At 46.2% G+C, this 57,671-nt stretch carries 46 protein-coding genes and 2 tRNA genes (2 of these 48 running past the window's edge); 33 read left to right on the top strand and 15 right to left on the bottom strand.

The features are described from left to right. The 3 genes from MOX91_RS03585 to MOX91_RS03575 form a co-directional block, all read right to left on the bottom strand. Window positions 1-487: the 5' portion of a glucosidase family protein gene (locus MOX91_RS03585; protein ID WP_370396708.1), read on the bottom strand. It extends 1,520 nt beyond the left edge of the window; 487 of the gene's 2,007 nt are visible here — the first part of the coding sequence; the start codon lies at window positions 485-487; the stop codon falls past the left edge of the window. Window positions 488-603: 116 nt separating this feature from the next. Next, window positions 604-1,602, bottom strand: a complete 999-nt coding sequence (gene gap / locus MOX91_RS03580; RefSeq protein ID WP_370396707.1) for a type I glyceraldehyde-3-phosphate dehydrogenase — start codon at window positions 1,600-1,602, stop codon at window positions 604-606. Window positions 1,603-1,717: 115 nt separating this feature from the next. Further along, window positions 1,718-2,458, bottom strand: coding sequence for a hypothetical protein (locus MOX91_RS03575; protein WP_370396706.1), 741 nt, complete (start codon window positions 2,456-2,458; stop codon window positions 1,718-1,720). Between the two features lie 191 nt (window positions 2,459-2,649). Between MOX91_RS03575 and MOX91_RS03570 the strand changes: the two genes are divergently transcribed. Further along, on the top strand, window positions 2,650-7,005 hold the full coding sequence (locus MOX91_RS03570; RefSeq protein WP_370396705.1) for a hypothetical protein: 4,356 nt from the start codon (window positions 2,650-2,652) through the stop codon (window positions 7,003-7,005). Between the two features lie 260 nt (window positions 7,006-7,265). Here MOX91_RS03570 and MOX91_RS03565 read toward each other — a convergent pair whose 3' ends face one another. The 3 genes from MOX91_RS03565 to MOX91_RS03555 all read right to left on the bottom strand — a co-directional run bounded on the left by MOX91_RS03565 (window position 7,266) and on the right by MOX91_RS03555 (window position 9,470). After that, window positions 7,266-8,069 carry a metallophosphoesterase gene (locus MOX91_RS03565; RefSeq protein ID WP_370396704.1) on the bottom strand — a complete coding sequence of 268 codons (804 nt, stop codon included), beginning with the start codon at window positions 8,067-8,069 and terminating at the stop codon, window positions 7,266-7,268. Between the two features lie 323 nt (window positions 8,070-8,392). Then, window positions 8,393-8,620 carry a hypothetical protein gene (locus MOX91_RS03560; protein ID WP_370396703.1) on the bottom strand — a complete coding sequence of 76 codons (228 nt, stop codon included), beginning with the start codon at window positions 8,618-8,620 and terminating at the stop codon, window positions 8,393-8,395. Between the two features lie 37 nt (window positions 8,621-8,657). After that, window positions 8,658-9,470 (bottom strand): gamma carbonic anhydrase family protein, encoded by an 813-nt coding sequence (locus MOX91_RS03555; RefSeq protein WP_370396702.1) that lies wholly within the window; start codon window positions 9,468-9,470, stop codon window positions 8,658-8,660. A gap of 231 nt (window positions 9,471-9,701) precedes the next feature. Here MOX91_RS03555 and MOX91_RS03550 point away from each other — a divergent pair, with 231 nt between their 5' ends. After that, window positions 9,702-11,048, top strand: a complete 1,347-nt coding sequence (locus MOX91_RS03550) for a Gfo/Idh/MocA family protein (protein WP_370396701.1) — start codon at window positions 9,702-9,704, stop codon at window positions 11,046-11,048. Between the two features lie 25 nt (window positions 11,049-11,073). Beyond that, a complete protein-coding gene (locus MOX91_RS03545) occupies window positions 11,074-13,290 on the top strand; it encodes a HEAT repeat domain-containing protein (RefSeq protein WP_370396700.1) in 2,217 nt (738 codons plus the stop codon). A 225-nt stretch (window positions 13,291-13,515) separates the two neighbouring features. On the opposite strand, the gene MOX91_RS03540 is transcribed toward MOX91_RS03545, so the two are convergent. The 3 genes from MOX91_RS03540 to ubiE are packed head-to-tail and all read right to left on the bottom strand — an operon-like array spanning window position 13,516 to window position 15,960. Continuing rightward, window positions 13,516-14,454 carry a hypothetical protein gene (locus MOX91_RS03540; RefSeq protein WP_370396699.1) on the bottom strand — a complete coding sequence of 313 codons (939 nt, stop codon included), beginning with the start codon at window positions 14,452-14,454 and terminating at the stop codon, window positions 13,516-13,518. Window position 14,455: 1 nt separating this feature from the next. Then, window positions 14,456-15,247: an RluA family pseudouridine synthase gene (locus tag MOX91_RS03535; protein WP_370396698.1), complete on the bottom strand. Its 792-nt coding sequence runs from the start codon at window positions 15,245-15,247 to the stop codon at window positions 14,456-14,458. After that, the gene (gene ubiE, locus MOX91_RS03530) at window positions 15,244-15,960 is read right to left on the bottom strand and encodes a bifunctional demethylmenaquinone methyltransferase/2-methoxy-6-polyprenyl-1,4-benzoquinol methylase UbiE (protein WP_370396697.1); all 717 of its coding nucleotides are present in this window, start codon (window positions 15,958-15,960) and stop codon (window positions 15,244-15,246) included. Before ubiE ends, MOX91_RS03535 begins: the two co-directional genes overlap by 4 nt. A gap of 162 nt (window positions 15,961-16,122) precedes the next feature. Here ubiE and MOX91_RS03525 point away from each other — a divergent pair, with 162 nt between their 5' ends. The 4 genes from MOX91_RS03525 (at window position 16,123) to MOX91_RS03510 (ending at window position 21,665) form a co-directional block, all read left to right on the top strand. Beyond that, window positions 16,123-16,476, top strand: coding sequence for an HU family DNA-binding protein (locus MOX91_RS03525; protein WP_370396696.1), 354 nt, complete (start codon window positions 16,123-16,125; stop codon window positions 16,474-16,476). A 4-nt stretch (window positions 16,477-16,480) separates the two neighbouring features. Beyond that, window positions 16,481-17,794 (top strand): histidine--tRNA ligase, encoded by a 1,314-nt coding sequence (gene hisS, locus MOX91_RS03520; protein WP_370396695.1) that lies wholly within the window; start codon window positions 16,481-16,483, stop codon window positions 17,792-17,794. Window positions 17,795-17,864: 70 nt separating this feature from the next. Continuing rightward, a tRNA-Ile gene (locus MOX91_RS03515) sits at window positions 17,865-17,937 on the top strand. Between the two features lie 137 nt (window positions 17,938-18,074). Next, window positions 18,075-21,665 carry a LamG domain-containing protein gene (locus MOX91_RS03510; RefSeq protein WP_370396694.1) on the top strand — a complete coding sequence of 1,197 codons (3,591 nt, stop codon included), beginning with the start codon at window positions 18,075-18,077 and terminating at the stop codon, window positions 21,663-21,665. A gap of 526 nt (window positions 21,666-22,191) precedes the next feature. On the opposite strand, the gene MOX91_RS03505 is transcribed toward MOX91_RS03510, so the two are convergent. Continuing rightward, a complete protein-coding gene (locus MOX91_RS03505) occupies window positions 22,192-22,524 on the bottom strand; it encodes a hypothetical protein (protein ID WP_370396693.1) in 333 nt (110 codons plus the stop codon). A gap of 396 nt (window positions 22,525-22,920) precedes the next feature. Between MOX91_RS03505 and MOX91_RS03500 the strand changes: the two genes are divergently transcribed. The 13 genes from MOX91_RS03500 to MOX91_RS03440 all read left to right on the top strand — a co-directional run bounded on the left by MOX91_RS03500 (window position 22,921) and on the right by MOX91_RS03440 (window position 40,322). Continuing rightward, complete coding sequence (locus tag MOX91_RS03500) at window positions 22,921-24,273, top strand: Gfo/Idh/MocA family protein (protein ID WP_370396692.1); 1,353 nt, start codon at window positions 22,921-22,923, stop codon at window positions 24,271-24,273. 30 nt (window positions 24,274-24,303) lie between these two features. Beyond that, window positions 24,304-25,545, top strand: coding sequence for a ThuA domain-containing protein (locus MOX91_RS03495; RefSeq protein WP_370396691.1), 1,242 nt, complete (start codon window positions 24,304-24,306; stop codon window positions 25,543-25,545). A 13-nt stretch (window positions 25,546-25,558) separates the two neighbouring features. After that, a complete protein-coding gene (locus MOX91_RS03490) occupies window positions 25,559-29,122 on the top strand; it encodes a ThuA domain-containing protein (protein ID WP_370396690.1) in 3,564 nt (1,187 codons plus the stop codon). 95 nt (window positions 29,123-29,217) lie between these two features. Further along, complete coding sequence (locus MOX91_RS03485) at window positions 29,218-29,664, top strand: NanQ anomerase/TabA/YiaL family protein (RefSeq protein WP_370396689.1); 447 nt, start codon at window positions 29,218-29,220, stop codon at window positions 29,662-29,664. A 10-nt stretch (window positions 29,665-29,674) separates the two neighbouring features. Continuing rightward, window positions 29,675-30,868 carry a DUF3142 domain-containing protein gene (locus tag MOX91_RS03480; RefSeq protein WP_370396688.1) on the top strand — a complete coding sequence of 398 codons (1,194 nt, stop codon included), beginning with the start codon at window positions 29,675-29,677 and terminating at the stop codon, window positions 30,866-30,868. 234 nt (window positions 30,869-31,102) lie between these two features. Further along, entirely contained in the window at window positions 31,103-32,953 is a 1,851-nt protein-coding gene (locus MOX91_RS03475; RefSeq protein WP_370396687.1) for a hypothetical protein, read from the top strand. A 61-nt stretch (window positions 32,954-33,014) separates the two neighbouring features. After that, window positions 33,015-33,686, top strand: coding sequence for a metal-dependent transcriptional regulator (locus tag MOX91_RS03470; protein WP_370396686.1), 672 nt, complete (start codon window positions 33,015-33,017; stop codon window positions 33,684-33,686). Between the two features lie 37 nt (window positions 33,687-33,723). Next, entirely contained in the window at window positions 33,724-35,865 is a 2,142-nt protein-coding gene (feoB, locus tag MOX91_RS03465) for a ferrous iron transport protein B (protein WP_370396685.1), read from the top strand. A gap of 104 nt (window positions 35,866-35,969) precedes the next feature. Then, window positions 35,970-36,353 (top strand): Fur family transcriptional regulator, encoded by a 384-nt coding sequence (locus MOX91_RS03460; RefSeq protein WP_370396684.1) that lies wholly within the window; start codon window positions 35,970-35,972, stop codon window positions 36,351-36,353. Between the two features lie 119 nt (window positions 36,354-36,472). Next, entirely contained in the window at window positions 36,473-37,594 is a 1,122-nt protein-coding gene (locus MOX91_RS03455; RefSeq protein ID WP_370396683.1) for an ABC transporter ATP-binding protein, read from the top strand. 15 nt (window positions 37,595-37,609) lie between these two features. Then, window positions 37,610-38,521, top strand: coding sequence for an ABC transporter permease (locus tag MOX91_RS03450; protein ID WP_370396682.1), 912 nt, complete (start codon window positions 37,610-37,612; stop codon window positions 38,519-38,521). Further along, window positions 38,518-39,294, top strand: a complete 777-nt coding sequence (locus MOX91_RS03445; protein ID WP_370396681.1) for an ABC transporter permease — start codon at window positions 38,518-38,520, stop codon at window positions 39,292-39,294. The genes MOX91_RS03450 and MOX91_RS03445 overlap by 4 nt, the downstream gene beginning before the upstream one ends. After that, window positions 39,291-40,322 (top strand): ABC transporter substrate-binding protein, encoded by a 1,032-nt coding sequence (locus tag MOX91_RS03440; RefSeq protein ID WP_370396680.1) that lies wholly within the window; start codon window positions 39,291-39,293, stop codon window positions 40,320-40,322. Before MOX91_RS03445 ends, MOX91_RS03440 begins: the two co-directional genes overlap by 4 nt. Window positions 40,323-40,402: 80 nt before the next feature. On the opposite strand, the gene MOX91_RS03435 is transcribed toward MOX91_RS03440, so the two are convergent. Together MOX91_RS03435 and MOX91_RS03430 are read right to left on the bottom strand one after the other, a co-directional pair. Then, window positions 40,403-41,104, bottom strand: coding sequence for a hypothetical protein (locus MOX91_RS03435; RefSeq protein WP_370396679.1), 702 nt, complete (start codon window positions 41,102-41,104; stop codon window positions 40,403-40,405). A gap of 86 nt (window positions 41,105-41,190) precedes the next feature. Further along, window positions 41,191-43,494, bottom strand: a complete 2,304-nt coding sequence (locus MOX91_RS03430; RefSeq protein WP_370396678.1) for an Orn/Lys/Arg family decarboxylase — start codon at window positions 43,492-43,494, stop codon at window positions 41,191-41,193. Between the two features lie 230 nt (window positions 43,495-43,724). Between MOX91_RS03430 and bioB the strand changes: the two genes are divergently transcribed. The 12 genes from bioB to larB all read left to right on the top strand — a co-directional run bounded on the left by bioB (window position 43,725) and on the right by larB (window position 54,981). Then, window positions 43,725-44,684, top strand: coding sequence for a biotin synthase BioB (gene bioB / locus MOX91_RS03425; protein WP_370396677.1), 960 nt, complete (start codon window positions 43,725-43,727; stop codon window positions 44,682-44,684). Beyond that, window positions 44,662-45,954 carry an adenosylmethionine--8-amino-7-oxononanoate transaminase gene (bioA, locus tag MOX91_RS03420; protein WP_370396676.1) on the top strand — a complete coding sequence of 431 codons (1,293 nt, stop codon included), beginning with the start codon at window positions 44,662-44,664 and terminating at the stop codon, window positions 45,952-45,954. Before bioB ends, bioA begins: the two co-directional genes overlap by 23 nt. Further along, window positions 45,947-47,092: an aminotransferase class I/II-fold pyridoxal phosphate-dependent enzyme gene (locus MOX91_RS03415; protein ID WP_370396675.1), complete on the top strand. Its 1,146-nt coding sequence runs from the start codon at window positions 45,947-45,949 to the stop codon at window positions 47,090-47,092. Before bioA ends, MOX91_RS03415 begins: the two co-directional genes overlap by 8 nt. Further along, a complete protein-coding gene (gene bioC / locus MOX91_RS03410; RefSeq protein WP_370396674.1) occupies window positions 47,089-48,498 on the top strand; it encodes a malonyl-ACP O-methyltransferase BioC in 1,410 nt (469 codons plus the stop codon). The genes MOX91_RS03415 and bioC overlap by 4 nt, the downstream gene beginning before the upstream one ends. Window positions 48,499-48,500: 2 nt before the next feature. Continuing rightward, a complete protein-coding gene (bioD, locus tag MOX91_RS03405; RefSeq protein WP_370396673.1) occupies window positions 48,501-49,124 on the top strand; it encodes a dethiobiotin synthase in 624 nt (207 codons plus the stop codon). Further along, window positions 49,121-49,693 carry a uracil-DNA glycosylase family protein gene (locus MOX91_RS03400; RefSeq protein WP_370396672.1) on the top strand — a complete coding sequence of 191 codons (573 nt, stop codon included), beginning with the start codon at window positions 49,121-49,123 and terminating at the stop codon, window positions 49,691-49,693. Before bioD ends, MOX91_RS03400 begins: the two co-directional genes overlap by 4 nt. Before the next feature lie 64 nt (window positions 49,694-49,757). Next, complete coding sequence (locus MOX91_RS03395; protein WP_370396671.1) at window positions 49,758-50,738, top strand: energy-coupling factor ABC transporter permease; 981 nt, start codon at window positions 49,758-49,760, stop codon at window positions 50,736-50,738. Next, window positions 50,728-51,519, top strand: coding sequence for an energy-coupling factor transporter transmembrane component T family protein (locus MOX91_RS03390; protein WP_370396670.1), 792 nt, complete (start codon window positions 50,728-50,730; stop codon window positions 51,517-51,519). The genes MOX91_RS03395 and MOX91_RS03390 overlap by 11 nt, the downstream gene beginning before the upstream one ends. Before the next feature lie 8 nt (window positions 51,520-51,527). Next, window positions 51,528-52,226 carry an energy-coupling factor ABC transporter ATP-binding protein gene (locus MOX91_RS03385; protein WP_370396669.1) on the top strand — a complete coding sequence of 233 codons (699 nt, stop codon included), beginning with the start codon at window positions 51,528-51,530 and terminating at the stop codon, window positions 52,224-52,226. A gap of 8 nt (window positions 52,227-52,234) precedes the next feature. Beyond that, complete coding sequence (larC, locus tag MOX91_RS03380; protein ID WP_370396668.1) at window positions 52,235-53,479, top strand: nickel pincer cofactor biosynthesis protein LarC; 1,245 nt, start codon at window positions 52,235-52,237, stop codon at window positions 53,477-53,479. Beyond that, on the top strand, window positions 53,463-54,245 hold the full coding sequence (larE, locus tag MOX91_RS03375; protein WP_370396667.1) for an ATP-dependent sacrificial sulfur transferase LarE: 783 nt from the start codon (window positions 53,463-53,465) through the stop codon (window positions 54,243-54,245). Before larC ends, larE begins: the two co-directional genes overlap by 17 nt. After that, window positions 54,232-54,981 carry a nickel pincer cofactor biosynthesis protein LarB gene (gene larB / locus MOX91_RS03370; protein WP_370396666.1) on the top strand — a complete coding sequence of 250 codons (750 nt, stop codon included), beginning with the start codon at window positions 54,232-54,234 and terminating at the stop codon, window positions 54,979-54,981. The genes larE and larB overlap by 14 nt, the downstream gene beginning before the upstream one ends. Before the next feature lie 128 nt (window positions 54,982-55,109). Here larB and MOX91_RS03365 read toward each other — a convergent pair. The 3 genes from MOX91_RS03365 to MOX91_RS03355 form a co-directional block, all read right to left on the bottom strand. Continuing rightward, a tRNA-Lys gene (locus tag MOX91_RS03365) sits at window positions 55,110-55,181 on the bottom strand. A gap of 87 nt (window positions 55,182-55,268) precedes the next feature. Continuing rightward, complete coding sequence (alr, locus tag MOX91_RS03360) at window positions 55,269-56,411, bottom strand: alanine racemase (RefSeq protein WP_370396665.1); 1,143 nt, start codon at window positions 56,409-56,411, stop codon at window positions 55,269-55,271. After that, entirely contained in the window at window positions 56,387-57,058 is a 672-nt protein-coding gene (locus MOX91_RS03355; protein ID WP_370396664.1) for a hypothetical protein, read from the bottom strand. Before MOX91_RS03355 ends, alr begins: the two co-directional genes overlap by 25 nt. Before the next feature lie 196 nt (window positions 57,059-57,254). Here MOX91_RS03355 and MOX91_RS03350 point away from each other — a divergent pair, with 196 nt between their 5' ends. Beyond that, on the top strand, window positions 57,255-57,671 hold the start of the coding sequence (locus tag MOX91_RS03350; protein ID WP_370396663.1) for a PEP-CTERM sorting domain-containing protein. Its footprint extends 477 nt past the window's final position; the window shows 417 of its 894 coding nt (coding positions 1-417); the start codon lies at window positions 57,255-57,257; its stop codon lies beyond the right edge, outside the window.

Raw genomic sequence — 57,671 nt, 5'->3', positions numbered from 1 at the left:
TTTCAATTTCTACAATTTGAAAAATTGCAGGATAGACAGTGCTTGGGTAGATTTTTCTTATGATTTTAAAGTGTGATTTTTTATTAAATTCTTCTTCGATATTTAAAATGCCATCAAAGGAAATTTTTTTAACTTTACCGATGAGTTTCTCCGGTGTTTGACGTACATTATTTATGCCGCCGGTTAAAAATAAATAGAGTGGATTTATTAAATCTATATCCCGAAAAAATGTAGTTTCCATACATAGAGGTTTCATTCTGAACTTCGGGAAGAAGGCACGCATTGTAAGATGAAGTGTGCCATTATGATTTACTCCATAGGCAACTACAAACGATGTGCCAAGCCCTGCCATTTCGACATTGTCTTTGTGCGAAATATTTTCTTGTGGAACAAATGCAATCCCTGAGTTTTCTATAGTCCACAATTCTTGACTAAACCCCAAATTTGCAAATAACCCCGCCAATAAAAATAATATAATCCTTTTCATAAATTGTTTTTATGAATATAAAAAAAATTATCTTTGTGGCAATCAATATTTCGGCGTAATATACAAAAAGAGCGCACCAAAACGATGCGCCCTTTTTAAAATCAACTAATAGCCGATTACTTCGCGATAACGCGAGCCATTTCCAAAACCTTGTTGGAATAGCCCCATTCGTTGTCGTACCAGGAAACAACCTTGACGAATGTCGGGTCGAGCTGGATACCTGCTTTTGCGTCGAAGATGGAAGTCTTCGGGCAGTTGCGGAAGTCTGTTGAAACAACGGCTTCGTCGGTGTAGCCCAAGATGCCTTTGAGTTCGCCTTCTGAAGCTTCTTTCATTGCCGCGCAGATTTCTTCGTATGTGCAGCCCTTTTCGAGTTCAACCGTGAGGTCAACAACCGAAACGTCGGAAGTGGGAACGCGCATTGACATGCCTGTCAATTTGCCGTTGAGTTCGGGAAGAACTTTGCCAACAGCCTTTGCCGCACCGGTGGAAGACGGAATGATGTTTTCCAAGATGCCGCGACCGCCGCGCCAGTCTTTCTTTGAAGGACCGTCAACAGTCTTCTGTGTTGCTGTTGCAGCGTGTACTGTTGTCATCAAACCGCGCTTGATGCCGAACTTTTCGTTCAAAACCTTGGAAATCGGAGCCAAGCAGTTTGTCGTGCAGGAAGCATTGGAAATGATGTCCTGACCTGCGTATGTTGTGTGGTTTACGCCGTAAACGAACATCGGAGTTGCGTCCTTGGAAGGAGCAGACATGATGACTTTCTTTGCGCCTGCCTGAATGTGTTTGCGGGCTTTTGCGTCTTCGAGGAACAAGCCTGTCGATTCAACGACAACGTCTGCACCGACTTCGTTCCACTTCAAGTTTGCGGGATCCATTTCAGCTGTGAGGCGGATCTTGTTGCCGTTAACAATCAAGAAGCTGCCTTCAACTTTGATGTCGCCCTGGAACTGACCGTGTACAGAGTCGTACTTGAGCATGTATGCCAAGTATTCAGGGTCGAGAAGGTCGTTGATGCCAACGATCTGGATGTCATTTGCGAAGTTTTCCACAGCTGCGCGGAAAACCATGCGGCCGATTCTGCCGAATCCGTTAATGCCAACTTTAATCATTATATTTCCTTATCTTATGGATTGTTTAAAAATTAAGTCTTCAAATATGGACAGCGCGGCAATGCCTGTCAAGACAGTTTTTTGCCGCCGTTTTTTTGGTTTTTACGGTCGGATTTTATTTTCTGCGCGGAGGTTTGCCGTATCTCATCAAAAACGGAACATCGTTTCCGTCGTCCTTGTCCGAGGGGACGTCGAATACATAAAAGGTCAGGTTTTGGGATTTTATGAAGCTTATGTAGCGTTCGTAGGAGAGTTTCGGGTAGTTGCCGAGCGTGTAAAATTTAAGCGGAACTTCTTCGATGTCGTCGCTTTGCGGGAACGACTGCTTTGCCGTTTCAAAAGGCTCGACCCGCAAAAGCTTGTTGCCTATTGCGACGCCGAAAGGCTTTTTTGAAAGATTTACAACGGCAAAGACTCCCGCTCCGAGATTTTTTTGCGATATGTCTATTACCCTGTGCAAAGTGCTTCCGTCCCTTTCTGTAAGGCATATAACTACGTCCTCTTTGTCCGCCCCTATGTTGATGGTCATGACGGGCGTGTAGAGCGAATCCTTGCCGTCCATTGACTTTTTGTAAAAGGTTATGAGAGGCGAATTTGAGAAGAATATGGAGTCGAAACTGCGGGCAGTGCTGGCTTCGATTGGTGCGAATGAGTCGCCAACGCGCACATGGTAGTCTCGTTTTTTGCCGTCCATGGAGAGCAGGCGGTAGCTGAATTTGCTCTCTTTTTGGCTATCCCATTCAAAGGTTGAGGGTACGGACTTCCCGCGCATTGCCTCTTGCGCTTGAACAGATGTTTCAAACAGGGCAATCGCCGCCATCGCGGGTAAAAAAATTCTGAAAAAAAGTTTTAGCATGGATTAAAATTTCTGCTTGTTAAAAATTTAGTTTTTACAGTCAATCAAATTCTATTTGATAAATCAAACTTTTTTTGTCTCGGAGTTTTTATTTTGCTCTTGCATATACCAAAAAAAGTTCATATAAACTCAAATCGAAAAAAAAGAATATCTACCCGTTTGTTTTCTAAATTTTTTAACTTTATTTTACTATGAAACGTTTAAGAAAATCTCGAAATGCGGCAAAAAGAAAGGCTTTTGCCCTTGTGCTTGCGATAGGCGCAATGGCATTTATGGTGCTCTTGACACTGACGCTGTCGGCAATCATAAGCTCCAAACTGCGCATTTTAAACGCGCAAAAGCAGGCGAGGGAAGCGAGGTCGCATGCCGTTTTGGGCATGAGCATTGCCATATCCAATCTTCAGCGCACTGTCGGCAAAGATAATGCAATTACCGTCCAGTCTTCGATTTTTGACCAGGACCCCGAAACCGTCAGGATAGACAATGTAAAAACTCCGTATGTGGTCGGAACGTTCAACGTCAAAAAGGACGCTTCAAATCTCACCGCCAAAGAATTGCAGGACGAACAGCGAGACTTGGTTGACGTAATTAAAAACGGCGGCAATTCTCCGGAAGTTTCCTGGCTTGTTTCGGGTCAGAAGCGTTTGAAAAACCCCATATCGGAATCCCCCGAGGATTTAAGCGACGAGACAATCACGCTTGCGGAATACAGCCTGCTTACGGAATATCCCGCAGAATACGGCGGTAAAATCTCCGCTTCCGACAAAACCGAAAAGGTTGAAGTGAAAGCGGGCAAGGTTCGCTTCGACGCAAATCAGGGTCAGTCGGGCGAAGGTGCTTACGCATGGTGGGTAAGCGACGAAAGCCAGAAGGCGAAGATAAATCTTACCCGCCCCGAAATGTATCTCGACAAGGAAATGCCGAATGTTTCGAGCCTCACAAACCAGGCTCCCGTCGATCCGCGCGTTCCGCAAGTCATAAACACGAGCTTTATTTCCGAACTTTCGGAATTGGGGCTAAGCCCGTTTGCGAGAAATTACAACGAGGAAAATTCGAAGAACATTGCGAAAATTTCCACTCTTGACGAGCTTCCGATTGTTGACGCTTCTTTGACTGAGTGGGCTAAAAACAACAAGGGCGACTATACCGCCGTTTCCGTCGGCTTGCCTGTTGACGTGACGCAGGGCAGATTAAAGGAAGACTTGACCGTTTACCTTTATACGGGCAAGGGATTGAAAGACAACGACCCGATTATCCGCGGCGGCAATACTTCAAGCGACAAGGAATACACGGGTGTTGACTTCGGCTTGCGCTCCTATACCAAGCACTTGCCCACATTCGGCATTTTGAGAAGCTTTGCCACTTATGCTCTCGACAAAACGACTTTTCAGGCGGGCGTAAATCCGCAGGCGCAGGTCATAAATACTCAGAAGTCGGAAAACACGCACGGGGTGTATCCGATTGTCGAGTCCGCCGAATGGATGCTTTTCCCAGCGTACGACATAAATATTTCAAACAGAAACGCGGCTTTTACGTTAAATCCTTCCGCGCTCAGCAGTTTCAGGCTGAATATAAACTACATTATGTATTTGCGCGTTGTTTTGCGCAATCCGTTCAATGTCACCATAAACCAAAGCAATTATATTTTGCGAATCGGAATGCCTATTGCCGCATATCTTTCAGTGGATAAAGCTCGTCCTGAAATGCGCACGCGTTGGATTCGTATCTATTATGATGCGGAAACCGGGGAAAAGCGGGAACAGTATATAAATGTAGTCTTTAAGGCTTCGCGTACCAATACGAATCGTGCTCCGCACTTTGCGGACTTCTTGGAAGACTATATGGATAACAATATGCCAACGATGAACTTCAATTTGCGAAGCATCAAGCTTCTGCCGGGCGAAAGTGTTGAATTGTGCCAGCCGAGAATTGCCGCCGACCAAAACGAATTCAGCCCCGCGAAAGTTCAAAATTTGTCCGCGAGCAAAAATCTTTTGGAACCCGGCAAAATACAGGTTTCCGACGGCTATTCGAGCCAGTGGGCGGCTCTTCCCCAAAAGTGCTTTAAAATATCGACCGATTTGAATTTGACCTTCGATGCTTCAAAATCAAACATTCCCGACAATATTGCGGAGTATACTTTTGACGAAGCAAGCAAATGCTACAAGAAAACTGTCGAAGTAAATGGGGAGCAGAAAGAAGAAATTATCTGCCCGTTTCTTTATGGCAAATTTAAGGATAAAAATCCTAACATTGAAATTTCGGGCGTTGGGGATGCATTCGATGGTTGGCCATTATTTGAATTTACTTGGAACGATTCCGACTTATGTCCTTATCAATTTAAATTGGAGGAATTAAACTCTTCTTCCGCAAAAGGCAGAAGTTATACGAGAAATGCACTTGAGCTTCTCTCTTCAAATAAAAAGCGATTGTGGAAACATGATCTAACCGAATGGGACTTGGCAACAGGTGTTAACCCAAGTAATTATAATAGAAAAAACGGGCGTTATGACAGTCATAATTTTTACCGGCAGAATAATAACCAAATGTATTCATGGGAAGGTGATGGCACAGGTAATAGTTATTTGAATAATCTTAAAAACTATGTGGCGATTATACAAAATACTTCAAAGTTTTTTGATGTTAATCTGTTCTTTGGCGTAGATGGTGGCAATGATATTCCGCTTTTTTACGATAAAAATACGTACGAAGTCCACAAAAACAATAAGTTGGATAACGCGAAAATCATGTTTACCATTCGTTTGCCGAATTGGGATACAATTTTTAACGGCATTTTGTCTTCTTACAACTATCGCGCAACTCAGCTTATAGATAGCGACTATCTCAATGACCAGCATGTAATTCGCCGCTCTTGTACGAACGCCACAGTCGGAATGATGGATTGTGGTTCGGCTTCCCGCTTTGCGAGTAGCTTCTTCGGTGAGAAGTCGATTGTTGATCACAGGACATGTTCGGGCTACCATACATGGTCCAACACGAGATATCCCATTGACGGCATGAAAGCCTCTATTTCTTCTCAAAGAGAAAATTTCAGTAACAATTATCCAAATCACTACGGATTTCTTTCTCCTATATCAGGGATAGGAAGACACGATTATGATGGCTTGATTTTCGCGCCCTTTGATTTGCCGCGGAAGGAAACCGACCTTATGAGCTTGGCGCATTTCAGGCACGCGAATTTGTCGCCGATGCCTTGGCAGCCTTCTTATGCATTTGCCGAATCTTATGCAAGTCCCTTCTTGCGCCGCCAAAATGTTGTGGAATTCAACAAGGGAAATGAAAACATGTTAGGTGGAAATTCTTCTAATGGGGATTATATTTACGACAACGAAACCATAGACATTTCCTACCTTTTGAATGCTTCCATGTGGGACAGGTTTTTCCTTTCCACTATTCCTCAAAACAGCGAGGCATTTACCCCGATGGCGGGCATGCGCATGCCGAATACCCGCTTGTTCCTGACTTCGCTTCCCGAAGACACGAAAGACTTGAAGGCGTCGGAAACGGCGTTTGAGGAAGTGGCGTCTCATATCGGTATTGACGGCGCTTTCAATGTCAACTCCACTTCTTACGAAGCATGGCGTTCTGTCTTGGGCGGTCTTTTGGGCGTAAAGCGCAAAACCTTGACAAACGGAACCATCAATTCCGATGGCGACCGTTCGGAAGATTCCGATGAATTTAAAATGCCGAACCCCGGCGATTTAAATCCGCTCACTGTTCCCGAAGAAGGCAAGTATTTTTCTTACATAGACCTGAGCGTAGGCAGAAGGATAAGCGAATCCGAAATTGACATGCTTGCCCGCGAAATTGTCGCCGAAGTCAAGCGCAGGGCGCCGTTCTTCAGCCTTGCCGACTTCGTAAACCGCAGGCTTGAAGAGTTCACCTCAGAAAACGACAAAGACGCGAACTATCTTTCAATGATGGGAACTCTCGCTACCGCAATCCGCAGAAGCGAGCATATCTCGGATCGACCAAACACTTTCTTTAATGATAATTCGATGGATGAGAATTATACGAAAGTGACTCCTAAAATAACAAATACAAGTACTGATCTTGATAAAGAACATTCACTCGTTGTTCCTGCCGCGTATGTCACTTGTTATGATAATCGTAGCGGAACTCCGAATCAGCTTGGTCCTGGAGATCGGAGTAACTGGCGCGATATCGGCGAGCAGCTCCGTGAACCAAAGCGCGAGTTTTTGGACGCCGCCTTGCAGGTTCCTCACAATGAAACAAAAGCGCAGGCGTGGCGTACGCGCGGCGCAAGAGGCTTGCTAAACCAGGCAGATCTGCTAAGCGCGATTGGCCCCGTAATTACGGTAAGGGGCGACACCTTTGTTGTAAGGGCTTACGGCGAAAGCAAGAATGCCTTGATGGGTAACACGTCAAAAGCCTACTGCGAAGCCGTTGTTCAGCGCACGGCAGAGCCCGTGAGGTCGGGCGACGACAAAGTTGCGCCCGAAAGCGAATTTGGCAGAAAGTTTAAGATTGTGTCGTTTAAGTGGCTTACAAACGCAGAGCTTTAATTCGGCGTTGAAAATTTGAAAGCGCGCTTTTTAAGAGCCGCTTTTGAATTTAGTGCGAAACAGAAATTTTATTGGGAGATTGCAAATTTGCAGTCTCCTTTTTTATTGGAGCACCATAAAATGAAGCAATGTAATGGCGTTTCCTCGTGGCTTAAATATTTAATACCTTCAAAACAGCTTGTAAAATTACAAACAAAAATTGGGAGTGCCGTATGCCAATGAATTTTTTAATGATTCGATTTTCCGAAAGCTCTTCGGGATTATTTGTTTGAAATGTTCAGAACAAGCATTTCGTTTTTTGTGCCGATTCTAAAAGGCGGCCCCCAAAGTGAAATTCCGGAACTTACGAACGAGTGGCAGGAGTTTATTTTCTTGTATCCGCAGTCAAGTTCAAACAGAAATTTTGTAATCATGTTTAGCGGAAACATTTGTCCGTTGTGGCTGTGTCCGCTGATTTGTATGTCAAATCCCAAGTTCGCTTTGTCTTGCAAATTGTGCGGTCGGTGGTCTAAGAGCAGGGACGGCAATTCGGGTTTTAGCTGTTTTACAATATCGTTTTCCCTCTTTGACTTTTTGTTTGAAAAGTCGTCAAGACCCGCAATTTGAAGCCCGTTTTCAAGAATTGCAACTTCGCCTTTTAAAAGTTTTATGTTTGATGCCTTGTAAAATTCTTCCGATTTTTTTGCTCCCGCGATATATTCGTGGTTTCCGAAAACCGCAAATACTCCCATTGGAGCGTTGAGGCGCTTTAAAATTTCAGAAATATTGCGATGCCGCAAAACTTCGGTATTATCGTCAATCAAGTCTCCGACTATCAGGATTGCGTCGGGGGTTTCTGCGTTTATTGCGCTTACGATATTTTCGATTTTGCGCCTGCTTGACCCGTAGCCCAAATGGAAGTCGCTTGCCGCCACGATTTTTACGGGAAAGGCAATCGGCTTTTCGATTTTAACGTCATATTCCCTTATTTCAAAATTTCGGTTTTTTATAAGTCCGAAAATCAAAACGGCGGCAGTTGCAATTAGAGCCGCAAAAAATGCGAAGGGAATTTTTATATGCAACATAGCCAAAAGAGCCAAAAAAAGAGAAATGAGCAAAAAATAAAATATAAAGCCAATCCATATAGTTGAAACAGAGAAAAGTCCCTGCAATAGAAACGATGGCGCGCCGAGGTTGCGCATAAAAAAGTAGATTGGAAACGACAGCAAAAGCGCCGCAAAAACAAAGGTAAAAATGCGGTTTTCAGCCAAAATTTTGGGAAATTGGAAATAGGAATAGGCACATGCCGCAAGGAATGCAAACGATACGCAGGATAAAATCAGAACTTTCATAAAAATAAAAAAACGCCAAAAGAAAGCTTTTGGCGTTTTGCGTGAAAATCAAGACATTATTTGTTTTCGACTGCCTTCGGGCATTTTTTATTTGCGGGGCAATCCTTCTTTGCAACAGGGCATTCTTTCGCCTTTGGGCAGGATTGCGCATTTGCTGGGCATGCTTGCGCCGCGGCAGGGCAATTTTTTGCTTGCGGGCAGGCGTTGCAAGGTTTCGAGCAGCAAGCTGTGAGACCGAAAAGCGCGAATGCCGCAATTGATGTCATTAAGATTATTTTTTTCATGGTTTTTCCTTTTTTTGGGTTTCTAAAAAATATTATTTTACTTCTTCGTACTTTTTGCCGGTTTTTTAACGGATTTTTTTGACGATTTTTTGCTCGGATTGCCTTCTTTCTTGCATTTGCATTCGCCTTTTGCGTGGTGGCTTCCGTCGCAGTCTCCATTGTGGCAATGGCATTCTTCGCTTTCGCCGTTTTCTTCGCAATGGCATTTGTGCTTTCCGTGCCCGCCACAGCAACAGTGATGTTCAAATTCGGGGGCATCTTCGCCTCTTGCCAAGCACTTTTCTGCGTATTCGGCGGGGGTGTCGCAACATGCAAAGCCCATGTCTTGGAAATATTCCTTGTGGGTTTGGGCGACTTCAAGATACTTTGTCGCCCAGTCGCGGATTTTTGAGCGCGCTTTCAAGTCCATGGTTTTCACTATTTTTGCGGGAACGCCCATAACCACACTCCCGTCGGGGATTACCGTGCCTTTTGTGACGAGAGCGCAAGCTCCTATTACGCACTGGTTGCCGATTTTTGCGCCGTCCAAAATGGTTGCGCCCATTCCGATCAGCGTTTCGTTGCCGATTTCGCAGGCGTGCAGGATTGCCCCGTGTCCGACTGTGGTATAGTCGCCGATTTTCACTCCGTAGTCGTCCGCAAGGTGCACCATTGTGCCGTCTTGGACGTTCGAACCTTCTCCGACTTCTATTGAGTTGATGTCCGCCCTCATCACGACTCCTGGCCAGACGCTGGATTTTGGTCCGATTTTAACATCGCCGATTATGACGGCGTGCGGGCTTACATAAGCGTCGGGATGGATTCTCGGAGACGAGGCGAAATATTTGTCGAGGCGTTCTTTTGTTGTCATATTCAAATTATTTTTTTTAAAAATATCTTTCTTTGTTTTGCGAAGTCAAGCCGATATTATTATTGTAAAGCTTATATTTTTTTTCTTTACAACTCTACTTTACAGTACTAATTTTTTTATAAATTTTTTAGAGGGGGGGCGTTTTAAGGATTGGGTGCGCGTTTGGTTTTGCGTTTTCAGTCTTTTATCGGCTTAATCGGGAAAATTTAACATAAAAACGGAGGATAAATTATGAATGCTAAATTCTATACGAGAAGACAGTTTTTGAAAAGCTCCTTCTTTGGGGGGGCGGGGCTTTTAATTGCCTCGAACATGTTTGCGCGCACTTGTCTTGCGCCTAATAGCAAGATAAACTTGGCGATTATCGGTTGCGGCAAGATGGCGGACGGGCATATCGGCGGGTTGATTCATTCGCCGCTTTGCAAGATTATCGCGGTTTGCGACGTTGATTCCGCGCGCACGGAGTATCAAAAAAGGCGCATTGAAAGCGAATACAAAAAGCGCGGGGACGCCGCTCCCGATGTCAAGGAGTACAAGGACTTCCGCGAGCTTTTGGCAAATCCGTCCGTTGACGCGGTTTTGATAGCAACGCCCGACCACTGGCACGCAATTCCCGCGATTTGTGCGGTGAACGCGGGCAAGGCGGTGTATTGCGAAAAGCCTTTGACTTTCACTGTCGAAGAGGGCAGAAAGCTCGTTAATGCGGCAAAGCGCATGGGCGTTCCGTTTCAGGTCGGCTCCCAGCAGCGCAGTTCCGCCGAGTTCAAGCGTGCCGCGCAGCTTGCCCGCAACAAATATTTGGGCGAAATCAAAGAAGTTTATGTAAGTGTCAGCGCGGGCAACGCCACTCCGCGCAACTGGAAAATCGAAGAATGCCCGAGTACGGTTGACTGGGATTTCTGGTGCGGACCCGCTCCCTACAATCCTTATTCAAGCCAGCTTTTGCCAAAAATAGACCCGAAGGCAAACAAGCCGCACGAAGCGTACGGCTGGAATTCATGGCGTCACCACCTCGACTACGGCAACGGCTCCCAGGCAGACTGGGGTGCGCACCAGTTCGACATCGCCTTGTGGGGCTTGGGCTTGGACGGCAAGGGCATCAAGTATATCGAGCTTACCGACAAGGAAGACATGCCCGGCGAAAAGCACTGGCGTATGTACCGCTATTTGACTGAAAGCGGAATTCCGATTTACAGGGGCAATCACCCCGCAATCCCAAAAAGATTGCACGGCGGCTTGACTTTCGTATGTGAAAAGGGCTTGATTTCCGCCGCGCGCGGACACTTCTGGTCAGACAGGGAAGCGTTGGAAACCGCAAAGTTGAGAGATGACGACGTTTCCTTGATTTCTTCGGAAGCGCACAAGGAAAACTTCCTAAACGCCGTCTTGAAGGGTACTCCGCTTGCCGCTCCCGTCGAAGTTGGGCATTCAACCGGCACTCTCTGCATAATCGGCAACATCGCCTACAATTTGGGGCGCAGTCTCGAATGGGATTGGAAGTCCGAAAAATTCGTAAACGACGCCGAAGCCTGCAAATTCCTATCCCGCCCGAACCGCGGGGAATGGGCGGCGTACTAATAACAGGGAAAGGAGATTTTTGAACATGAAAAAGACACTCTTTACACTTTGCTTTTTTGCCGCGGCACTCTCTTTTGCCGCGCATCCGAATTCAAAACCTGCTTCGGCTGAAGAAATTTGCAGTGCAATGCAGGATATGCGATCCTACGACTGGGGGCAGTCTTCGGGAAAGCTTGAAGCTTATTTGTATCCGCTTTACCGCACTTCGACTTCCGACAAAAAAGCGGCTGCCGCCATTGAGCAAAAAGCTGTCGAAGAATTGAAAAGCGGACAGGGAACAACGCGCTACAAGGAGCTCCTCGGCGAAACTTTGGCTATTTGTGGAATTTCATCGACTGCAAACGGGCTTGCGGACATAGTCTCAAAAAATTGCTCAAAAGAAGAAAACCGCCGCTGGATTGAGCGCGTCATGATTGCCCTTGGCAGGGCTTCCGACAAGGGCGCGAAAGACGCCCTCTTGAAGCTTTCCGGAGTGAAGGGATATGTTTCGGTTGACGCGATTTCAGCTCTCGGCTCGCGCGGCGAAGCGGATAAGGAAATCGCAAAAATCCTTGCATCTGCGGGAAAAGACAAGCAGAAGTATTACGCCTCTGTGGCGGCTCTTGCCAGAATTTCCTCTCCCGTCTCGTTCAAGGCTCTTTTAACGGCAATGTCGAAGGCTCCCGAGCCTGCGATGAAGCTTGCGGCAGGGGAAGCGTTGACTTCTTCTGCAAGCTCGTCCAAAAAGGCGGCAAAGGTCTTGGAAGACAGCGCAAACAAGATTTTGTCGGACTCAAAGTCAGATCTGCCCTTGCAGCTTGACGCGTATTCCGCATTGGTAAGGCTTGGCAAGGCACCCGCTCCCAAATCGAAAGATTTTCTAATTGCGGCGATAGACGTATTCGGCGCAAACAAAAAGCTTGCGGCTCCCGCATTCTTGGATTTTTCAAAGCTTGAAGAACCCGAACAGACATTGCTTGTGCAGGCTTACGCCCGCAGGGGAGACGGTTTTGACAAGATTATTAAGCTGAACCCGAAATCTGCCCCTCTTGCAGAAGCGATTGCCTTTGCGGCGTCGAGAATGGGAAGCGAAAAGGACTTTGAAAAGCTTGCCTCTTTTGCTCCGCTCTTTTCAGGCGACAGAGAAAAGACCGTCCTTGCCCAATACATAAGCGAAATCAGGGCAAGCGGAAAGCTTTTGAAGCTTGCCGACCTCGCAAAAAAATCCAAGAGCGAAGATGAACAGAAAGTGCTTTTGATGGCTACCGAAAACCTCGATTCGTCGAGTGTTGCCGATTCTCTTTTGGATGTCGTTAAAAACGGAGCAAGCGACGACAAGATTGCGGCTTTGAAGACATTGAATACGGCGCAGTCGAAGAACGCCTATGTATTCGTGAAGGTTGCCGAGCTTTTCCCGACTTTGAAGGGCAAGGAAATTCAGGCGGCGCAAAGGCTGCTTGTAAATCTTTCGCGCGTATCTTGCAATGAGCAGATGTTCAAGGCGGCGGCAGAGCAGTACGCAAAAGCTTCAGACGGCAAAACAAAGGCATTCTTTGTAAGGTTTGCCGCACCATTTGGAAGCAGGGAAGCCGCGGATTTCCTCGCAAAAGCGTATCTTGACGGCTTCAAGAACGAAGCTTTGCGCGAGTTTGCACAATTTAAGAGCGAAAACGCTTTTGATGCTTTGAAAAAAATCGAGGGCGCGGACGCCGCAAACAAGGAAAAAATCCGCAATACGGGCATCAATATCTTGCAGCAAAACGGGCTTCTTAAATCTCCTTATTTGAAGTATATTTCGTCAACTGCCATAAATTCCCGCGAAAAGAATTTGGAAAACATGCTTGAAATGCCGAATATGCTCGCAGCGGAGGAAGTAAAGCTTCCCGGAGGAATGAAAGCCCGCGCCACGCACGGAGCCAATGAATTGGCAAGGGCGTTTGACGGGGATATGTCTTCGCGTTGGGCGAGTGGAATGTCGCGCGAGCCGGGCATTGCGGTCATGTTTGAATTGCCGTCTTCCGAAACAGTGAAAGGCTTGGAATTTATGCTCGGCAATTCGACGGGCGACAGGGTTCTCGAACCTAAAGTCTTTGTCGGCGACGAAATCGGAAACATGCGCAAGGCGAAAATAAAGTATGAAGGCGCGCCGAAAAGCGACATCATTACTTTTGAGAAACCCGAAAAGGCGAAGTTTATTTGTGTTGTAAATACAAAGGCGGCGGGCGGCTACTGGTCGATTTACGAAGTAAAAATTCAAAAGTAGCCTGCGGTTTTGACCTTGAATTTTGGCGGCGCAAAACAATGCGCCGCTTTTTTTGGGATTTTCTTCGGAAGGAATTTTGCGAAAGCGCATTTTTTTGAAAATTTGTTTGCAAAGCGAAAAAAAAAGCCCTAATCTTGTTTTTATATTTTTAGTAGTTCAGTAGTTTAGTTTATTCGAAACAAAAAAGGCGGTCTGATTTTCAGGCCGCCTTGCTTTTTTCGGTATTTAAAAGTTAAAATCGGGCTTGTTCCAATATGCCGCAGGTCGGTTGTGAGAAGTTGCGAACATTTTGCGGGCAAGCTCGAACTCTGCCTCGTTTTCAATAATAATTGCGGGGGAAAATGCGCTTTTGCCGTCGCGGGGAAGAATTGTTTTGCAGTTTAACTTTTTCAGATTTTCTGATTTTTCAAAATCTGAAATCATATTTGCGCGCTTCTTTAAAATTTCGGATACATTCAATTTTTTCAGCATCTCGAAAGAAAAGGGGCTTATGCGGCACACTGCTTTTGAATTGAAGAGCTTTTCCTCTCCTTTCATGAAGAGTTTTCGATAAGCTTTGTCTTCAATCCCGCCTGCTTTTTTCGCGAGGGTTTTAAGCGTCATTGCAGAAAGTATGTCTCCTGCAAAGTCAGGCATGGAGGTGCTTGGCAGAACGGCTATTTTGCGCGGCTTTTCGCCTTTTAATTTCAAGTACGCCCCGTCGGGAATGGGAAGAAGCTTGCGCAGGCTCGCAAAAACGCAGTTTGCGGCGGAGTGTGTCGCCCACTCCGAAAATGGGGCAAATGTCGCGTCCAAAATCGAGAATGTTTGCGGATTTTTCAAAATCCAGCTCTCAATTTCGGCTTGGTCGGAAGCCCCGAAGAAATCCATGAACAAAATTGCCTCCGACGCTTTCAAGCTTAAGGTTTCAATATGGTTTTCCGAGTAGGTTTTTACTTCAAAAAAGCCTTTAAAAAATATCGGCAAAGACGGGCAGATTGGTTCGGGCAGAAATATTGTTTTTATGCCCGATTTTTTCAGAAAAGGAAATGCCGCGCGCAGCGCACTTCGTCCCGAGGCGTATAGTTCCGCGCTTTTTATCAAGTCGAAAAAAGTTTCGCCGCCGTCCAGCTCGTTTTCGGAGGGAAGCTCCAAATAGCAGTCAAGCGGCGACAATACTTTCATTTTACGAATTGAAATCCTCCGCGTTTCCGAGGTTGTTTTCTGCCATGAAATCGGCGAAGTCCTGCGGAATTTTCGCTTTTATCACGAGGTTTGGGTAAATTTTTGAAAAATCCAAAATCCATGCGTGCAGGGCTTGGCGGGGCATCAGCATTTTTTCCATGTCTTCCCGCGACAATCCGTTTTCTATGAAATTCAAATATACGTTTTCGTCTCCACCGTAAATTTTATCGCCGACAACTCTCATGTTTATCCATTCCGCGTGGGCGCGAATTTGGTGCTTGCGCCCCGTGATTATTTCAACTTCCGAAAGCGTGAGCGGAACAGGGGTTGAGGTTGTGCGTATCGGGGTGAAAAGCGTTTCCGCCGCTTTTGCCGAGCCTTTGTCGATTGCGGCAATCTGCTTTACTGCGACGTTTGAATTTTTGTCGTCGGCAAGCGGCTGGCTTACAACGTATTTGCCAAGCATGTTGCCGCGCAAGATGGTTAGATATTTCTTGCCCACAAGCTTGGATTCTATCGCCTTTTGAATTGTGCTTGCGCTTTTTTTGTCTTTTGCGAACACCACGGCTCCGCTTGTCTCGCGGTCGAGGCGGCTTACAAGGTGGATTGTGTCAAGCTTGGTGAGTTCGCGCATAGCCCCGACGAGGCTTGACAGAGGCCCGTTTTTGGAGGGATGGCAGACGAGCCAGCCGGGCTTGTTTACGGCGATGATTTTTTCGTCTTCAAAAATTATCCAAGTTTTAAGCTCGTCCAAATCCACGAGTTCCGGGGTTTTGCCAAATTTGTCTGTCATATTTTTTGCGCTTCTGTCAAAGCCACGCAACCGAACGCGAAGCTCTTTGTTTTCGCGTTTTTAAAGCCGCAGCTTTCAATTAGTTTGTTGAGTTCTTTTTTGCGGGGGAACGCCCTTGTGGTTTTCGCCAAATATTCGTAGTCGGACTTGTCTGCGCCGAAGCGCGAGGCAATGCGCGGCACAAACTGCTCCATAAAAATGTTTTGCGCCCACTCCACGCATTTGGGCGCGCGCGCGACCTCCAAAATGAAGAGCTTGCCGCCGCCTTTTAAGACTCTTGATATTTCTTTCAGGCAAATTTCTCTGTCTTTAAAGTTTCTGAAACCGAATGCGATTGCAACAGCCGAAAATCTTCCGTCTTCAAATTGAAGCTTGGCTGCGTCGGCAATCTCGAATTTCACGTTGGGGGGATTGCGCGTAAGTATTTTCGATTTTGCAAGCTCGAGCATTTCGGGGCAAAAGTCGGCGCAGGTGATTTTTTGTTCGGGGCATATGTCCAAAATGCGAATTGCAACGTCTCCGCTTCCGCATGCAAGGTCGAGTATTTCCCCCCCTTCTGCGCATTTTACCGCAGACTTTGCAAGGGCTTTCCGCCAGCGGGCGTCCATTCCGAAACACATGGCGCGGTTTATTTTGTCGTAGGACGGAGCTACGCGGGCAAACATTTTGCCGACGTCTTTCGGGTCTCTTGTTTCGGGGTTTGCAATCTGCATTGTCGTAAAATAAAAAGGTTTCCGACCTTAAAAGTCCAGTTTAATGCAAAAAAAACATAACAATTTTATAATGAATGAAAAAATATTTTATTTTCTCTTGAAAAAGCTCCGATGCAATGCCATATAGGAAAATTCTTTTTATAAAAGGGATATTGTAAAAATATGCAAAACTTAACAAAACGAGAAATTGTACAGAAGATTTATACGACAAAGCCTGAATGCCGCAATGGCAGCGTGCTTCAAAACGACGTCAAGGATATCGTTCAAATGACGTTGGACACAATCGTGGAAAGCCTTTCTTCCGGTAGAAATGTAGAACTTAGAAATTTCGGCGTGCTTGAAGTGCAGGTACGCAAGCCACGCGTCGGCAGGAATCCGACGATGCCGCAAAACGATGTCGTAATTCCAAAGCGCGCAATCGTGAAGTTCAAGTCCGGCAAGGAATTGAAGGCGGCGTTGAAAAAGCTTGATTTGGGCGTTGTCGAAAACGCGCGCCAATCGAGAGCCCGCAAATAAGCTTATGTTTAAGACACTGCCGGGATTCAGAGAATTTTATCCTGAGGATTGCGCGAAGAAATCCGCAATGTTCGAGGTGTGGAAAAATACAGCCCGAACTTTCGGATTTTCGGAGTTTGAGCCTCCTGTTCTCGAGTCTCTTGATTTATTTACGGAAAAGTCAGGCGAGGAAATCCGAAGCCAGCTTTTCGAGTTTACCGACAAAGGCGGCAGGGAAGTTGCCCTGCGCCCTGAAATGACGCCATCTCTTGCCAGAATGGTCGGGGCGCGGGCAGGCGGCATACGCCGTCCCGTAAAGTGGTTTGCAATCGGCGAAAACTATCGCTACGAACGCCAGCAAAAGGGCAGATTGCGTGCCTTTTACCAGTTCAACGCCGACATATTGGGCGACGAATCCATTTCGGCCGATGCGGAAATCATTGCGCTTTTGATTGAGTCTCTGCGCTCTTTCGGGCTTACGGAAAACGAGTTCAAGCTCCGTTTGGGAGATAGAAACTTGTGGGTTCTCTTCCTCGAAACTTTGGGTATTGGCGATGACCGCATCGCCTCGATTTTGTCGGTTGTCGATAAAATTGAGAAGGTTCGTCCCGAAGCTTTTTCGGAAATGATGGCGGAAGCGTTGTCGGGTTCGGGGCTTTCGGCAGACGAAGTTTCGGAAAATTGCAGAAAGTTTGTGGCAATAAACAGTGTCGAAAATCTTGAAGCGGCGTTTTCTTCCTGCAACGAAGAATTTAAGGCGAAAATCGAAGCCAGATTGAACGATTGGCGCAATTTGCTTTCAATCTTGGACTTGATGGGCGTCGGAGGCTTTGTGAAAGTCGATATGGGCATTGTGCGCGGTTTGGCTTATTACACGGGTTTTGTTTTCGAGGCATTCCAAACTGTCGGAACGGGTCGCGCTCTCGCGGGCGGTGGCAGGTACGATGCGCTTGTAAAAAAACTCGGCTATCCCGACATGTGCGCCGTTGGTTTCGGAATGGGCGATGTCACTGTCGGCGATTTGCTGGAGCTTACGGGCAAACTGCCAAAGGCGGACTTTTCGCCCGACGCATATGCGGTTATTGGCTCACAAGAATTGGTTTCTCGCGTCTTGCCGATTGTGTTTGAACTTCGCAGAAGTGGCGTGAAAGTCGATTATCCTTTTAAAATTTCCGGATTTGGAAAGCAGTTTAAAATGGCGGACGCAGTTGGCGCAAAATTCGCACTGATTTTCGGCGAAGACGAACTTTCCAAAAATTCGGTAAAAATCAAGGATTTGAAGCTTGGAACGGAGACTGAAGTTGAAATTTCCAAACTTTTGTCTTTTTTTGGGAAATAAATTTTTGCAAATTCAAGTTTTGTGCTTGCAAGACGCAAAATAATCCGCACATTTGTTTACTTTAAAAAACGGGTTGGTAGCTCAGTGGTCAGAGCAGGCGACTCATAATCGCTTGGTCGTGGGTTCAAGTCCCACCCGACCCACGTTTTTTTTATTATCAGTAAAAATTCGCAACGGAATTTCCGTTGCGAATTTTTTTGTACTTCAATATCCGATTTTTGTTTTTTTGTTGAAAAAGCTTTTTTTAAGATTTAAATAACTTTCTGAATAGGGGAGATATATGAAAATCTTTGGAATGTTTTTTGTGGCGTTTTTTTCTTCGATGCTTTTTTGCGCTGATTTGAATGCAAAAATAAGTCGTATAATAAATTCTTCAAACTCCATAACACAAAAAATGGCGGTCTTCGATTTAAGAGCGAAAATCGCCTTTGTGTCCGGCAGTGTCCCTGAGCTTTCAGATTCTTCCGAATTATTGAAAAATTCGATTGTCATTGGGCGTCCGTCCGAAAATCCGAATTTGGGCGAATTTTCGGACGATGCCGCCAAGCTCTCAAAAGGCGGATACATTATAAAAAAAATAGCGAATGGTTCTGTTGCGGTTGTCGCAAACGATGATGAAGGGGTTGTAAACGGCGCAAACGCCCTGTTAAGGCAGATGGGATATGGGTTTACGCTTGGAACGCAATTTACTCCGTCAAAGCTAAATGAAAAAATCGAAGATGCGGTAAAGTCTCCCAAGCTTGGCGTGAGGGGATTTTTGCCGTGGTACAATTTTTTCAACAGCCCCACAACTTGGGACGAACCCGACCATAGGGCTTTCGTTGACGATGCCATGGCGTTGGGCGCGAATTTCATCGGCTTTCACAACTACAACGGAGAGCCCCTATGTGGATATGTTGATGAAAACAAAAAACTCGTGAAAGCGGGGCGTCTGCTTTCCACAAAATATCCGACTTGGGGAACTCATCCCTTGAAAACCGAAGATTTCGGTTTCGGAACAGACAAAATCTACTCCGGAGATTATTTCGGGGCAAGCACTTCAAAAATAAAAGATGATGCTAAAGCCGTTTTGGCGGAGCAGGACTTGGTGGCGAAAATGCTCGCCTATGCGGACAACAAAGGGGTGAAAACCTGTATCGGATTTGAGATAGGGGAACACCACAACACTCCGATCCCGACGGACGAGGGCGATATGAAGATTTTTGTAAACAGGCTGCGCCATGTCGTAGAGAAATATCCGAATGCAAAATATGTATGGCTTTGGCTTCCCGAAGCTTCGGGGCTTGCGGGAATGTCTTGGGGAATCGGAGGCTCGAAAAATGCCAAGCAATCGCTTGCCCTTTACGCAAACAATTCGCTTGATGTTTACAAAATGATTGGCGGCTTTAACGAAACTCTTGCGCGCCACGGAGCATACGACAAGAGTTCTGGCGGGGAATTGGGCAGGACAATGCGGGCAATCTGCCTTGAACAGTGCGCGAAAGCCGCCTTAAAAGTTTTGTCGCAATACGAAAATCCGCCCAAACTTGTCATGAGCGGATGGGGTGGCAATACTTATCTTGGCGCGGATTTATATTTTGACGGCTTGAATAAAACTTTGCCGAAAGACGTGGTGTTTTCCGCCCTCGAACACATTTTTCCCCGCCCCAAGATAAGCGATGTTTACGGTACTCTAACAGGGCGCGAGGTTTGGCCTATTCCCTGGCTTGAAAATGACGGCGACCAGTGGCAGCCTCAGCCGTGGGTAAAAACTTTCAAAGGTTTGATGGAAGATTTGTATGCGAAAAATTGCGACGGCGTGCTTGCCATACATTGGCGCACGCGATGTGTCGGGGAAGCGTTCCAATATTTGTGCGACAGCGCGTGGAACGGCGCAATGCCGCTTGAAAACTTCTTTTTGAATTATGCCAAAACCCTCTACGGGGATGAAAACACTGCCCAAATGGCGAAAATCCACGAAGATTTGGACGCGCTGCCTTACAGATGGCTTGGCGGAAAGGGGCAGAAAGAATGCGGTTCTTTCGAGTGGGGCGAAGTCGGGGATAGTAAATTTTTAGACAGGCTTTTGGAGATAAAATCGAGAATAAAAAAATTGAAGTTTAAAAATCCGTCGGCTTTGGAAAACGCAAACTGGCTTTTGGCGCGCATTGATTGGACTGTCGCTTATCGGGAAATGACCGTGCATTCTCTTGTTGCTCAAAGCGCCATTAAGCATGGCAAATACCAAGAGGCGCTTGCAGAGCTTGCAAATCCATGCTATCCCAATGCGTTTAGAACTTACGCAAAAAGGATTTCCACAAGGGGCGAATATGGCATTCTTGCGACAGTGAATACCAAGGCGTATGTTGACTGGCTTAAAATGCGTGAAACGGTCGAAAATGCTTTGGGCAAAAAATTAAAGATTGCTGACTGCGCTTGGGTTATTGAAAAATCCGATAGGTTTGTCTCGCTTGCAAGGCGCATTACGAGCATTGAAGCAGGAGCGGATTTTGAAATCGAGCCGATTGTTTTCGGGGGTGGAGATGCTTGGATTTTTTATCGTAAGCTTGGCGAAAAGTCTTGGAAGTCGAAAAAATTGGAAGAAAATCATAATTGGGTAAAGCATATAAAAATTCCCGCTTCAGAAATAGGGGATGTCGGCATCGAGTATACTTTCGGGTTTTCAAAAAGCCCGCGGATTGCAAATAAACATCTGCTTTCGGTCGCTCCTAAAATCGAAATGGCTGTCCGCGCAAAAAAGAATGTTTCTTTTGACGGCGTAAAGTTGAAGGCGAAAGCGCAAAAAGGCAAAACCTTTCCCATTATGCTCTCATGGAACGACATTAAAAATGCAGAGTACTACAAAGTTTATCGGGACGGCGAGCTTCTTTGTTCCACGGCGTTTAATTATCTGCCCGATTCTTCCCCGAATAAGAGCGGATTTTATGTTGTTGAAGCTTTTAACAGAAACGAAAAAGTCGCCCAAAGCGAAGCCGCGCCTTACGAAATGCCAAATATGCCCGTTGGCGAAAAACCGCGCGTTAAAATCGGGCAAAATCCTTCCGGCGTTGTTTTGAAAATCGCCGCCCCGAAGTCCGATGCGGCTGTCAAATGCAGAATTTATAAAAGTGGGAAACGCGCAAGAGCCGAGCGTTTGAAAAACGAAATTCTTGAGCATGTCGAAGCTTCGCAGCCTTTGAATGTTCCCGAATATATGCTTTGCGAACTGCCCTTGAATGGCGGGAACGAAGCGTTTTTCTTTGATGAAACTTCGGAGGGAGATTGGGTTTACAAGGCGGTGTTTTTAAACGCCCATAATGTCGAAGGCAAAAATTTTGAAGAAATAAAAATCATCCACAAAAAGACACCACAAACGCCGCTTGTCAATCTTCCGCTTACAGAAAGACCAAAGGGCGCAAAAGAGGTCGGGGTTGTTAAATATACTTCGGAAGGCGCGGATTTCAGCGGCGGATACGTCGTTTTGCCAAACATAAAGCCGAAGTTTGGCGCGGGGCTTAAAATCGAATTTGAAATGATGGTTTTTGAAGGGGCAATGCCTGACGGGGTAATGTTGAGCTTTGGTATATTCAGGCTTAACGGGCTCTATTTCCAGTCGGGAGGCAGGAATTTAAATGTTTGGGGAAGCAGTGAATTTAAAACTGCCGCAGGGGGATTAAAGCCTAATGAGTGGCACAAGGTTTGTTTTGAATACGACTGCAAGAGCGCGGTTTTAAAAATAGACGGAAAAACCATGTATTCGCAGTCTCTTGATTCTCTTCCGACTGAAAGCGATTATCCGTTGACTTTGGGCAATTATTCGTCTCCTGAAAAGCGTTATGCTTTCAAGGGGATGTTGCGCAACCTTGCCATCTCCTCTGAAAAAACGGAATAAAACGGAATGCGAAAAATGAAAAATCATTTTTTAAATATAGAGCTAAGGCATCCGTAAAAGATATTTTTCGCATTCCTTGCCCTCCATCTTGGGATTTCTTCGGACTTGCGTACATTTGTACGCTGACGCCTCGAAATCCGCAAGACAGGGTTCCCGAAAATGTTTTTGCAAAAAACTTTTTGGGATAAGAAGAGCATCGGGCATTTCTTCCGTTTTTTACGTCTCAAAGCCCACACCTATCAAATAACTTGGCGCAATCCCGTACCAATTCCAACATAACGTATCAAGCAGCTGAATTTAAATTAGGACTTATTTTTCTATGTATTTACAAATGTCGGCGGACTTATGTCCGCAAGTTGAAAACACGTCGAAATATATAGCACAAACTGCTTGCAGTTTGCCCGAAGGACGATAACAGCAAAGCAAACGAGTGTAAAAAAAGCCAATATTTAGTGAGATAACGAAATCTCAAACCCTAATAAAAAATATGTTTGATATGCTGTCTTAGAATGGAGACGGAATTTCGTTAAGTTGCTTGATAGGTTGTGAATGCGAAAAAACGGATGAGCCCGATGCTGTTGTGTTTTATGAGGCGTAGCGACCTTTCGGTCGTGAGTCCGAAATAAAACAAGATGGAGAGCAAGACCACGCTTGAGTGGGTAGCTTTGCCGAAAGGCAAAGAGCCGAGCGTAGCGAGTACAAATGAAAAGACTTCTTTTACGGTTGCGAAGCTGTAAAAGTTGTGATGCTTGATAGGTGTGGGCTTTGAGACGTAAAAAAACGGAATAAACGCGCGATGCTGTTGTGTTTTGCGAACGGGGAGCTGTACTTTGTACTGCCCCCTGAACAAAACCAACATGGAGCGCGAGACCACGCTTGCGTGGGTAGCTTTGCGAAAGCAAAGAGCCGAGCGTAGCGAGTGCCGAGACTTGCGAAGCAAGCGAGTACAAATGGGCAAAAAATCTATCTACTACGGAAGCGTCAGCTCTTTATCTTTTAGATTTTTTGTTTTTGCCCATTCCGTTTTATTCCGTTTTTTTGCTTGAAAAGAGAAAAATGCGACTGTAATATACTGTACTTGTTTTATGAGAATGGCGTAATTTTTCAATTCCGTCTTTTGATTGCTTGCATGGGGGAAGGAGTTGTTTATATGTTGTTTTCATTGCAGAATTTCCAAGGAAATTCTTTTTAGAAGGGGGAGAGGGCGCGTTAAGACTATCAATGCGTTCTTGTTTTAAACAAAAATATTGAAATCATGAATATCAGCAGAAGAAAATTCTTAAAAGGCGCGGCAATGGCGGCAATGTTTCCTTTGATATATAAGGGAAATTTGTTTGCGGCGGGAAATTCCGCGCCAAACAGCCGTTGCAATCTCGGCGTAATCGGCATCGGCAAACAGTGCGACGGGCATTTGAACAGCCTTACAGACTTGCCTTATGTTCGCGTTACGGCAATTTGCGACGTTGACGACAAGCGTTTGAAGTATTGGTCTGATAGAATTGTCGAAAAATACACAAGAAAAGAATTCGCGTTCGACAAGCCCAAATGCTGCAAGGACTTCCGCGAAATATTGGCGGATCCGTCCATAGACGCGGTGTATATCACTACTCCCGACCACTGGCACGCAATAATGTCGATTTTGGCGGCGCGCGCGGGCAAGGCGATTTACTGCGAAAAGCCAATGACTTTCACAATGGAAGAAGCCCGCAGGGTAACCAAGGCGGTAAAGGATGCGGGTGTTGTTTTCCAGGTAGGTTCGCAACAGCGGAGCATGGAAGGCTTCCGCCATGCCTGCCAGCTTGTCCAAAACGGGTATTTGGGCGAAATAAAGGAATGCTGGTGCAGGCTTAACTATTCATTGGCGTCAACTCGCAACTGGAAATATGAAGACGTCCCCGCAGGCGTCGATTGGGACATGTGGTGCGGACCCGCTCCCTACAATCCTTATTCAAGAGAGCTTTTGCCAATGCTTTCCGACAATCCGAATCCGTATAACGAGCATGGATTTCCCGCATGGAGAGACCACCTCGACTACGGCAACTCAAATCAGGCGGACTTCGGCGCGCACCACTACGACATCGCGATGTGGGGTTTGGGCTTGGACGGAAAAGGTCCGAAGCGCGTCGTTGTTTTGGACAACGCAAACCTTCCCGGAACGCCCGGCAAGAGGCAGTATTATTACGAAACGGAAGCGGGAACGAAAATTTTCAAGGGAAATCCATCGAAGGATGTCTGCCCCGTCGATTATGCGGTGGTTTTTGTTGGAACCGAAGGCGTTGTCGCGGCCGACAGAGGCGGCATGAACGCATTTTGGGCAAACAAAAAATACTTTTACGACATGAAAATCGGAGATGGCGACATTGTTCGACAGAGAGCTCCCGGCAACGAGCACCGCGATTGCTTCTTTAACGCGGTCTTTAACGGTGCTCCCGTTACCGCTCCCGTTGAAGGCGGCATGACTTCGGCGGAAGTTTCCATCATGGGCAATATCGCCTACCGCCTGGGCAGGTCTTTGGAATGGGATTGGCGCAAGGGGGAATTCGTAAACGACGACGAGGCAAACAAGCTTCGTGTTCGCCCAAATCGCGGAGAATGGGCGTTGATTTAAATTTAAAAAAAACAACAGAAAGGTCTTAACATGAAAAAAACATCATTGATTTTGGCATCGGCGCTTCTGGCATCTGCATTTGTATTTGCTGCGCCCAAGAAAACATCTTCTTTCCCGAAAAACTTTGACCCCCTTGTAAACACCAAGAAGGAAACCACAAACTACGTAAACTTCAAGAAAGACAAGAATACCGGTGAAATCTTTACGGAATATCTTTGCGACAAGGTGATGACCGAAGAGGAAATTGCAAAAACGATGGAAGCCACTCCGAAGGTTCCGAGAATCAGAAAAGTCCGCAACTTTTTGGTTTGGGACAGAACCGAAGGTTTCCGCCATACGGAAGGCATTCCTGCGCTTCGCACTTTTTTGGAATGCCTTGAAAAGAAGTCGAACGGAAAGCTTGCTATGCACTTTACGGACGACCGCAAGGAATTTGAGTCTCTCGAAAATTTAAAGAAGTATGACTGTGTAATCATAAACAACTGCACGGGGCGTTTCTTTGAATCTTACAGGGGAGTTCGCGAAGGCTACAAGGGCGACCAGTTCCGCGAAAAGACCGAAGGCATGACAGGCGATGAAAAGAGGGAAGACGAAAAGATGAACTACATCTGCCGCGATAACCTCATCCGCTATGTCGCAGAAGGCGGTGGCATTATGGGTGCTCATGCTGCATGCGATGCGATGGATTGCCGCGACAACAAGCACAAGTTTGAAGAAAAATCTCCCGAACTTATCGACATTTTGAAAAAGTGCGACGCTTGGGACGATGTGAAAAACGAAGAAAAGTTTTCCGCGTATCCCGTCATGATGGGCGGCAGGTTTGCGGGGCACCCGTGGGGCGCAGGCAACAAGGAGGAAACTTTCATTATTGAAGACCCGAAACACCCAATCGTAAAGGGCATTTGGGCTGAAGACTCCTTTAAGCTTCAAGACGAAATTTACACGTTTATCGAAGCTTACGGCTACGACCGCAACAAGCAGCGCATCTTGATTTCAATCGACTACGACAAGAGCCCGCTAAACGACGGCGCGGACCCGATGACCCGCACGAATCGCAAAAACAAGGACTTCGGCTTGGTCTGGGTAAAGGAATTCGGCAAGGGCAGAATTTTCTACGGCGCATTCGGGCACAGAAAAGACGTTTACTATCGCAATCCCGAAGTTTGCGAAATGTATATGCGCGGTCTTTTGTTTGCCTCGGGCGAAACAAAGATTAACAAGAAGGACTTGAAGCCTTTGGGCGAAAAGAAAAACCCCTATTACGGAAAATAATTAGAAAATTTTTATGAAAAAATCTTTTATCATGGCACTTGGCGCTCTCTTTGCGGGAGCGGCATTTGCCCAGCACTATGAAAGGCCCGACGTGGTCTTAACTGCCGAGCAGGTTAAAATGACCGCCGACGCCGCGCCCAAAAAACTTCATGTTAAGCCTAAAAAAATCCGCAACTTCCTTGTTTGGAGCAGAACGGAGGGCTTCCGCCACACAGAGGGCATTCCCGCTTTCAACGAGCTTATGAAAGTTCTCGTGGCGCGTTCGGACGGCATGTGGAAAGTAAAATTTTCCGAAGATGTAAAAGACTTCGAGCTTGAAAATTTAAAGAAGTACGACTGCGTAATCATCAACAACTGCACGGGGCGTTTCTTTGAATCTTACAGGGACGAGCGCGAAAAAATGTCGGGCGCGGAAAAGAATGCCGATACCGCCGCAAACATCAAGTATCGCGACAATCTCATAAAGTACGTCGAAGAAGGCGGCGGCATTATGGGTATGCACGCGGCATGCGATGCCATGGACTGCAAGGACAATTCAAATCCCGGCGAAAAGTTCCCCGCGTATCCCGTCATGATGGGCGGCAGGTTTGCGGGGCACCCGTGGGGCGCGGGCAATTCGGCGGTGACAGTATTGGTTGAAGACCCGTCCCATCCTACTTTGCTTGGCTTGTGGGAAAACAACGAGTTTAAAATCCAAGATGAAATCTACACGTTCATAGAAGAGTACGGTTACGACCGCGACAAGCAGCGCATTTTGCTTTCGCTTGACTTCGACAGAAGCCCGAAAGACGGCGGCAGAGACCCCATGCTGGAAACCCGCCGCAAAAACAAAGACTTCGGGCTTTCGTGGGTAAAGAAATTCGGCAAGGGCAGAATTTTCTACGGAGCGTTCGGGCATCGCTTGGATGTATATTGGCGCAATCCCAAAATTTGCGAAATGTACATGCGCGGCTTGCAGTACGCATCGGGCGATTTGCCCGCAGACGCAACTCCGCTTGGAAGCGAAGTTCAGAAAAAAGCTCTTGCTGCCGCAAGTGTCAACGCTGTTAAAACTTTGCGCGACATCGACTACGGAGATTCTCTCGGTCCGATAGAAACAGTGTTCTTCCGCGCGTATCAGGCGATATCCGAGTCTCCTGAAACGGCTTCGCAAGTCGAAAAAATTTGCGTCTCGGAATTAAAGGCGAAAAGCGGAACAAACCGCTACCGCAAAATTTTGTCCGAACTTTTGCAGGTTACAGCCGCAAATTCTACCGCGGCGGACGTGGGCGAAATCATAGCAAGGGATTGTGTTGACAAAGACCCGAAGTCGCGCTTTTACACTGAAAGTTTGTTCATCTCTTTGGCTCGTTCAAAGGATAAGGACGCGGTTTCGGTTTTAAAGAAGCTTTCCTCCAATAAGGCGGACTATATCGCTCGCGATGCCGTCACGGCGTTGTCGTACCACAAAGATTCTTCTATTTTGGAATTTTTGAAAGGCAAGTTTGCGTCGGCAAACAAGTCCGGAGACACAAAAATGGCTTGGACTGCGGCTTCTGCAATCGCCCGTTTGGAAACTCCGAACACCTTGCCCGCATTGGCTGATGCTTACAAGTCCGCAAAAAATCCGATGGTGAAAAACCTTTGCGCGGAGCTTATTTTTGCAAACGGCGAACTAAACAAACCTGCGCTTGAAAAGTTTGCCAATGAAATTGCCTCCGACAAAAACGCCCCCGTCAACTTGCGCACTTTGGCGGCTATTGAGCTTGTCAAAAAAGGCAAGGTTTCAGGCGGTGTTTTAACACGCGACGTAATCAGAGTTTTGGGCGAAAACAAAAGCGTCAAAATTCCCGCTGAATTGTCACTTGCAAATCTTCCCGAAGAGGACAAGGCGGAAATGATTTACGCATTGGTTAAGCGCGGCGAAGGCTTGGAAGATATTTTGAAAGTCGAGCCAAAGACTGCGGGAACAGCCGTAGCCATAACCGAAGCTATTTCAAAATTCGGCGTTGAAGACGGTATTGCAAAGGCGGTTTCGTTCGTCCCCCTATATGAAAGAAACAACGATTTCCGCAATGCCGCGTTCATTCTTGCTTCCGCGAAAATCAAAAACAAGCTGCAAAAGTTTACCACGTTTTCCGAAAAGCTTGAAGGCAGGGAGCGCGATTTTATGAAGGTTGTGATTTCCGAACTCGACTCTTCTTCTGCCGCCGACTTCATCTTTGGCATTATCAAGGGCAATGCCGACGAAAGTGTGAAAGCGGCAGCTTTCGAATCTCTTAAAAACGCGGTTTTGAAAAACAGCGAAGTTTTCGTGAGAACCGCCGAGATTTACAACACATTGCCGCAGGGCTTGAAGCGTCCTGCGATGGGCTTGATGGTGACTTGCTCGCGCCGCGCTTGCGACGACGACATGGTTGCCGCCGCGACAAAGCTTTTCGATTCCGCCAAAACGCCTGCCGAAAAGTCGCAATTCATGCGTTTTGCATCGGCGAACAATTCCGATGCGGGCGTAAAAATGTGCTTGCACGCGTTCAAGTCGAACATGCAAAAGCAGGCTCTTTCGGAAATATCGAAATGGAACAACGAAACCGCTCTTGAACCGCTGGTTTCCCTTGATAAATCGTTGAAAAATCCCGAAGAGCGCAAGGCGGTGCAGTCGGCTATCGTGACAATCTTGGCAAATGCGGGATTGCCCGACCATTCCGCCGCCGACTACATAATCAAAAACGCCGTGCAAAAATCGGACGCAAAGAAAGTTGAAAAGTTGAGGCGCTTGAATTTGGCAAACTTCAAAATGGAAGAATTGCCGAACGGAATTAAAGGCACTTGCTTTAAAAATTCCGGCGAATTGAAGTCGGCATTCGATGGCAATCTCGGTTCGAGATGGAGTTCTGGGGAAAGCCGCAAGCCGGGGCAGTGGATTCAGTTTGAACTTCCGAAGGCGAGGTTCTTGAGCGAAATCCATTTAAATTCGGCAAATTCTGCGGGAGACGTAACTTTGAACCCGAAACTCTTTGCGGGAGAAACTTTGGACGACTTTGATGAAGTGAAGTGCGATGTAAAAACGGAAAAAGGCGTTGTAATTTTGAAGTTTAATAAGCCCCGTAAAGTCAAGATGGTTCGCGTTGAAAACAACGGCGAAGGCGGTAACTGGTGGAGCATACACGAAGTCGTTTTTGTAAATGATCCGTCAGTTTACAAGGAAGGATTAAAGAAAGTCGCAAACGGAATTTCCGCAAGCTCAAGCAGCGGCGCAAACCCGAAGGACGCTTTTGACGGCAACATAAATTCCCGCTGGTCCACAAATGCCGCGCGCGAGCCCGGGCAGTGGTTTATGATTGCATTCGACAATCCGCGTTCTGTTTCAGAAATCGCCTTGCTTCTCGGCGATTCCACGGGCGACAGGGTGTTAAGCCCGACCGTTTTTGCGGGCGATTCCATTGAAAAAATGGATTCAGTAAAAATCAACTACAAGCGCGACATGAAACAAGACACTTTGAAGCTCGAAAAACCCGTGAAGGCTAAATATTTCCGCATTGAAAACAACAAGCAAAGCGGCGGCTATTGGTCGATACACGAAATCGAGGTCAAGTAGCATTGAAAACTCCGAAAGTCCGACGCTCGAAATGCGTCGGATTTTTTTGCGCAATTTAATTTGATTTTTTCAAAAAAAAATTTAGAGCTTGAATCATGATAAAAGCCAAACTCGAAAATTCAAAAAAGTATTCAAAAATTCACCCTTGTTTTGAGCGCGCTTTCCAAGTCCTTGCTGAAATTGCAAAGAATTTTAAAGCGGAAAACATTGAAGAAAACGGCGTGCGCTATCTCTGCCAAACCTACAAAACCGCGCCCGCATGTGAAAAAAAATCGGAAGTCCACAGGAAGTTTATAGACATTCAGTTTTTGGCAAAAGGCGAAGAAAAAATCCATTTCGGCTCGAAAGACTCCCTTGAAGTTTCCGAAGTTTACGACGGCGAAAAAGACGCCGAATTTTTGAAGGGCGAAATGGAGGAATTTTGCATTCTGCATTCGGGGGAATTTGCGGTGTTTTTCCCCGAAGACGCGCACCGTCCGGGTTGTATCGCGGGAAGCGAACCTTGCGAAGTCCAAAAAGTCGTCGTTAAAATTCCCGTTTGAAATTGTTAAAATGTTTGGGGGATTGAGGTTTGCGTTTGCTATTTTCTGCGCGCTTTTTGCCGCGCAATTTTGCAAAGCCGCGCAAGTTTATTTGTGGCGTCAAAGCTACGATGAAGATACGGGAAAATCTTTGGAAATTGCGGCGCGGCATTTTGAAGCCGTAAATTTTTTGCAGGCAAAAATAAGTTTTGGCGGAGGCAATAAGCCGCGCCTTGCGCTTATTCCTATAAATGCGGATTATTTGCGCGGCTTAAAAGTAAAAAAAATCGCCTGTATAAGAATTTCAGGGCTTTCAGCGTCAGAAAAAGAGTATGCCGCGCTCGCCCCGAAAATTTCTAAAATGGTTCGTTTTTGCGCATTGAAAGCGGCGGAGAGCATTGGAATTGACGAAATTCAAATCGACTTTGATTGTCCCGAATCCAAGCTTGTATTTTATGCGTTGTGGCTTGAAGAAATACGCGCTGTTTTGCCAAAAAATCTTTCCCTTTCCATAACTGCCGTTCCGTCGCAAATGAACGCGAAGAATTTTGAAAAGGCGGTAACGCATTGCGATTATTTTACGCTCCAAATCCACAACATCGCAAACTACGGCGGCGGGCTTAAAATTTTTGATTTTGAAAATGCGCTTTCGGAAATTCGTCGCGCGGACAAATTCGGGAAAAAATTTATGGTTGCCCTTCCCACTTATTCACATTTTGTCGAGATTGGCGAAAACGGCAAATTATCCAGAGTCTTGTCTGAAAATTTTGCGGGAGTTTCTGAAAGGGCTTCTCTTAGGATTAAAAAAATATCTTCAAATCCCCTTGAGGTCGAAAAGCTTTTGCTTTCAATCAAAGAATTAGAGCTGAAAAATTTTTGCGGGGAAATCTATTTCAGGCTTCCGTGCGGGAATGAAATTTCAAACTGGTCGCTCGAAACGCTTTTATCTCTTGCACAAGGGGAAAATTTAAAATTGTCGCACAGGGTTTTTACGGCGGAAGCGGGAAATGTTTATGATGTTTTTCTTGAAAACACGGGCAATGTGGATTTATGCGCGCCTTTTAAGGCGTTTTGCAAAATCGAAAACGCAAAGTACTGCGAGGGCGTAGGCGGTTTTGTTTTTAATGGCAGAACCGACGGCGGAGTTATTTTGAAAAACGGCGATGATTTAACATTTAAATTAAAGCCAAATAAAAAAATTAAAATAGGCTGGATAAAAAAATGAGAGATTTTTTATTTTGCCGCTAATATATAAAGAGGAATGTTTATGAAAAAAATTTTAATGTCGGTTTTAACTTTTGCATCTATGCAATGTGCGTTCGCTTGCGTTTATTGCGGGCCGGAAAACAGCTTTGATATTAATTGGAGTAATCCCAATGCCGCTTTGGCGCACGGGTATTTGTTCCGCTTAAAAAACAATTTGCGAAACAATATGGAAGGGGCTTTGCAAAATCCAAAAATGAAGGCAAAATATGAAGCATCGCGGCCGCGCGAAAAAACGCCCGAAGAGGAAAATCCGATTTACGTTAAATACCGCAAGAGCCTTTCCGAATACAAAGAGGAAATTTCTTCCCATAGGGATTTTTATTGGGAAGATAGCGGCAATACAGGCATTGCTATCTCAAAATTCATGTCTTGCGTTGCGGAATTTCAAAATTTGAAAGGCAAAATATCGCCCCAGCTTTTCGAGTACGAACTTGGCGCGATTAAGTATGTCGAAAAAAAATATGACGAGGCAAAAAAGCATTTTGAGAATGCCTTAAATATGCCTGAAAATGTGCGCAAAATGGAAGCCGCATTTATGGTGATGCGCTCTTTGCAAAAGAAAAATCCAAAATCGGAAGAAGTGTTGACTGCGTATAAAGATGTCGAAAAACTTTTTGACGAAGGGTGTCCCGACCCTCAAAATCTCGCTTTTGAAAGCGACGGCTATCTTGCAATGTGGCATTTGGCGCGGGCGGAATATTTTGAAGCCTTGCAAATTTATTTTGACAGATACGCAATCATAAATCTGTCGGATTTAAAAGATCGCGAATATACCGAAATTGTTTGGGGCGAATCTGAGGAAAGCTTGATGATTGCGCTTAAAAAGTGCGTCAAAGTGAATTTGGAAAAAATGGCGTCCAATCCCGTTTTTGCGGAACTTGCGACTTCTTATTTGGTGTCGGGCAGAAACCCGTATGATAAACGCGATTTGCTCTTGCTTTGGGTTGAAATTTTAGAGAAAAAGGGACTGTCCTTTAAGCCCTTTGGCGGAAAAATTGCCTTTGCGCTTTACAACGCGGGCGAATATGAAAAGGCGGAAAAAGTATTGTCGCTTGCCGATGAAAACGAGCCTCTTGTCCGCTGGGTCAAGTCTAAGTTTTTGATAAGAAATGAAGATTACAAAGCGGCGGCTCAAATTATTTCAGATATCATAAAAAACTATTCGGACGGCAGTTTGGCAAAATTTAATGAGGATGAATTTTACTTTTGGGGTTTTTTGCCAAACGGTTTTTGTTTGCGCTCAAATGATGGCGAGTTTAACAGCGAACGCCATTTGGTTTTAAGAAATATTGAAAATAAAGACCCCATGCGCTCGCGGCTCATCGCGGAATACGGGCTTTTGAAATTCAATTTGCAGGATAAAATCGGGGCGATGGAATGCTTCTTTAATGCGGATTACTATTTGGACGCCGCCTATATTTGCGAAAAAGTGCTCACTTTGGGCGAACTCAAAAACTATGCAGATGCCAATATTGAAGACAAGTCTCCCAAGGCAAATTTTGTGCGGGCTATTTTGACGCTTAGAATTTTGAAAGAGGAAAACTCTTTGGAGAATGCGCGAAAATATTTTAGCGGCGACAAGAAATACGTCGAATTTATGGAAACTTTCGCAGATGCAATGAAAATCGCAAAAGACGAATCAAAGCCCGCAGAAATCAGGTCGGTTGCGAACTGGGAAATATTCACGCTTTATTGCGAGGGCGCGGCTGAAATGTTTTTGGAATTTTACGACAGCGGAAGACCCGAATACCGCTACGAAGCGCGTCCTTATCCCAAATACTTGTACACGGCGTTTGACCATGCCTTGAAAGCCGCAGATCTTATGCCCGACAAGTCTTTGGCGGCAAGGATGTATGTATCTTCGCATTGGAAGTTGAAGGATTCGGAATATATTGATATTGCATATAAAAACCTGTGCAAGCGGTGCCGAGGTACGAAAGAGGGCGAATACGCATGGGAAAAGCATTGGATGCCCAAGGAAAAGGAAAACCCGAGAGCTGTTTTGGAAGATTTGAAGAAATTTTATCCGTATAAGCAGTTGTAAAATTTTTCAAATTAAGATTGACAAGTTAGGTAATCCTAACTTCTATTATTCGGATAAAAAAATGGCAAAAGAGCGTCAAAAGTTATCGGAGAATCTGGAAGATTACTTGGAAGTAATCCAGAACATTTCTTCTCGGGAAGGCACTGTGCGCCCGAGCGACATTGCGCGCGAAATGAAGGTAAAACGCCCTTCGGTGACTTCGGCTTTAAATTCTTTGGCGGCAAAGGGGCTTGTGGAGTACGAGAAGTACAAGCCTGTTTCCCTCACCAAAAACGGGGAAGAGCATGCAAGCTCCATAAGCAAAAAGCATGCGCTTTTGCGCGAATTTTTTACCGACATTTTAGGCGTTCAGGCGAGCGAAGCCGACTTGGTCGCCTGCAAGATGGAGCATATTATGGATGACTCCATCATGAGCAAATTCTCTAAATTCGTGAAAGGGCTCACAAATCCGTGTGCCTCTTGCCCGTCTTTCGGGGAAAAGGATTGCGCGCGGCATTGCAAGCATGCGGTTTTGCTTTCTTCTTTAAAAACGGGGCAGGCGGGAATCATACTTGCGGTTGACAAATCGCTGGGCGATGTGGCTTGTTTTGCGGGCATGGGAATTGTGATTGGAAGCAGGGTCGAGATTGCGAGGGTCGCCCCTCTTGGAGACCCCGTCGTTTTAAAGGTCAGGGGCGCAGAAATTTCTTTAAGAAAATCGCAGTTAAAATCAATAACAGTCAAACCTGTCTGATTTTTTTTAATGCAAAGTTAGAGGTGGCTAACAGAAAATGGAAAGTGAAGTTTTAAGATTTTTACTGGTAGGCAATCCGAATTGCGGCAAGAGCACGATATTTAATTCCCTTGTCGGCGGCAACGCGCACGTCGGCAATTATTCGGGCGTCACAGTCGAAAGAAAAACGGGAACTTTTGAGGTGGGCGGCATAAAGATTTCAGTCGAAGACCTGCCCGGCGTTTACAACATATCGCCTTCGTCGGCGGAGGAGGAAGTTGTGCGCGACACATTGTCTTCTGGCGATTTCGACTTGATTGTGAATGTAATGGATTCGTCAAATCTTGAGCGCAACTTGTTTTTGACAATCCAGCTTGCGGAAATGGGGTTGCCGATGGCGGTCGTCTTGAATATGACGGACGAGCTTGAAAGCAAGGGGCAGTTTATCGACGAAAAGGAGCTTTCAAATCTTTTGGGCGTTCCCGTCGTAAAGAGCGTGGCTTACAAGTCTTCATCGGCGGCGTCTTTAAAGCTTTTCCTTTTGGATGCGTTTTTGAAAAAGCGCGAGCCTAATTTTTTGTGGTCGAAGTTTAAGGACAAGCCGCTTTACAGCGATGTTTCGCAAATTTCCCACTTGATTGGCAAAAGCCTGCCGAAAGAGTCGGCGGATTGGGCGCATTGGCTTGCGATAAGGGCAATGGAAGGCGACAAGTCCATTTTGGAAAAAATCCGCGCTTCATCAAAAGAGCTTGCCGACGCCATAGAATTTACTTGCGGAAAAATCGAAAGCGACTTCGGCGAAACTCCCGCGGGTTTGATTGCCGCCGCGCGGTTTAAGCTTGCAAACGACATCGCAAGAAAAACGCTCTTTGGCAAAAATACCAAAACCCAAAGCCCTAAGGAGTTGTATTTTTTAGATAAGCTCTTCTTAAACAAATATTTGGGTTTGCCGATATTCTTTGTTCTGATGTTTTTGACATTCCAGTTCGTCTTTGCCCTCGGCGATCCGCTGATGGGGTATATGGAAGACGCATTTGCCGCTTTAAGTTCTTGGCTTAACTCTGTTTGGGTTGGCGGCGGATTTTTCAAGTCGCTTGTTGTGGACGGAATTGTAGGCGGAGTCGGCGGTGTTTTGGTGTTTTTGCCGAATATTTTGATGCTGTTTTTGGTTCTTTCTATTTTGGAGGATTCGGGCTACATGGCGCGCGCCGCATTTTTATGCGACAGGCTGATGCGTCGTTTCGGGCTTAGCGGCGCAAGTTTGATTCCCATGCTCGTTGGGTTCGGCTGTTCCGTTCCCGCAATCATGGCGACAAGGAGTTTAAAAAGCAGGAGCGAGCGCATTGCAACCATAATGGTTTTGCCTCTTTTTAGCTGCGGTTCGAGGCTTCCGATTTACATTTTGCTCATTCCCTGTTTCTTTGCCGAAAAATACAGGGGAGTTGCGATGTTTTGTATATATTTGACGGGAATTGTTCTTGCTTTTGTTTTGGCAAAGCTTTTGAGGCTGAGCTTTTTCAAAGGGGCGGATTCTTCGTTTGTGCTTGAATTGCCCGCCTACCGTTTTCCGCGTCCGTATAACACTCTGCTTCAAATATGTTCCAGAGCCTGGGCTTTTTTAAAGAAGGCGGGAACTTTGATTTTGGGTGCTTCCGTCATTCTTTGGGCGGCGGCGACATTCCCGGAAAAAACCGTTCTTCAAAAAGATTATGACGCGATGATTGCTGAAGTGCAAAACAACGCTTCTTTGTCGGACGAAAAGAAAGCCGAGCTTGAAAGCTCCATTCTCGGCGAGCGCAGGGCGGAGATTTTTGACTATACCGTTAGCGGCAGGGCGGGCAGGTTTTTGGAAACCGCGCTAAGACCTCTTGGCTTCGACGCAAAAATTTCGAGCGCGCTCTTGGGGGCGATTGCGGCAAAGGAAGTTTTTGTGTCGCAGCTTGGCATAGTTTACGGAGTCGGCGAGGGCGACGCCGAAAATTCTATGCCTTTGCGTGAAAAGTTGGAGCGCGACTACACGCCTCTTCAGGGAATGTCGATACTGCTTTTTATCCTGATAAGCATGCCGTGCATTGCGACCGTTGCGGCAACTTACTCCGAGACGCGCTCTGTCAAGCTTGCGGCAATGCAGGTATTGGGGCTTACGGCTCTTGCATATGCGGTGTGCTTTGTCTTTTACAACGTCGCTCTCATGTTTTAAATTTTCGCAAGTAATGCGGTATTTTATGTATTTTTTTTAGTATTAAATATTTATCTTGAAAAGTGAGAATGATTATCTTAATTGTTTAGCCAGAAAAATTAAAAATGAAATATTCAAGGCAAAAAGATGAAATATTGAAGCTGATGCGTTCGGGCAAGCTTAACCATCCGAGCGCGGCGGAGGTATTTGTGGCGATGAAGGAAATATTGCCCGACATCGGAATTGCCACTGTTTACAGAAATTTGAACGCGCTTTCCGACATGGGTTTTTTAAAACGTTTAAGTTTCGCGGGCGAAGCGGATAGGTACGATTTCAATTTGGAAGACCATCACCACGCAATATGCCTCGAGTGCGGAAAAATTTTCGATTTCGACATGAAGCTTGACGGTTCAATAGAAAAAGAATTGGGCGAAAAATCCGGCTTTTCGGTTACGTCGGTAAAATACATCGTCTTTGGCTATTGCAAAAAATGTGCCTGCGGTAAGTAGGGATTTTTTCTCCCAAATTTCGGATATGTAAAAAAATATCAAAAAACGTTTGTAAAAATAAAAAAAATGGTTTGAATTTTGTCTCTTAAAAAGATAAATTATTTTTGTTTTTATGAGAGATGGAAAGTTTCTTTAAGCTCGAAAATATAAATAAAACATTCGGAACTCATCGCGCGGTGTATGATGTAAGCTTGAATGTGAATAAAGGCGAGGTCTTTTCTTTGTTGGGACCGAGCGGTTGCGGCAAGACAACGATGCTTAGAGTTGCCGCGGGCTTTGAAGAACCGGAATCGGGAAAAGTTTTTTTGGACGGCAAAGACATAAGCTCTCTCCCGCCCAACAAGCGCAAAATCAACACCGTTTTTCAAAACTATGCGCTCTTTCCCCATCTCAATATTTACGACAACATAGCTTTCGGACCGCGCATTGCAAAAATTCCGGAGTCTGAAATTGAAAAGCGCGTAAAAAATATGCTCGAACTCATACGTTTGGAGGAGCATGCATTTAAGCGTCCCGACCAAATAAGCGGCGGGCAGAAACAGAGGGTTGCGATTGCGAGGGCTTTGATTAACCGCCCTTCGCTGTTATTGTTGGACGAGCCTTTGGCGGCGTTGGACTTGAAGCTCCGCCAGCACATGCTTTTGGAGCTTGACAGAATTCACGACGAAGTCGGCATCACTTTTATTTATGTCACCCACGACCAGACCGAAGCAATGAGCTTGAGCGACAGAATTGCGGTCATGAACAAGGGGCGCATCGAGCAAATCGGAACTCCTGCCGAAATTTACGAAAGCCCGCGCACGAAATTTGTCGCGGAGTTTATCGGCGACACAAATTTCTTTGAAGGGAAAGTCGTTGAGCGTTTGGACGGCGAATATTGCAAGATAGACTTGTTCGGTTTTGGTGAATTTGCGTTTTTTAACGAAAGCAGGCTCGATGTTGGCGCAAACGTTACAATCAGCATGCGCCCCGAAAAGTTCCGAGTTTACATGGAACGCCCCGCCGATTCAGCCGCAAGCGGAATGAATTTGATAAAGGCGAAAGTGGTTGACATTGTATATCAGGGGGCGCAGACAAATTACTGGGTCATTGCCGGCGACAAGCGAATTTGCGTGCGCCAACAGCACAACAGGTGTTATCTCGACTTGCGTCAGCCGACTTGGAACGACGAAGTTTGGATTGCATGGCACAAGGACGACGTAAACATGCTTGCGGGCGTGTCTCAAAACGGCGAAAGTTAGCGGGAGGCGGGAAAAATGGCGGATTTACCTTTAAAAAATAATTTGGCGCGCCCTTCCTCGTCAAAATCTTTTGTGGAAATCTTTTTGACAATGCCTACTGCGCTATGGCTCGTCTTGTTTTTTGTAATCCCGTCAATTTTAATTTTTACAATCGCATTCCACTGTGCGGATTCTGCGGGAGGCATTGGCAGTGAATGGACTTTGGAGACGGTAAAAAGGGTCGCATCTTCAAATTATGTCGCGATTTTGTGGCGCACCATTTGGGTAAGCGCGGCGGTTACCGTAATTTGCATATTGTTTGCCGTCCCCGTAGGGTATTTCATTGCATGCGCAAACAGAAAGATAAGACCTTGGCTTTTGCTTTTCTTCGTCTTGCCGCTTTGGACGAATTTTCTCATCCGCATTTTTGCGTGGAGACTCGTTTTGCATCCCGACGGATTTTTGCGCAAGAGTCTGATTTTTTGCGGAATGTCAGACGAAGTGTTTTTGCTTAACAATATGGGGGCAGTCATTGCGGTTACGGTTTACACGTTTTTGCCGTTTGCGATTTTGCCCGTTTATGCGGCTGCCGAAAAATTCAACTTCGCGCTTTTGGAGGCGGCACGCGACTTGGGCGCGAGCAGGTTCAAGGCTTTTTACTCCGTGTTTATTCCCGGGATAAAAAAGGGGATTATAACCGCGCTTTTGATTGTTTTTGTTCCTGCACTCGGCTCTTACGCAATTCCCGATTTGATTGGCGGTGTTTCGGACGAATTGATTGGCAACAAAATCGCCCTTAGAGCAATGCAAAACAGAAATCTGCCCGAAGCCGCCGCCTATGCCGCTGTGCTTGCGATAATCATCATCGCGCCGATAGCCGTTTGGTTTGCGTTTAACCGCAAAAATTTGAAGTCGTTTATCAAGGCGAGAATGGGAGGGGAAAGATGAAATCGCGTTTTACTTCGCTTTTGGTGACGCTGTTTGCGCTCGCGTTTTTGTACATTCCCATTTTGACGCTTGTCATGCAGTCGTTTAATTCGTCGAGGTTTGGCGGGGAGTGGAAGGGATTTTCTTTAAAGTGGTACGAGGCTCTCTTTAATGATGCGGCGATTTTGGACGCGACTTTGAACACCCTCATAATCGCGTTTTGCGCGACGATATTGTCAACCATTCTCGGGACGCTGTCGGCTTGGGCGTTGCATCGCTTTCAAACCAAGCTTCAAGAGGCGAATTATACTCTTGTTTACGCTCCTCTCATTATGCCCGACATTTTGATGGGCATAAGCCTGCTATTATTGTTTGTGAGCATTGGTGCGGACTTGGGGCTTGTCACGGTTGTGATTGCGCACACAACATTTTGCGTAAGCTATGTGGCTTTCACTGTTCTTGCGAGGCTTCAAGATTTCGATTTCAGCATAATACAGGCCGCTCAGGACTTGGGCGCGGGCTGGGGCAGGATAATCCGCCAAATCCTCCTGCCTTTGCTGTGGCCCGGAATAGCGGCGGGCGCAATGATGGCGTTTACGTTGTCGATGGACGACTTTGTGGTGACTTTCTTTGTGGGAGGCCCCGGCAGCACGACTTTGCCCGTAAAGGTCTTTTCGATGATGAAGCACGGCAGCCCCGCAATCATCAACGCGCTTTCAGTAATTTTTATGTCGCTTACTTTTACGGTTGCGATAGCCGGTCAAATAATAACAAACAAGAAAAGTCATAAATGAAAAAAATCATCTCGATAGTTTTGGCTTGCGCCTGCGCGCTCGCTTTTTTTGGTTGCGGCCCCAAAAAGCCCGTTTTACATGTTTATATGTGGTCGGACTACATAAGTCCCGAGTCTGTTGAATGTTTTGAAAAAGAGTTTAACTGCAAGGTCATAATCGACACCTTCGATTCAAATGAAATGATGTACGCCAAGATAAAGGCGGGCGGTTCGGGCTACGACCTCATTCAGCCTTCGAGCTATATGGCAAAAATAATGAACGACCAAAAAATGCTTTTGCCACTCGATAAATCCAAAATCCCCAACCAAAAGTATATCGATAAAGATTTCTTAAAAAACAACGCGCTCGACAAGAACATGGATTATTCCATGCCGTACATGGTTTGCTATGCGGTTGTCGCCTACGATGCCGACAAAATCAAAAATTTGCCCGACACTTGGAACGTGTTTTCAAATCCCGAATTTAAAAAGCGTTCCACCGTGCTAAACGACATAAGGGAGCTTATCGGCATTGCGCTCAAAGTAAACGGATTCAGCTTCAACTCCACAAACGAAGCGGAGCTTCAAAAGGCAAAGGAAACAATTTTGAAGTGGCGCGAAAATGTTGCCAAGTTTGACAACGAAGGCTATAAAACGGGCATCGCAACGGGCGAGTATGTTTTGGTGCACGGTTATAGCGGAGACCTTGCGCAGGTTCTCTTGGAAAAGCCGAATCTTAAACTCATGTTCCCGAAGGAAGGGCTTTCGATTTCTTGCGACGACTGGGCAATCCCCGCCGACGCAAAGAATGCGGATTTGGCTCATGCTTTTATGAATTACATGGCAGAGCCTGAAATTGCAGTTCAAAATATGGAATTTTCGCAGTACGACGCGGTGAATACCGAAGCCAGAAAGCTTATGCCCGAAGAATTGCGAAACGCTCCCGCAATGAATATTCCGCAGGAAGTTTTGAATAAGAGCGAAGTCATTATGGACTTGGGCGCGGATAACGAAAAATACAATAAAATTTGGGACGAAATCAAAATGTAGTTTCTCTCCCGAAATTTTTATGCAAAAAACCGCGCTTTTCGGCGCGGTTTTTTTCGGCAATGTTTTGCAAATTGTGAGCTTTAAATTCTAAGTTCGTGGCAGTTTGAGATTACTTTTTTCAGCTCGCTTTCGGTAAACCAGTGCTTTTTTCCGTTAAATAAAATTAAAAATTCTCCTGTTTGCTTGTTGTAGCCTTGCATCAGGGCGAATGTGATTAGGTTTTTATTTAGGTTGAACGATTTTAGTTGGAGTTTGCCGAGAGATTTTTTCCACGCGGCAATGTCGGTTGCGGCTAAGCGGGATTTTTCGCGGTCTGCGATTTTGCCATAGTCTCCGGAACTGTAAAGCGAAATGAAAAGCGGCAAGCCCTGGTCGAGTTTAAGCCTTGCGTTGTTTGCGGAAAATTTGATTTGCTTTAACTGCATATTGTTTGCCGACAGGTATTTGTCGGTTGCTTCCAAAATGTCGGAAACACTGCGCACCTTGTTTGTGCCCGCGTCTTTTTGCATTACTTTATTGTACCTTTCCAAATCCATTTTAGGATCGACATAAAGGAGCATTACAAGCAGAGAAGTCGGAATATCCCTTGTTTTTTCAAGAATTTCTTTTGTGGGATTTACTTTGACTTTTAAAATTACATCGCCATTGCTTTCTTTTACGATATTTTGCAGAAGCTTTGTTTTGATTTCGGCATTTGTGGTTTTACTGCGCTGGGCGTGCGCGGCGGAAAAACTTATCGCAATCGATGCAATAATTATAAAAATGTTTCTTAACGCTTTCATGATTTTATTGTATTAAGCGTAATTGTAATTTTTACAAGCTTTTTCTTAAAAAGCCTGTTTTACATATAAAACATTTTTCAGCCTGATTACTGCTTTATGCACATGGTGCAGAAGCGGATTTTCCCGTCGCGCTCGATTTTTTCGATGCCGTGGATTTCGCTTTCGTAGCCGCAGAATTTGTTTTCAAAGCTTTCGCGCGCTTTGAGATAGTCGAAAACCGCTTTTGACTTTTTGTTCAGGACTTCTCCACCCATAAGCATCGGAATGCCGGGGGGATAGGGGACTATCATTACGGCGGGAATTCTGCCGAACATGTCTTTTAATTCAACAAGTTCGACATTCTTTTTAACCACATTGCGGTAGGCTTGGGTCGGCTTCATCGCCTGGTCGGGCAATAGGTCGAAAGACTTGTGCATAAGCTCTAACATTTTTCGCTCTTTTATGAATTCGTGCATTGCGCGGCAGTGGTCTTTCAGCCCGATACCCTTGTATTTCGGATTTTTCTGTGTGAATGCCGGCATTGCCTCTTCCATTGGCGCGTTGGCGTCGTACAAATTTTTGAAGTGAAGCAGGGCGGAAAGCAGGGTTTCCTGTTTTGCGCGGTTTGTGCCGAGCGAATTTAAGAGAAGGAACGAATAATAGTCGGTCTTTTCGCATACTATGCCCTCTTCAAGCAGGTAGTTTGTGACTACTGCCGCGGGAATGCCCATTTCGGAAAGGGAACCGTCGGGATTTATGCCGGGCGTTATGAATGTAAGCTTAATCGGGTCAAGCATTGCATAGCCGTCTTCGATTTCCTCAAAGCCGTGCCAATCGTCGCAGGAATTTAAAATCCACGCGCTTTGCGAGGTGGCGAGGTATTGCGTCGGTACGTTCTCGAAGTTAAGTATTTCCTTGTCAACCTTTACCTTTCTCGGTTGCCATATTTCAAAGAACCAGTCGTTCGGGTTGCGGGATTTCAGTTCCGCCGCTATTTTTGCCACTGTTTTGCGAAGCCCTATCGCCATCATTATGACGTCTTTCCACATGCTTTCCCCGCTGTCTTCCATCATTTGGGTCGCCACGTCCAAAGAGGCAATCATATTGTATTGCGGGGATGTCGAGGCGTGCATCATGTATGCCTCGTTCAGCTCGTCGGGGTTGATTTTTCGGCTTCCGCCGTTTTTGACGTGCAGCATCGACGCCTGCGAAAACGCTGTCAAAAGTTTGTGGGTCGATTGGGCTACATATATCGGCGGAGTAGTTGGCGTGGTTTCGTCTTGGGTCATGCCAAAAAATCCGTCGTAAATCGGATAAAATTTTGCGTAGGCGTACCAGGCTTCGTCAAAATGAAGGTTGTCGGAAATGGGTTCGAGGGCGCGCTTCAATTTTTTTACGTTGTAGCAGACGCCGTCGTATGTCGAATTTGTTATTGCGGCGATTTTAAGCGTCTTGGGGCGCAGGTCGGCAGGAATGATTTTGCTCTTTTTTATTTTTTGCGCGACGGATTTTTCCGAAAGCTCCGAAAGCTTTACGGGACCCATTATTCCCCAGCGGTTTCTGCGCGGCTTCATGTAAATCGGGTAGGCGTCGGCGTTTACCATCGCATAGTTTAGCGACTTGTGGCAGTTGCGGTCAACAAACACGACGTCGTCGGGCAGAGCGATGCTCCGCCATATTATCTGGTTTACGTTTGAAGTTCCGTTTAGGACGTAGTATGTCAAGTCTGCCCCGAACACTCTTGCGGAATTTCTTTCGGCATCTCCCGTAACCCCGCTGTGGTCGAGGAGAGAGCCGAGTTCGGGTGCGGAAATCGAAAGGTCGCTTCTGAAAATGTTTTCGCCGAAAAACTTAAAGAGCGCGACGCCCGAAGGGTTCCGCAAAAATCCCGTCCCGCCCATGTGCCCCGGGGTGTGCCATGCGTATTTGTACTCTTCCGAATAGTCTATGAGCTTTCCGAAAAACGGCGGATACAAGCCCTTTACGTACTTTACGAGATGTCGCTCTATTCTGCCCGCCAGAAATTCTATTGTGTCGGAGGTCTTCCAAAGACAGCCCGTGAGCTGGTTTATGACTTCGAGGGGAATGTCGCTTGCTTCGAGCCAGTCGGTCAAAAGAAATACGGGGATTTTCGGGTTGCGCTTTCTTATTGCGCTTAGTACGGAAGCGGGGCTGTGCTTTGCGGCGGGGTTTGTACGGTTTATGTCCCAGTCAATGACAAGCGCGCCGAAATCCGTCCTGCTTAAAAGAAGCTCGATAGCGTCTTCGTAAGAGAGGCACGGCACTATTTTACAGCCGTGCTCCGTTTCGAGTTCGTGCGCCAGTTCGCGCAGGCGGAAGCTTTCGTCGTTTCTTGTGTCAAATTGGTTCGACACTATCAAAATCGGCCAAGATTCTTTTGATATTTTCATTGTTAAGGTTTTTTTGATGGGCTTTTTTGCGTGAAAGTGCGAAGCTTGCGAACCTCGAAAACAATGTAAAACCGCCGATTTTATTCCGCACTTGAAAAATAGATTTATGAGATTGGTATTTTTGACGGATTTATCAAGCAAATTTAAAAATTTCCAAAAGAAATTTTTGAGCGAAAATGCTTGTAAAAACAATGGTATTATATTGCTATGTTATATATTGGAGCTTTTTTATGGATTTGGCTTTAAAAATTATAAACGGCTATCGTTTGGGCATTGAAGAGGCTGAGGATTTTTCAAATTCTTGCGGCGTTTTGGAAATGTGCGAAATGGCGGACGCCGTCCGCAGGCATTTTTTTCAAAACAAAATAGAAACCTGCTCCATCGTGAATGCGAGGTCGGGCAGATGCCCCGAAAATTGCAAATGGTGCGCCCAGTCCGCCCACAACAAAACAGGCGCGGAAGTCTATCCTTTGCTCGGCCGCCAAAAACTTTTGGACGTCGCAAAATCTTCGGACGCGGCGGGAATTGCGCGTTTTAGCATTGTAACTTCGGGAAGAGCTCTCACTGATGCGGAAGTGCAAGAAATTGCAGAGGCAATGATAAAAATGCGCTCGGAGACGGGCTTAAAGCTGTGCGGCTCTTTGGGGCTTCTTTCAAAACCCCAGCTTAAAACTCTATTTGACGCGGGAATGACCCGCTACCATTGCAATTTGGAAACCGCGCCGTCTTATTTCCCAAGCCTTTGCTCAACGCATACTATTGACGACAAAATAAAGACCATAAATTGGGCAAAAGAAGTCGGGCTTGAAATTTGTTCAGGCGGAATAATCGGCATGGGCGAAAGCAGCCGCCAGCGCATCGAGCTTGCTGTGAAGCTTAGGGAAATCGGCTCTATGTCTATTCCCGTAAACATATTAAACCCCATAAAGGGAACTCCCCTTGAAAATTCAAAGAGGCTTTCAGACGACGAAATTTTGAGGGCGTTTGCGATGTTCAGGCTCGTAAATCCGACCGCCCACATCAGGTTTGCGGGGGGCAGAATTCTTATAGGCGCTCTTCAAAAAATGCTTTTAAAAAGCGGAGTCAGCGCGGCGATAGTCGGCGACATGCTCACAACCGTCGGCGCAAAACTTTCCGACGACTTTGCGATGTTTGAAAATCTTGGCTATGACTTTAAACGAACTTCTTGAATTTGACAGGGAGCATATCTGGCACCCGTACACTTCCGCATTAAAACCCTTGAAGGCGTATGCCGTTGAGTCGGCAAACGGCGCGCGCATAAAGCTTTTGGACGGCAGGGAATTGATTGACGGCATGTCCTCTTGGTGGGCGGTTGTGCATGGCTACAACAATCCCGAAATAAACGCCGCAATTTCCGCCCAGCTTAAAAAAATGAGCCATGTGATGTTTGGGGGGCTTACGCACGAACCCGCCGTCATTCTTGCCGAAAAGCTTTTGAAAATCGCCCCGCAAAACTTGAAGCATGTGTTTTTCTGCGACAGCGGCTCAGTTGCCGTGGAAGTCGCAATGAAGATGGCGCTTCAATATTGGAACTCAAAAGGGAGGGCGTCGAAGACAAAGTTTGCCACAATCCGCCTTGGCTATCATGGCGACACTTGGAACGCTATGTCGGTTTGCGACCCGATAACGGGAATGCACAAAATATTTTCGGGCGCGCTAACTGCCCAAATTTTCACCCACTCTCCGAAAATTCCCTTCGGCGGAGTTTGGGACGACTCCGACCTTGCAGAGCTTCGCGACACTTTGCGCAAAAGAAGAGATGAAATCGCGGCTTTGATTTTGGAGCCGATAGTGCAGGGCGCGGGGGCAATGCGCTTTTACCATCCCGAATTTTTAAAGGGCGCAAGGAAAATTTGCGACGAATGCGGGATTTTGCTCATATGCGACGAAATCGCCACGGGTTTTGGCAGAACGGGCAAGATGTTCGCCTGCGAGCACGCGGGCATAGCTCCCGACATTATGTGTGTCGGGAAAGCCATTACGGGCGGATATTTGAGCTTTGCCGCAGTTTTGGCAAGCAGGGATGTAGCCATTTCCATATCGGAAGGCGAAGCGGGAGTTTTCATGCACGGTCCGACTTTCATGGCAAATCCCCTCGCCTGCGCCGCCGCGAATGCGAGCCTTGATATTTGCGTTAGAGACGGCTATCTTAAAAGGGTTTTGCAGATTGAAAAAATACTTAAAGCAGAACTTGAAAGCGCAAGGGAAATCGGCGGCGTTGAAGACGTCAGGGTTCTTGGCGCGATAGGCGTGGTTGAAATGCGCGAAAGCGTCGATGTCGAAAAAATTCAGGAAATGTTTGTAGGGCGCGGGGTTTGGATAAGACCCTTCGGCAGGCTCGTTTACCTGATGCCCCCGATTGTCATATCCGACGAAGATTTGCGGAAGCTTTCCTCCGTTTTGGTTTCTGTTTTAAAGGAGATTTCAAAAAATGTTTGAGGAGCTTGAAGAAATAAAGGCGCAGGGGCTTTACCGCAAATTCAATACTTTTGCCGTTCGCGGCGAAAAGGTGTTTGGCGGCGGCAGGGAATATTTGAATTTCTCTTCGAACGACTATTTGGGAATTGCCTCTTCTATCGAAATGCAGCATGAATTTTTGCGCAAGGCTTCGGAAGAGACGGATTTTTTGATGGGGTCAACTTCTTCGCGACTTTTGGTAGGCTCTTTTAAGGCTTTTGAAGAGGCGGAGGGCGAAATTTCAAAAGCGTTTGGCAGACCCTGCCTTTTCTTTAACAGCGGCTATCACGCAAATACGGGAATTATCCCCGCCCTTGTTTCGGGCAGGGATTTAATTCTTGCAGACAAGCTTGTCCACGCGAGCATTATTGACTGCTTGAAGCTTTCAGACGCAAAGTGGATGCGTTTTTCCCACAACGACATTGGGCATTTGAAGTCTTTGCTTGAAGCGCACCGCTCGAATTTCAGGCGCGTATTCATTGTCACCGAAAGTGTTTTCAGCATGGACGGCGACTTTGCTCCGCTTCGCGAGCTTGTCGAAATCAAAAACAAATACGGCGCGTTTTTGTATGTTGACGAGGCGCACGGCTTCGGCGTATTCGGAGATGGCGGGTTGGGGCTGTGCGAGGAGCGCGGAGTTCTTCAAGACGTAGATTTTATAATGTGCACTCTCGGCAAGGCGTTGGCAAGCGAGGGCGCGTTTTTAATATGCTCCGAAGAGGCGAGGGAAATGCTTGTAAACAAGGCGCGTTCTCTCATCTTCACAACCGCAATGCCTCCCATAAACGTTATGTGGACGCTTCTTTCTTTTAAAAAAATGCGCTCGATGAATTTTGAAAGAAAGCACTTGAAATCCATCTCTCAAAAATTCAGAAATTCGCTTAAAAACGCGGAAATATTGGGAGAAAGCCAAATTGTCGCCGCGGTCGTGAAAGACGCGGGCAAGTGTGTCGCTCTTTCCAAGCTTTTGGCGGAGGGCGGCGTCTGGGCGTCCGCCGTGCGCTATCCGACTGTTGCGAAAAATTCGGCGAGGATAAGATTTTCGCTTTCGGCAAGCCTCTCCGAAAAAGACGTGGATTTTTGCGCGGAGCTGTTTAACGATAAAATTTCTATTTTATGAAAATTTCTTGGATAAAAAAGGAAAGCTCGGATAGTTTGATTTTGTTTTTCGGCGGTTTTGCAAGCGGCGAAAACCTGCTTGAAAATTTCGATTTTGGCGAAAACGACGTGCTGATGTTTAGCGATTATTCGGATTTTTGCGCGGAGATTCCGAATGAAATATTTGAATATTCAAAAGTGAGCGTAGTTGCGTGGTCGTTCGGGGTCTGGGTTGCGGATTTCTTGGAAAGCCGTTTGCCGAAAGCCGATGTGCGCATTGCGCTGTGCGGTTCCACAAGCCCCGTTGACGACAATTTCGGGATACCTTCGCAAATTTTTTCGGGCACTCTTCAAAACTTTTCAGAGCCTGTTTACGAAAAATTTTTGCTTAGGGTTTTTGGGGCGGCGAACTTTAAAACCTGCAAGGAAATGTTTTCAAAACGCTCTTGTGCGGATTTGAAAAAAGAGCTTCAAAATCTGGCTTGCGCGTTTAAGACGTTCAAGGCAAATCCTGAAAATTGGACGCGCGCAATCGCCGCCAAAAACGACAAAATTTTTCCGCTTTCAAACATGAAAAACGCTTGGGGCGAAAAGCTTGAAATCGTTTCGGGCGAGCACTTCCCGCTGTCGCTTTTTAATAGCGGGATTGAAAAGCTATTCGCCGACGCGCAGGAAGTTGGCAGGAGCTTTGAAAAGTCGTTTGCCAGATACGAGAAGACGGCTCTCGTGCAAAAGCGCATAGCTTCCCGCCTTGCCCAGCTCACTTTAAAGCGCATAAATCCAAGCGAAGTGAAAAGGGTTTTGGAAATAGGGGCAGGCACGGGCTTTCTCACTGAAATTTTGGCTTCGGAAATCAAAAATGCGCGCTGGTTTTTGAACGATTTGAGCGAACGCAGCTTCGACTATGTGCGCGGAATTTTTGAAACGCCGCCGACGTTTATCGCGGGAGATGCCCAAATTCAGGAACTGCCGCAAGACATAGACTTGATTGTGTCTTCTTCATGCTTTCAGTGGTTCGAGTCCCTCGGCGATTTTATCGAAAAGCTTGCGCGGAGTTCCTCAAAAGATTCCATTATGGCGTTTTCGACTTTTCTTCCCGACAATTTCAGGGAAATCCGCGCATTGACGGGCAAGGGGCTGAACTATGTAGGCATTGTCGGCATTGAGGCTATGTTAAAGCGCGCCGGCTTTGAGCTTTTGTGCGCGGAGGCGGAGACCGTGAAGCTTGAATTTGAAAAGCCCATTGACGTTTTGAAGCATTTGCGCGACACGGGAGTTACCGGCACTTTTTCGGAGTTTTGGACGCCGTCAAAAATGAAGATTTTTTCGAGGCAGTACTTGGATTTCTTCCCGTCCGAAAAAGGCGTGGTTTTGACCTACCGCCCCGCGTATTTCATATCAAAATTCATTGGAAAAAAGGAAGGCTGAACATGGCAGTTTACTTTGTGAGCGGAATAGACACTTCTTGCGGAAAGACTTTTGTAACGGGCGTTTTGGCTCGCCGCGAGCTTGAAAAAGGGAAAAGTGTCATAACGCAGAAATTTGTGCAAACAGGCTGCGAGGGAATTTCGGAAGACATCGAAGCCCATCGAAAAGCCATGGGAATTTCCCTTCTTCCCGAAGACAAAGACGGCACGACTTGCCCCTATGTCTTCAAGTTTCCCGCATCTGCGCATTTGGCGTCGAGAATGGAAAACACGGAAATAGACGTCAAAAAAATATCATCAGCCACAAAAATCCTCGCGGATAAGTTTGACACTGTCTTTATCGAGGGCGCGGGCGGGCTGATGGTTCCTGTAAGCGAAAATTTTTTGACGATTGACTATATCGCAAGGGAAAACCTGCCGCTCATATTGGTTTGCAGTGCGAAGCTTGGGTCGATAAACCATTCGCTTTTAAGCCTCGAAGTCTGCCAAAAAAGGGGCATAAACGTCGCAAAAGTCGTATTTAACAACTATCCCGAAGAGGACGCGAGGATCTCGGCGGAAACTTGTTCGTACCTGAAAAAATACGTCGCGAAGAATTTTCCGAATTGCGAGTTTTTGGAAATATGAAAGAAGGGCATCCGCTAAAACCGTTTTTGCCGTGCGGCGCAAAGCTTCTCATGCTCGGTTCGTTTCCGCCCAAGATGGAAAAATGGTCGATGAATTTTTATTATCCGAACTGGCAAAACGACATGTGGCGGATTTTCGGGCTTGTGTTTTTTGGCGACAAAAATTTCTTCGCGGATGAAAGCCTTAAAAAATACAAGGAAACGGCAATAAAGCGTTTTTTGGAGGAAAAGGGAATAGCTGTCGCCGACAGCGCAAAGGCGGTCTTCCGCAAAAAAGGCAACGCAAGCGACGCCCATTTGGAAGTTTTGGAAAATTTTGACTTTTTGTCTGCGCTTAAATCCATGCCCGAATGTTTGACGCTTGCCGCTACGGGGCAAAAGTCTCTCGAAACAGTTTTTAAGACAATTCCGCCGTCGGATTTGAAAATCGGCGAAAGCGCGGAGTTTTCCGCTTTCGGAAGGAGCTTTAGGATTTTCAGAATGCCGTCTTCTTCGCGGGCATATCCGATGGCTCTTGAGCGCAAGGCGCAGTTTTACAAGGCGATGTTTTGCGCTATCGGCATATTGTAAAAAAATGCTTGCCCAATTCTTGCGGTAATTTAAAAGTGGAAGAAAAAAGAAAGGATTTTTTATTATGCACATGGCGGACGCTTTGGTATCTCCCGCAGTCGGAGGGGCGATGTTGGCAACGAGCGCGGTTTTAATTGGAATCAGCGCGCGCAAGGTCAGGGAAAATTTCGACAATTCCAAAATTCCCCTCATGGGAGTGATGGGCGCGTTTGTTTTCGCAATGCAGATGATAAATTTCACAATTCCTGCAACGGGGTCGAGCGGGCATATAGGAGGCGGCATGATGCTTGCAGCTCTTCTCGGCTCTTATCCCGCCTTTTTGGTGATTAGCGCGGTCTTGATTATTCAGGCCCTGTTTTTTGCCGACGGCGGGCTGCTCGCGCTTGGCGCAAACATTTTCAACATGGGATTTTGGACGTGCTTTATCGCATACCCCTTGGTTTTCTTGCCGATAGCAAAAGATTTTTCGAGCAGAAAAAGAATTGTTTTGGCTTCGGTTGCATCTTCGATAGTCGGCTTGCAGTTCGGCTCTTTTTGCGTTGTTTTGGAGACGCTGTGTTCGGGCGTAACGGAGCTTCCGTTTGGCGTTTTCGCCGGTCTTATGCTTCCAATCCATTTTGCGATAGGCGCGGTTGAGGGTGTCCTTACGGCTATGCTTATTTTGTTCTTGAAAGAGGCTCGCCCCGAGCTTTTCAACGCCGAAAATTCGGGCAGGTCTCTTTCCTTTAAAGCAGTCTGCGGATATTTGGCATTGGCGTCATTTGTGATTGCGGGCGCAATATCCCTATTGGCTTCCGAATATCCGGACGGTTTGGAATGGTCGATTGGAAAAATCACGAAAGGCGAAGAGTTGAGCGCGGGCGGAAAAATTTACGAAGCGTTTTCTTTAATCCAGACAAAGCTTTCGGTGTTCGCAGATTATGCCGTGCAGGGCTTGGGCGGCACGGCAAGCAGTGTAATTGCGGGGATTGCGGGCGTTTTGATTGTCGCGCTTTTCATTGTTTTGTACGCGAATTTTTTAAGAAAAAGGCATTGTGAAAGATAGCGCGGACAGCATCGCTTTTTCGATTGCCTCAATGCGGGAGCTGGAAACTTTTTCCGCTTCCGACTCCCGTTTTGCCTCGATTGGCGCGTCTGTAAAAATTCTCGCAAGTTTTGTTTTTATTTTGTGCGTCGTCTCTTTCGGCGTTTACGATTTGAGGGTTCTGCTTTTTTTCGCATTTCCCGCCATGTTGTGGATTGCGGTTCGCCCGCCCGCAAAAATATTTTTTAACAGGCTTTTGATTGTTTTGCCGTTTGTGCTTTTTACGGGAATTTCAAATTTGATTTTCGACAACTCCGCGGTTGCGCTTCCGTTTGGTTTTGAAGCCCGCGGAGGGGCGGTTTCGTTTTTCACGCTTTTATGCAAGGCGGTGTTGTGCGTGGGAGCCGCACTTTTTTTGGTTCTTACAACGCCCATAAACGCCATTGCGGGCGGGCTTCGCAGGTTTAAGCTGCCATGCGTTTTGGTTTTGCAGACGGTGCTCACTTTGCGCTATTTGGAAGTTATGCTCGACGAAGCAGGGCGCATGCACTGCGCTTATTCTTTGCGCGCTCCGAATTTGAAAGGGATTAAATTTTCCGACTGGCACAAGATTGCGGCGCGTCTTTTTTTGCGGAGTTTGGACAGGGCTGAAAATATTTATTCAGCAATGCTTTGCAGGGGATTTTGCGCCCGAAAGACAATGGAGTTTTACAAGTCGAAAGAGAGTTTTGCGGAAATAGCGGCTCTTGTTTGCTTTGCTTTTTTCTGCTTTTTTTTGAGGTTTTCGGATTGGATTTTTTAAGGGGAGCAATGGTAAAAATAGAAAATTTGAGCGTTGAGTATGGCGGAGGAAATTGCGCCTTAAAGGACGTTTCTCTTGAAATAAAAGAAGGCGAAAGCGTCGCGCTCCTCGGTGCAAACGGGGCGGGCAAATCGACGCTTTTAAAAACGCTTGCGGGGCTTTGCAAAATTTCAAGCGGGTCTGTCGAAATAAACGGCACGCTTTTAGAGCGCAAAAATTTGCGAAAAATCCGCTCCGACATCGGCTTTGTTTTTCAAAATTCAGACGACCAGCTTTTCTCTTTGACCGTTGAAGAGGACGTTGTTTTCGGGCTTAGAAACATGGGCTTTGATTTCCAAAAATCAATGGAAATTGCAGGCGAAACAATGGCAAGCTTAAACATATCGCATCTTGCCAATCGCTCCCCGTCGCGGCTTTCGGAAGGCGAAAAAAAGAGGGCGGCGATTGCCTGCATTCTTGCGATGAAGCCGAAAATTTTGCTTTTCGACGAGCCGACTTCCCAGCTTGACGCGCGTTCGACGCGGCTTTTATGCGAACTTTTGAAGTCTTTGAAAGGGACGAAAATCATTGCGACCCACGACTTGAAAGTGGCGGGAAGCGTCTGCGAAAAAGCGGCGGTTTTAGACAATTCACGCCTTGTTAAATTCGGGAACGCCTCTGAAATTTTGTCGGATGAAAAGCTGCTTTTTAACTGTTCTTTATTATAGGTAAATTTATGAAAATATTGCATTACAACTGTGCCGCGGGAATCAGCGGAGACATGAATTTGGCGGCGATGCTCGATTTGGGCGTCGATAAAAATGAGCTTATAAAAGAGTTAAATAAGCTACATTTGGACGGTTGGGAAATCCAAACTTTCAAGGACTCGCGCGGGGGAATATTCGGGACGCGCGTCGAAGTGGTGTGCGAAGATTTGGAAGAGCATTCGCACCACAATGAGAAGCATCATCATCACGAAGAACATCACGAGGGGCATTGCCGCGAACACCATCATCACCACCGCCATTACTCCGACATAAAGGCGATGATAGAAAATTCCGATTTGTCTTCAAACGTGAAGGAAATGTCGATTAAGATATTTGAAAAAATCGCGCGCGCTGAAGCTGAAATACATGGCAGAGAAGTCGGCGATGTTTGCTTTCATGAAGTCGGGGCAGTTGATTCCATAATCGACATTGTGGGGGCGGCGGTTTGCGTCGAACTTTTGGGCATTGAAAAATTCACTTCGTCGAAAGTGGAGCTTGGCGGCGGAACGGTCAAGTGCGCGCACGGCATTATGCCTGTTCCGGCTCCCGCCACCGCTCTTCTTGCAAAGAACCTGCCCTCTTCTATTGGCGCGGCAGAGTGCGAGTGCGCAACCCCGACGGGCGTCGCCATCCTTGCCGCGCTATGTTCCGAATTTGAGCCGAAAATCGAAGGCAAAATTTTAAAGTGCGGCGTAGGCGTAGGGCATAGAAATGTTGAAGGGCTTGCAAACGTTCTGCGTGTAATGCTGATTGAAAGCAAAGAAAATTCAGATGAAAACAAATCCGAAAAGATGTATGAAATTTCCGCGAACATAGACGACATGTCGCCCGAAGAAATTTCATATTTAACCGAAAAGCTTTTCGAGGCGAACGCTTGCGACGTCTGGCAGGAAAGCATTGTCATGAAGAAGAACCGCTTGGCAGTGAAAGTTTGCGCGCTCGCAAAGTCGGAAAGTTTGCGCGAAATAAAAGACTGCTTTTTTAAATACTCATCTACGATAGGGCTGCGCCAAAGCGAAGTCTTGCGCGAGTCTTTGGAGCGCGAAACGTCGAAAGTTGAAACTTCGCTTGGCGAAGTCCGCTGCAAGATTTCCGCTTTTAAAAATTCCCAAAAAAAGAAATTTGAATTTGAGGATTTGAAAAGGTTGGCAAACGAAAAATCAATTTCAATCAGTGAGGTTTTGCAAAAAATAAGAGATGAACTTTCGAGATAAATTGCGCTCGCATTTAAAAAGCAAGCGCGTTGCAGTCGCGCTTTCGGGCGGGGTTGACAGCTCCGCATTGCTTGCGTTTTGCGCGGATTTTTTAGGGCGCGAAAACTGCTTGGCAATCACCGCCCATACTCCCTACATGATGGCAAGAGAAACCTCTTATGCCGAAAAGCTTGCCGCGCGCTTTGGTGTGAAATTTCTTAAAATCGAAATCGGGGTGGACTGCGAAATCCTGAAAAATCCGAAAGACAGGTGTTATGTCTGCAAAAAATTTCTCTTTGAAAAACTTAAAAAAATTGCGGCTGAAAACGGCTTTGAAATCCTTGCAGACGGCACCAATCTTGACGACACCAAAGACTTCCGCCCCGGAATGAGGGCTTTGCGTGAGCTTGGAGTGGCAAGCCCTTTTTTGGAGTGCGCAATCACAAAAGATGAAATACGAGACCTTGCAAAATCATACGGTTTGGAAGTTTCCGAAAAGCCCGCCTACGCCTGCCTTTTGACGCGCTTTGAACACGGAAGGGAAGTTTCGGAAGAGATGTTAAGGCGCGTCGATTGCGCGGAGGAGTTTTTGCAGGACTTGGGTTTTTTGCAGGTCAGGGTAAGGGTGCATTCAAACTTGGCACGCATTGAAATCGCGCGGGACAAGTTCGGAGAGTTCATGCAAAAGCGCGAGGAAATTTGCAGGAAGATGTCGGGCTTGGGGTTTAAATATGTTTCGCTCGATTTAAATGGATACAGGCAAGGAGCAATGAATGAAAAAGATTGAAGATGTTTTGTCGGATTTCAAGGCGGGCAAGCTCTCGGAAAAAGAGGCACTGAAACTGATTTCGGACGCGCAGACGATGGATTTGGGGCATACCAAAATCGACCGCTCGCGCAGAGGTAGAACGGGCGTCGGCGAAGTCGTTTACGGCGCGGGAAAAACGCCCGCCCAAATTTTGGAAATAATGGAGGCAATCGTTTCGGAAGGCTCTCCCGTGCTTGCTACGCGCCTGAGTTCGGACGCGATGGAGCTTCTTGAATCCAAGTTTCCGCAGGGCAGGGCAAACCTCATTGCGCGCACTTTTTCCGTCGGGGCTGAAAACAGGGAATCTTCGGAAGGATTTGTGGCGATAGTTTCGGCGGGCACTTCCGATATGCCCGTTGCGGAAGAGGCGAAAGCTACCCTCGAATTTTTGGGAGTGAATGCAGAATGCTTTTACGATTGCGGCGTCGCGGGGCTTCACAGGTTGCTTGAAAACATAGGCAGAATTAGGGAAGCGCAGGTTGTCATTGCGGTTGCGGGAATGGAAGGCGCGCTTGCAAGCGTGCTTGCGGGTCTTGTTAAAGAGCCGGTAATTGCCGTCCCCACAAGCGTGGGCTACGGTGCAAGCTTCGGCGGGATTGCCGCCTTGCTTTCAATGATGAATTCATGCGCAAACGGGGTGAGCGTCGTAAACATCGATAACGGATTCGGCGCGGCTTACAACGCCTGCTTGATTGCGGGAAAATCCCGCTTGTAAAAAAACGGAGGCAAATCAGCCTTTGCCTTAAAAACTTGTATTTGACGATATCTCTAATCAGCTTACGGTTTTACCATTCTTTTAATGGCGCAAAAAAAAACCGCCTTGTCGGCGGCGTTTTTATTTTGTGGACCAGCCGGGACTTGAACCCGGAACCAACGGCTTAAAAGGCTGCTGCTCTACCATTGAGCTACTGGTCCGTTAAATAAAGCTTATGAAATTACTATATTGATTTTGTTTTGCAAGAAAAATTTTTAAAAAATCAAAAAATATTTTGTCTCGCAGTTTTATTTTATTGTTCCTGCCGTATAAAAGCGCACAACCCGCTGTGTGATTGCGGTCAATGCTTCCGCGGGGGTTATGTTTATTGTCTTGCAGTAGTCTTCTATTGTAATTGTTTGGGAGCGCGTCGAGCCGATTATGACTACTTCGTCGGAAAGGCGTATATTGGGAAGGGCCGAGGCGTCTATTGCCGCCTGGTCCATTGAAACAATGCCTATAATCGGTAGCAGGGTGTCGCGGACTATGACGTTTGCGCGGCTTCCAAGGCTTCTTGCAAGCCCGTCCCCGTAGCCTGCGGCGACCAGCGCGATTTTTGAGTCTTTTTTCAGTTTGTAAGTGTGGGAATAGCCGACATAGGCGTCTTTGGGCAGCTCTTTTATGTGGGCTATCGCGGACTTGAAAGATAGCACTTGTTCGGGGTTAAAGTCTCTTAAAATCGAATTTTTTTCGGGGCGTATGCCGAATAAAACAAGCCCCGCGCGCAAGCTTGTCTGGAAACAGTTTGGCAGGATTTTCGGATTGAAGACATCGCTATGGTGGACGTAGATTTTCTTTCCGCAAACCGCCGTTTTTTCGGCGCAATATTTCAGAAATTCGGCGTCGGGAATTTCCATTTCTTCGGGCGCGCCCGTGCCTGTTCCTGCAACGCAGAATGCTTCCAAATTCAAATTTGGGCTGTTTAAAAGAAAGTCTAAAATTTTTTTCGCCTCGTCTTTGTCGGGGATTGAAATTTCACTGTTTTGCGAGGGCAGTTTTAAATGCACGCTTGCGGTTTTTCCGAATTTTTTCGCGGCGGCTTCAAATCTTTTTGCTTCTTCAAGGCTCGATATCGTCGGAGTTATGTCGTTTAATACGAACTGCTCTTCTTCCTGCGGAATTGACGCACTTAAAACTATTACGGGCCAGCCTGCGCCCACTTTTCTGACCCTTACGGCTTCCGAAAGGTTTGTGACGGCGAATGCGTCCGCTCCGCTAATCATGAGCCTTGCAACCGCGGCTTCCAAGCCTATTCCGAAAGCGTCGGCGGCAACGAGCGCGATGTAGCTGCGCGAGGACGGCAGGAAATTTTTTATTCTGCCCAAATTGCGTTCAAGCGCGTACAAGTCGATTTCAATCGACGCTCTCAACTGTGTGCGGGGGAATTCCATTTTACATATTCGCGTTTGGCAAGAACTGCGGCGTCCAAAATTTCCGAAGGCTCGCAAACATATGCGAAATCTTCGTTTTTCAGCAAAAATTCTGCGATTTCGGTTGCGTTAAAAAACACGCGCTCAAGATTTTCAAAATTCTTGTCCGCCGACTTGCGTTGTTCGACAAAATATTTCGGCAGTTTTATGCCTTGTATTTCAGATGATGCTATTTCTTTTTCGATTGTTTTGCCGTTTTCAAAGGCTAAGAGGTTTGCGAAGTTTTTGCGCGAAGGGCATAAGATTGCAAATTCGCTCCGCGAAGCTTTGAGAATTTGCGCGTATGTTTTAAGCAAATTCCATGCGAAGCAGACTGAATTTTTGTTTGCCGCGCGGAATGTGGAAAGCGCGGCGGACGCAGTTCTTATGCCCAAAATGGAGCCTACCCCTTGACAAAAACCAAAAGCTGAAACATCTCTTGCATTCAAAGATGCGGCGGCGAAAATTTCGTTTAAAATTCCGAACATGTTTTCGAGCGCGCCGCCTTGTTTTGACATCGAACATATTATTTTGCCGTTTTGGGCAAGGCATGCCGATATGTTGTCGGAAGCGGTGTCGATAAAAAGGACATTGCCGTTTGATAAAAATTTTTCGCCGAATTTTTCCATAAAAACAAATTTAACATAGCACGAATTTTGGCGTTTGCCATTCTTTTTTTATAAAAGTATATTCCTTTTAATTCATATTCTTTCATGTTTTACTAAAATACGGAAAAAAGAATGCCTATAAAATCATAAGATGTTGTCTGTAAAAGCTTAAAATTCTATTGACTTTTGTAAAACCGGTTATAAGTTTCAAATTATCATGAAAAAAATATCTGCTATTTTTATATCTATTATTTTAACAATGCCGCTTTTTGCCGCTTGGAATGCTTCCACAATGAGCGGTAATTGGTCTGATTCCGGCATTTGGAATCAGGGAACTGTTCCAAGTACTTCCGATGATGGCGTAAATATTGGTGCCGGTACTGTTGTAACGATTGACAGCGCGGTTGATCCTGTCAAGTCTATTTTTGTAAAGCCCAATGCTTCTATTGTTTTTATGGAAGGTGCGTCGGTGACTTCTGCCGGACTTACCTTGGATGGAACGGGTACCAATTTGACTTTTTTGGGCGGTAGTTATGTGACATCTTCCCGAATAAACCAAAAACAAAACGGTTGCGGAGATTATATTTTTGGTGGAATAGATGAATTTGGCAAATTTAAAGCCGCTGTTGCAAAG

Source organism: Intestinicryptomonas porci, assembly GCF_033971905.1.
Classification (GTDB): domain Bacteria; phylum Verrucomicrobiota; class Verrucomicrobiia; order Opitutales; family Intestinicryptomonadaceae; genus Intestinicryptomonas; species Intestinicryptomonas porci.
The sequence above is the reverse complement of the archived record's forward strand: the minus strand, read 5'-3'. Positions and strand labels throughout refer to the sequence as shown.

Coding starts and splice junctions, on each gene's coding strand:
- MOX91_RS03570 (WP_370396705.1), top strand. CDS start 2,650: ATGAAACGTTTAAGAAAATCTCGAAATGCGGCAAAAAGAAAGGCTTTT.
- MOX91_RS03445 (WP_370396681.1), top strand. CDS start 38,518: ATGAAATCGCGTTTTACTTCGCTTTTGGTGACGCTGTTTGCGCTCGCG.
- MOX91_RS03550 (WP_370396701.1), top strand. CDS start 9,702: ATGAATGCTAAATTCTATACGAGAAGACAGTTTTTGAAAAGCTCCTTC.
- MOX91_RS03500 (WP_370396692.1), top strand. CDS start 22,921: ATGAATATCAGCAGAAGAAAATTCTTAAAAGGCGCGGCAATGGCGGCA.
- MOX91_RS03355 (WP_370396664.1), bottom strand. CDS start 57,058: ATGGAAAAATTCGGCGAAAAATTTTTATCAAACGGCAATGTCCTTTTT.
- MOX91_RS03385 (WP_370396669.1), top strand. CDS start 51,528: ATGGTAAAAATAGAAAATTTGAGCGTTGAGTATGGCGGAGGAAATTGC.
- MOX91_RS03540 (WP_370396699.1), bottom strand. CDS start 14,454: ATGAAAGTATTGTCGCCGCTTGACTGCTATTTGGAGCTTCCCTCCGAA.
- bioA (WP_370396676.1), top strand. CDS start 44,662: ATGACTTTAAACGAACTTCTTGAATTTGACAGGGAGCATATCTGGCAC.
- MOX91_RS03470 (WP_370396686.1), top strand. CDS start 33,015: ATGGCAAAAGAGCGTCAAAAGTTATCGGAGAATCTGGAAGATTACTTG.
- larC (WP_370396668.1), top strand. CDS start 52,235: ATGAAAATATTGCATTACAACTGTGCCGCGGGAATCAGCGGAGACATG.
- bioC (WP_370396674.1), top strand. CDS start 47,089: ATGAAAATTTCTTGGATAAAAAAGGAAAGCTCGGATAGTTTGATTTTG.
- bioD (WP_370396673.1), top strand. CDS start 48,501: ATGGCAGTTTACTTTGTGAGCGGAATAGACACTTCTTGCGGAAAGACT.
- feoB (WP_370396685.1), top strand. CDS start 33,724: ATGGAAAGTGAAGTTTTAAGATTTTTACTGGTAGGCAATCCGAATTGC.
- MOX91_RS03575 (WP_370396706.1), bottom strand. CDS start 2,458: ATGCTAAAACTTTTTTTCAGAATTTTTTTACCCGCGATGGCGGCGATT.
- MOX91_RS03505 (WP_370396693.1), bottom strand. CDS start 22,524: ATGTTGGTTTTGTTCAGGGGGCAGTACAAAGTACAGCTCCCCGTTCGC.
- alr (WP_370396665.1), bottom strand. CDS start 56,411: ATGGAATTCCCCCGCACACAGTTGAGAGCGTCGATTGAAATCGACTTG.
- MOX91_RS03485 (WP_370396689.1), top strand. CDS start 29,218: ATGATAAAAGCCAAACTCGAAAATTCAAAAAAGTATTCAAAAATTCAC.
- MOX91_RS03535 (WP_370396698.1), bottom strand. CDS start 15,247: ATGACAGACAAATTTGGCAAAACCCCGGAACTCGTGGATTTGGACGAG.
- MOX91_RS03545 (WP_370396700.1), top strand. CDS start 11,074: ATGAAAAAGACACTCTTTACACTTTGCTTTTTTGCCGCGGCACTCTCT.
- ubiE (WP_370396697.1), bottom strand. CDS start 15,960: ATGCAGATTGCAAACCCCGAAACAAGAGACCCGAAAGACGTCGGCAAA.
- MOX91_RS03480 (WP_370396688.1), top strand. CDS start 29,675: ATGTTTGGGGGATTGAGGTTTGCGTTTGCTATTTTCTGCGCGCTTTTT.
- MOX91_RS03430 (WP_370396678.1), bottom strand. CDS start 43,494: ATGAAAATATCAAAAGAATCTTGGCCGATTTTGATAGTGTCGAACCAA.
- MOX91_RS03525 (WP_370396696.1), top strand. CDS start 16,123: ATGCAAAACTTAACAAAACGAGAAATTGTACAGAAGATTTATACGACA.
- MOX91_RS03560 (WP_370396703.1), bottom strand. CDS start 8,620: ATGAAAAAAATAATCTTAATGACATCAATTGCGGCATTCGCGCTTTTC.
- MOX91_RS03555 (WP_370396702.1), bottom strand. CDS start 9,470: ATGACAACAAAAGAACGCCTCGACAAATATTTCGCCTCGTCTCCGAGA.
- MOX91_RS03450 (WP_370396682.1), top strand. CDS start 37,610: ATGGCGGATTTACCTTTAAAAAATAATTTGGCGCGCCCTTCCTCGTCA.
- bioB (WP_370396677.1), top strand. CDS start 43,725: ATGGATTTGGCTTTAAAAATTATAAACGGCTATCGTTTGGGCATTGAA.
- MOX91_RS03395 (WP_370396671.1), top strand. CDS start 49,758: ATGCACATGGCGGACGCTTTGGTATCTCCCGCAGTCGGAGGGGCGATG.
- MOX91_RS03460 (WP_370396684.1), top strand. CDS start 35,970: ATGAAATATTCAAGGCAAAAAGATGAAATATTGAAGCTGATGCGTTCG.
- MOX91_RS03490 (WP_370396690.1), top strand. CDS start 25,559: ATGAAAAAATCTTTTATCATGGCACTTGGCGCTCTCTTTGCGGGAGCG.
- MOX91_RS03495 (WP_370396691.1), top strand. CDS start 24,304: ATGAAAAAAACATCATTGATTTTGGCATCGGCGCTTCTGGCATCTGCA.
- MOX91_RS03565 (WP_370396704.1), bottom strand. CDS start 8,069: ATGTTGCATATAAAAATTCCCTTCGCATTTTTTGCGGCTCTAATTGCA.
- larE (WP_370396667.1), top strand. CDS start 53,463: ATGAACTTTCGAGATAAATTGCGCTCGCATTTAAAAAGCAAGCGCGTT.
- MOX91_RS03475 (WP_370396687.1), top strand. CDS start 31,103: ATGAAGGCAAAATATGAAGCATCGCGGCCGCGCGAAAAAACGCCCGAA.
- larB (WP_370396666.1), top strand. CDS start 54,232: ATGAAAAAGATTGAAGATGTTTTGTCGGATTTCAAGGCGGGCAAGCTC.
- MOX91_RS03510 (WP_370396694.1), top strand. CDS start 18,075: ATGAAAATCTTTGGAATGTTTTTTGTGGCGTTTTTTTCTTCGATGCTT.
- MOX91_RS03435 (WP_370396679.1), bottom strand. CDS start 41,104: ATGAAAGCGTTAAGAAACATTTTTATAATTATTGCATCGATTGCGATA.
- gap (WP_370396707.1), bottom strand. CDS start 1,602: ATGATTAAAGTTGGCATTAACGGATTCGGCAGAATCGGCCGCATGGTT.
- MOX91_RS03455 (WP_370396683.1), top strand. CDS start 36,473: ATGGAAAGTTTCTTTAAGCTCGAAAATATAAATAAAACATTCGGAACT.
- MOX91_RS03440 (WP_370396680.1), top strand. CDS start 39,291: ATGAAAAAAATCATCTCGATAGTTTTGGCTTGCGCCTGCGCGCTCGCT.
- hisS (WP_370396695.1), top strand. CDS start 16,481: ATGTTTAAGACACTGCCGGGATTCAGAGAATTTTATCCTGAGGATTGC.
- MOX91_RS03400 (WP_370396672.1), top strand. CDS start 49,121: ATGAAAGAAGGGCATCCGCTAAAACCGTTTTTGCCGTGCGGCGCAAAG.
- MOX91_RS03415 (WP_370396675.1), top strand. CDS start 45,947: ATGTTTGAGGAGCTTGAAGAAATAAAGGCGCAGGGGCTTTACCGCAAA.